This window comes from Deltaproteobacteria bacterium (assembly GCA_019310525.1).
Classification (GTDB): Bacteria; Desulfobacterota; DSM-4660; order Desulfatiglandales; family HGW-15; genus JAFDEE01.
Window position 1 is genome coordinate 1 of sequence record JAFDEE010000010.1, and the last position, 57,671, is coordinate 57,671.

The 57,671-nt window shown below is 51.5% G+C and carries 54 protein-coding genes (1 of these 54 running past the window's edge); 18 read left to right on the forward strand and 36 right to left on the reverse strand.

Translation table 11 applies throughout. The features are described 5' to 3' along the window. Positions 1 to 270: 270 nt before the first annotated feature. The 7 genes from JRF57_02435 to JRF57_02465 form a co-directional block, all read right to left on the reverse strand. Positions 271 to 486: a hypothetical protein gene (locus tag JRF57_02435; GenBank protein ID MBW2302550.1), complete on the reverse strand. Its 216-nt coding sequence runs from the start codon at positions 484 to 486 to the stop codon at positions 271 to 273. A gap of 844 nt (positions 487 to 1,330) precedes the next feature. After that, a complete protein-coding gene (locus JRF57_02440) occupies positions 1,331 to 2,383 on the reverse strand; it encodes a CehA/McbA family metallohydrolase (GenBank protein MBW2302551.1) in 1,053 nt (350 codons plus the stop codon). 233 nt (positions 2,384 to 2,616) lie between these two features. Then, positions 2,617 to 4,311: a hypothetical protein gene (locus tag JRF57_02445; GenBank protein ID MBW2302552.1), complete on the reverse strand. Its 1,695-nt coding sequence runs from the start codon at positions 4,309 to 4,311 to the stop codon at positions 2,617 to 2,619. Continuing rightward, positions 4,280 to 5,047 (reverse strand): ABC transporter ATP-binding protein, encoded by a 768-nt coding sequence (locus JRF57_02450; protein ID MBW2302553.1) that lies wholly within the window; start codon positions 5,045 to 5,047, stop codon positions 4,280 to 4,282. Before JRF57_02450 ends, JRF57_02445 begins: the two co-directional genes overlap by 32 nt. After that, complete coding sequence (locus tag JRF57_02455; protein MBW2302554.1) at positions 5,044 to 6,549, reverse strand: lasso peptide biosynthesis protein; 1,506 nt, start codon at positions 6,547 to 6,549, stop codon at positions 5,044 to 5,046. Before JRF57_02455 ends, JRF57_02450 begins: the two co-directional genes overlap by 4 nt. A gap of 122 nt (positions 6,550 to 6,671) precedes the next feature. Then, on the reverse strand, positions 6,672 to 7,328 hold the full coding sequence (locus JRF57_02460) for a histidinol phosphate phosphatase domain-containing protein (GenBank protein ID MBW2302555.1): 657 nt from the start codon (positions 7,326 to 7,328) through the stop codon (positions 6,672 to 6,674). A 310-nt stretch (positions 7,329 to 7,638) separates the two neighbouring features. Further along, positions 7,639 to 8,136, reverse strand: a complete 498-nt coding sequence (locus JRF57_02465; GenBank protein ID MBW2302556.1) for a bifunctional nuclease family protein — start codon at positions 8,134 to 8,136, stop codon at positions 7,639 to 7,641. 193 nt (positions 8,137 to 8,329) lie between these two features. Between JRF57_02465 and JRF57_02470 the strand changes: the two genes are divergently transcribed. Next, the gene (locus tag JRF57_02470; protein MBW2302557.1) at positions 8,330 to 10,888 is read left to right on the forward strand and encodes a 1-acyl-sn-glycerol-3-phosphate acyltransferase; all 2,559 of its coding nucleotides are present in this window, start codon (positions 8,330 to 8,332) and stop codon (positions 10,886 to 10,888) included. A gap of 106 nt (positions 10,889 to 10,994) precedes the next feature. Here JRF57_02470 and JRF57_02475 read toward each other — a convergent pair whose 3' ends face one another. The 4 genes from JRF57_02475 to JRF57_02490 all read right to left on the reverse strand — a co-directional run bounded on the left by JRF57_02475 (position 10,995) and on the right by JRF57_02490 (position 15,221). Then, the gene (locus JRF57_02475; protein ID MBW2302558.1) at positions 10,995 to 13,790 is read right to left on the reverse strand and encodes a pyruvate, phosphate dikinase; all 2,796 of its coding nucleotides are present in this window, start codon (positions 13,788 to 13,790) and stop codon (positions 10,995 to 10,997) included. Between the two features lie 272 nt (positions 13,791 to 14,062). Continuing rightward, positions 14,063 to 14,410, reverse strand: coding sequence for a hypothetical protein (locus tag JRF57_02480; protein MBW2302559.1), 348 nt, complete (start codon positions 14,408 to 14,410; stop codon positions 14,063 to 14,065). Between the two features lie 164 nt (positions 14,411 to 14,574). After that, a complete protein-coding gene (locus tag JRF57_02485; protein ID MBW2302560.1) occupies positions 14,575 to 14,910 on the reverse strand; it encodes a zinc ribbon domain-containing protein in 336 nt (111 codons plus the stop codon). A 116-nt stretch (positions 14,911 to 15,026) separates the two neighbouring features. Continuing rightward, a complete protein-coding gene (locus JRF57_02490) occupies positions 15,027 to 15,221 on the reverse strand; it encodes a hypothetical protein (GenBank protein ID MBW2302561.1) in 195 nt (64 codons plus the stop codon). A 347-nt stretch (positions 15,222 to 15,568) separates the two neighbouring features. On the opposite strand from JRF57_02490, the gene JRF57_02495 reads away from it, so the two are divergent. The 14 genes from JRF57_02495 to JRF57_02560 all read left to right on the forward strand — a co-directional run bounded on the left by JRF57_02495 (position 15,569) and on the right by JRF57_02560 (position 34,528). Further along, positions 15,569 to 18,022 (forward strand): PAS domain-containing protein, encoded by a 2,454-nt coding sequence (locus JRF57_02495; GenBank protein ID MBW2302562.1) that lies wholly within the window; start codon positions 15,569 to 15,571, stop codon positions 18,020 to 18,022. Further along, on the forward strand, positions 18,019 to 18,657 hold the full coding sequence (locus JRF57_02500) for a response regulator transcription factor (GenBank protein MBW2302563.1): 639 nt from the start codon (positions 18,019 to 18,021) through the stop codon (positions 18,655 to 18,657). Before JRF57_02495 ends, JRF57_02500 begins: the two co-directional genes overlap by 4 nt. 729 nt (positions 18,658 to 19,386) lie before the next feature. After that, positions 19,387 to 20,562, forward strand: a complete 1,176-nt coding sequence (locus JRF57_02505) for an ABC transporter substrate-binding protein (protein MBW2302564.1) — start codon at positions 19,387 to 19,389, stop codon at positions 20,560 to 20,562. A 251-nt stretch (positions 20,563 to 20,813) separates the two neighbouring features. Beyond that, a complete protein-coding gene (locus JRF57_02510; GenBank protein MBW2302565.1) occupies positions 20,814 to 21,689 on the forward strand; it encodes a branched-chain amino acid ABC transporter permease in 876 nt (291 codons plus the stop codon). 8 nt (positions 21,690 to 21,697) lie between these two features. Beyond that, positions 21,698 to 22,663 carry a branched-chain amino acid ABC transporter permease gene (locus JRF57_02515; protein ID MBW2302566.1) on the forward strand — a complete coding sequence of 322 codons (966 nt, stop codon included), beginning with the start codon at positions 21,698 to 21,700 and terminating at the stop codon, positions 22,661 to 22,663. A 15-nt stretch (positions 22,664 to 22,678) separates the two neighbouring features. Continuing rightward, complete coding sequence (locus JRF57_02520) at positions 22,679 to 23,401, forward strand: ABC transporter ATP-binding protein (protein MBW2302567.1); 723 nt, start codon at positions 22,679 to 22,681, stop codon at positions 23,399 to 23,401. Next, positions 23,391 to 24,098, forward strand: coding sequence for an ABC transporter ATP-binding protein (locus tag JRF57_02525; protein ID MBW2302568.1), 708 nt, complete (start codon positions 23,391 to 23,393; stop codon positions 24,096 to 24,098). Before JRF57_02520 ends, JRF57_02525 begins: the two co-directional genes overlap by 11 nt. Before the next feature lie 518 nt (positions 24,099 to 24,616). Continuing rightward, positions 24,617 to 26,110, forward strand: a complete 1,494-nt coding sequence (locus JRF57_02530) for a pyruvate carboxylase subunit B (protein MBW2302569.1) — start codon at positions 24,617 to 24,619, stop codon at positions 26,108 to 26,110. 54 nt (positions 26,111 to 26,164) lie between these two features. After that, positions 26,165 to 26,806: a succinate dehydrogenase cytochrome b subunit gene (locus JRF57_02535; GenBank protein ID MBW2302570.1), complete on the forward strand. Its 642-nt coding sequence runs from the start codon at positions 26,165 to 26,167 to the stop codon at positions 26,804 to 26,806. Positions 26,807 to 26,816: 10 nt separating this feature from the next. Continuing rightward, entirely contained in the window at positions 26,817 to 28,730 is a 1,914-nt protein-coding gene (locus JRF57_02540; GenBank protein MBW2302571.1) for a fumarate reductase/succinate dehydrogenase flavoprotein subunit, read from the forward strand. Next, positions 28,727 to 29,494, forward strand: a complete 768-nt coding sequence (locus JRF57_02545; protein MBW2302572.1) for a succinate dehydrogenase/fumarate reductase iron-sulfur subunit — start codon at positions 28,727 to 28,729, stop codon at positions 29,492 to 29,494. Before JRF57_02540 ends, JRF57_02545 begins: the two co-directional genes overlap by 4 nt. 134 nt (positions 29,495 to 29,628) lie before the next feature. Then, positions 29,629 to 30,567, forward strand: coding sequence for a malate dehydrogenase (mdh, locus tag JRF57_02550; GenBank protein MBW2302573.1), 939 nt, complete (start codon positions 29,629 to 29,631; stop codon positions 30,565 to 30,567). A gap of 142 nt (positions 30,568 to 30,709) precedes the next feature. After that, positions 30,710 to 32,326, forward strand: coding sequence for a fumarate hydratase (locus JRF57_02555; protein ID MBW2302574.1), 1,617 nt, complete (start codon positions 30,710 to 30,712; stop codon positions 32,324 to 32,326). 282 nt (positions 32,327 to 32,608) lie between these two features. Further along, positions 32,609 to 34,528, forward strand: coding sequence for an FAD-dependent oxidoreductase (locus tag JRF57_02560; protein MBW2302575.1), 1,920 nt, complete (start codon positions 32,609 to 32,611; stop codon positions 34,526 to 34,528). A gap of 50 nt (positions 34,529 to 34,578) precedes the next feature. Here the strand turns inward: JRF57_02560 and JRF57_02565 are convergent, their stop codons facing one another. Further along, positions 34,579 to 34,974 carry a J domain-containing protein gene (locus JRF57_02565; GenBank protein MBW2302576.1) on the reverse strand — a complete coding sequence of 132 codons (396 nt, stop codon included), beginning with the start codon at positions 34,972 to 34,974 and terminating at the stop codon, positions 34,579 to 34,581. A gap of 70 nt (positions 34,975 to 35,044) precedes the next feature. Beyond that, on the reverse strand, positions 35,045 to 35,932 hold the full coding sequence (gene rfbD / locus JRF57_02570; protein ID MBW2302577.1) for a dTDP-4-dehydrorhamnose reductase: 888 nt from the start codon (positions 35,930 to 35,932) through the stop codon (positions 35,045 to 35,047). A 339-nt stretch (positions 35,933 to 36,271) separates the two neighbouring features. On the opposite strand from rfbD, the gene JRF57_02575 reads away from it, so the two are divergent. Further along, on the forward strand, positions 36,272 to 36,487 hold the full coding sequence (locus JRF57_02575) for a zinc ribbon domain-containing protein (protein MBW2302578.1): 216 nt from the start codon (positions 36,272 to 36,274) through the stop codon (positions 36,485 to 36,487). 527 nt (positions 36,488 to 37,014) lie between these two features. Here the strand turns inward: JRF57_02575 and JRF57_02580 are convergent. The 9 genes from JRF57_02580 to JRF57_02620 form a co-directional block, all read right to left on the reverse strand. After that, on the reverse strand, positions 37,015 to 39,972 hold the full coding sequence (locus JRF57_02580) for a response regulator (GenBank protein MBW2302579.1): 2,958 nt from the start codon (positions 39,970 to 39,972) through the stop codon (positions 37,015 to 37,017). Between the two features lie 358 nt (positions 39,973 to 40,330). Beyond that, complete coding sequence (locus JRF57_02585; GenBank protein MBW2302580.1) at positions 40,331 to 40,933, reverse strand: ATP synthase F0 subunit B; 603 nt, start codon at positions 40,931 to 40,933, stop codon at positions 40,331 to 40,333. Continuing rightward, positions 40,930 to 41,361, reverse strand: a complete 432-nt coding sequence (locus tag JRF57_02590; GenBank protein MBW2302581.1) for a hypothetical protein — start codon at positions 41,359 to 41,361, stop codon at positions 40,930 to 40,932. Before JRF57_02590 ends, JRF57_02585 begins: the two co-directional genes overlap by 4 nt. A gap of 26 nt (positions 41,362 to 41,387) precedes the next feature. Continuing rightward, positions 41,388 to 41,636: an ATP synthase F0 subunit C gene (atpE, locus tag JRF57_02595; protein ID MBW2302582.1), complete on the reverse strand. Its 249-nt coding sequence runs from the start codon at positions 41,634 to 41,636 to the stop codon at positions 41,388 to 41,390. A gap of 39 nt (positions 41,637 to 41,675) precedes the next feature. Beyond that, positions 41,676 to 42,647, reverse strand: coding sequence for an ATP synthase F0 subunit C (gene atpE, locus JRF57_02600; GenBank protein ID MBW2302583.1), 972 nt, complete (start codon positions 42,645 to 42,647; stop codon positions 41,676 to 41,678). Positions 42,648 to 42,651: 4 nt separating this feature from the next. Continuing rightward, complete coding sequence (gene atpB, locus JRF57_02605) at positions 42,652 to 43,326, reverse strand: F0F1 ATP synthase subunit A (protein MBW2302584.1); 675 nt, start codon at positions 43,324 to 43,326, stop codon at positions 42,652 to 42,654. 11 nt (positions 43,327 to 43,337) lie between these two features. Continuing rightward, positions 43,338 to 43,733: an ATP synthase subunit I gene (locus tag JRF57_02610; protein ID MBW2302585.1), complete on the reverse strand. Its 396-nt coding sequence runs from the start codon at positions 43,731 to 43,733 to the stop codon at positions 43,338 to 43,340. Then, on the reverse strand, positions 43,717 to 43,923 hold the full coding sequence (locus JRF57_02615) for an AtpZ/AtpI family protein (protein MBW2302586.1): 207 nt from the start codon (positions 43,921 to 43,923) through the stop codon (positions 43,717 to 43,719). The genes JRF57_02610 and JRF57_02615 overlap by 17 nt, the downstream gene beginning before the upstream one ends. Before the next feature lie 261 nt (positions 43,924 to 44,184). After that, positions 44,185 to 44,646, reverse strand: a complete 462-nt coding sequence (locus JRF57_02620; GenBank protein MBW2302587.1) for a YbhB/YbcL family Raf kinase inhibitor-like protein — start codon at positions 44,644 to 44,646, stop codon at positions 44,185 to 44,187. A gap of 379 nt (positions 44,647 to 45,025) precedes the next feature. Here JRF57_02620 and JRF57_02625 point away from each other — a divergent pair, with 379 nt between their 5' ends. Both JRF57_02625 and JRF57_02630 read left to right on the forward strand, forming a co-directional pair. After that, complete coding sequence (locus JRF57_02625; protein MBW2302588.1) at positions 45,026 to 45,295, forward strand: TIGR04076 family protein; 270 nt, start codon at positions 45,026 to 45,028, stop codon at positions 45,293 to 45,295. Between the two features lie 136 nt (positions 45,296 to 45,431). Next, positions 45,432 to 45,965, forward strand: coding sequence for a cyclic nucleotide-binding domain-containing protein (locus JRF57_02630; GenBank protein MBW2302589.1), 534 nt, complete (start codon positions 45,432 to 45,434; stop codon positions 45,963 to 45,965). Between the two features lie 22 nt (positions 45,966 to 45,987). On the opposite strand, the gene moaC is transcribed toward JRF57_02630, so the two are convergent. From moaC to JRF57_02700, 14 genes are all read right to left on the reverse strand, one after another. Beyond that, a complete protein-coding gene (moaC, locus tag JRF57_02635; GenBank protein ID MBW2302590.1) occupies positions 45,988 to 46,425 on the reverse strand; it encodes a cyclic pyranopterin monophosphate synthase MoaC in 438 nt (145 codons plus the stop codon). Positions 46,426 to 46,510: 85 nt separating this feature from the next. Next, positions 46,511 to 46,867, reverse strand: coding sequence for a molybdenum cofactor biosynthesis protein MoaE (locus JRF57_02640; GenBank protein ID MBW2302591.1), 357 nt, complete (start codon positions 46,865 to 46,867; stop codon positions 46,511 to 46,513). A gap of 10 nt (positions 46,868 to 46,877) precedes the next feature. Further along, positions 46,878 to 48,155 (reverse strand): glutamyl-tRNA reductase, encoded by a 1,278-nt coding sequence (locus tag JRF57_02645; GenBank protein ID MBW2302592.1) that lies wholly within the window; start codon positions 48,153 to 48,155, stop codon positions 46,878 to 46,880. Beyond that, positions 48,152 to 48,991 carry a c-type cytochrome biogenesis protein CcsB gene (gene ccsB, locus JRF57_02650; protein MBW2302593.1) on the reverse strand — a complete coding sequence of 280 codons (840 nt, stop codon included), beginning with the start codon at positions 48,989 to 48,991 and terminating at the stop codon, positions 48,152 to 48,154. The genes JRF57_02645 and ccsB overlap by 4 nt, the downstream gene beginning before the upstream one ends. 117 nt (positions 48,992 to 49,108) lie before the next feature. Then, entirely contained in the window at positions 49,109 to 49,780 is a 672-nt protein-coding gene (locus JRF57_02655; protein ID MBW2302594.1) for a bifunctional precorrin-2 dehydrogenase/sirohydrochlorin ferrochelatase, read from the reverse strand. A 38-nt stretch (positions 49,781 to 49,818) separates the two neighbouring features. Continuing rightward, positions 49,819 to 50,976: a radical SAM protein gene (locus JRF57_02660; GenBank protein ID MBW2302595.1), complete on the reverse strand. Its 1,158-nt coding sequence runs from the start codon at positions 50,974 to 50,976 to the stop codon at positions 49,819 to 49,821. Between the two features lie 76 nt (positions 50,977 to 51,052). Further along, positions 51,053 to 51,520, reverse strand: coding sequence for a hypothetical protein (locus JRF57_02665; GenBank protein ID MBW2302596.1), 468 nt, complete (start codon positions 51,518 to 51,520; stop codon positions 51,053 to 51,055). 22 nt (positions 51,521 to 51,542) lie between these two features. Continuing rightward, positions 51,543 to 52,445, reverse strand: a complete 903-nt coding sequence (locus JRF57_02670; GenBank protein ID MBW2302597.1) for an RsmB/NOP family class I SAM-dependent RNA methyltransferase — start codon at positions 52,443 to 52,445, stop codon at positions 51,543 to 51,545. A gap of 61 nt (positions 52,446 to 52,506) precedes the next feature. Beyond that, on the reverse strand, positions 52,507 to 53,655 hold the full coding sequence (locus tag JRF57_02675; GenBank protein ID MBW2302598.1) for an acyl-CoA dehydrogenase: 1,149 nt from the start codon (positions 53,653 to 53,655) through the stop codon (positions 52,507 to 52,509). A gap of 114 nt (positions 53,656 to 53,769) precedes the next feature. After that, entirely contained in the window at positions 53,770 to 54,318 is a 549-nt protein-coding gene (locus tag JRF57_02680; protein ID MBW2302599.1) for a helix-turn-helix transcriptional regulator, read from the reverse strand. A 34-nt stretch (positions 54,319 to 54,352) separates the two neighbouring features. Continuing rightward, positions 54,353 to 54,640, reverse strand: a complete 288-nt coding sequence (locus JRF57_02685) for a hypothetical protein (protein MBW2302600.1) — start codon at positions 54,638 to 54,640, stop codon at positions 54,353 to 54,355. A gap of 72 nt (positions 54,641 to 54,712) precedes the next feature. Continuing rightward, positions 54,713 to 55,678 carry a methylmalonyl Co-A mutase-associated GTPase MeaB gene (gene meaB / locus JRF57_02690; protein ID MBW2302601.1) on the reverse strand — a complete coding sequence of 322 codons (966 nt, stop codon included), beginning with the start codon at positions 55,676 to 55,678 and terminating at the stop codon, positions 54,713 to 54,715. A 2-nt stretch (positions 55,679 to 55,680) separates the two neighbouring features. Beyond that, the gene (locus JRF57_02695; protein ID MBW2302602.1) at positions 55,681 to 56,091 is read right to left on the reverse strand and encodes a cobalamin B12-binding domain-containing protein; all 411 of its coding nucleotides are present in this window, start codon (positions 56,089 to 56,091) and stop codon (positions 55,681 to 55,683) included. Positions 56,092 to 56,185: 94 nt separating this feature from the next. Next, on the reverse strand, positions 56,186 to 57,671 hold the 3' portion of the coding sequence (locus JRF57_02700) for a methylmalonyl-CoA mutase family protein (GenBank protein MBW2302603.1). Its footprint extends 200 nt past the window's final position; the window shows 1,486 of its 1,686 coding nt (coding positions 201-1,686); the start codon falls outside the window, past its right edge — the gene reads right to left on this strand; it ends in the stop codon at positions 56,186 to 56,188.

Here is a 57,671-nt window from a genome sequence, read left to right on the forward strand (position 1 = left end):
CTGCGTCAGGCTCAAATTTTAATCCTCAAAATACTTCAATGTATTCCTGCGGTTAAAATTTTCGCCTTCCTTGACCTTGCACAAATTTTCTCATTTATGGATGGACACTAGATATATAAGAAAAATCGATGAGAAAAAATCCATGAAAGTCTCTGTATTCATAGCGGAGGTATGCTGGATAATCAAGGAGAAAGTCCCCTTCCTCCATTTTCGGCGAAACGGGACGGAGGGATGGGATTGACACGAAAGGTGCATCAAGGACGGCCGAACTCACCGCAGGGTCCAACCGGATGTCATTTTTTCACCAATTTTTATCTTTCCTTCGAGCATGTCCAGCATGGCCTGCCACCTTTCCGGGTCCGGCATCATCGGCTTGAAACCGGAGAGGAGTTCAACACAAAGTTTCAGGGTATCCATCAGTTCATCGTAGGTGCGGCCCAGTTCAGCAAGATAATCATATAGATCCTGCATATCCTTGTCTATCATGACCTCCCAGAGGCCTCCTCCTCCACAGTTTCCCCCTCATTTTACGGAATATTTCCGTCTCCGGAGTTTCCGGAAGACCTAAAAAGGGTAGACAACGAAAAAGGGGTTCAGAGTTTTATTCTTTAGATTTCAAATTCCATGCCTGAATACTTCTTATGTGAAAAAGGTCCCATGAGCATCGATATGGAGGCTCCCAAAAGCCAAACAGAAGTATATATAGAAGGAGAAACAGAGGATATAAGTGAAGCTTTTGAGAAGGAAGTTTCCTGATGGGAGGGGTTTCTAACACCGGCCATTTACGGATTCGGACCCGAGCAGACCAACAATTCATGCACAAGCGTATACTTTATGGCAAACCATAACGACCGAAAAGGATTTGATTTCACTTTTCGGTTCATTAGTGTCCATCCATAAATGAGAAAATTCATACATTGAAGTATTTCGAGGATCAAATTACTAATCGGCTGAAGCCGTAAGCTTAGGGGCCGAAGGGTCGAGGGTTCAAGGGGTCAAGTGAAAACATCTTTCTTTAAATCCCGGTTTCTCACTCGAACCCTGGGCCCCTTGGATCCTTGAATCCTACTAACAAAACGATCCAACTGAAGTTTTCGCCTGGAAAGCACAAGGTTCTCCCATTTGCGGACTGGGACATTAAAATCTGAGCCTGACGCAGCCTGTCACGCAGTAGCCGTGGCGGAGGCGGAAGATTGCGGAAATTGGCCATTTATGAATGGGCACTCATTAAAACAGGCCTGAGAAGGGGTATAGGAAAAGTCTGTTTCGCGGCTTACATGCCCTTTTCATAAACAAAGGGCTAATTACGAATGAATACCCGGCGAATTGGTCACCTCAAGTAGATGGGATTTGAAAAAATCCAGGGTCTCCAGCCGAACAGGAAATGCCGAAGGTAAACCTCGACCCGGTAGACCCCAGCCTCCAGTACTTCATAGACGGCCTCGCGTCCCCGCCAAATCCTTTCAGGTCTTCCGTTTTTAATGAGCCGAATTTCTGAAGAACATGGGCATTCAATGACGATTTCCCCCTTTTGAAAAGGACATTCTTCTCCCATTACGAGGCTGAAGCCGTCCGAAGATACGAAATCAAACCTGAAACCCTTGGCGGGATGCAGGCCATCGTGTGCGATAAACAATCGGCCTTCTTTCATTGAATCCAGTATGGCCTTCTTGCCGGAATCGAAATCCTTTGAGACTTTATTGTGAAGAAAAAGATGCACATTGATGGTATTCAGGAGAAACTCATAGGAAAGGGGGGTAAACCGGATCGGTCCCCACTTGAATATGCCGCCGTGGGCATCGGATCCCCCGATGGCGGATACCCGCCTTTCCAAGCAGAGACGATCCCAAAAAGCCAGAGTCTCCTGACTGGGCCCCTTTAGGAGCTGACTTTTAAACGCAAGGAACAGGAGGCCGTGAAAGGGCGTCTTCACCCGTTCTTTCCACCTCGAAGAGAAATTCCAGATACAGATTCCATCAAATCCTGTCACAGAAAGGTCTTTCCAGGTATAGGCACGTGATTTTTCCAGAAAGGGCATTCCTTTCTCAAAGGGATGGGCAAGGAACCCCAACCCTCCCTTTGCCTTGACTTGATCTATGACCTCCTGGGGTGGCAAACCGTCTCCGTTCACCGCTTCCTTTAATCCAAATGCCAGGTAATGATGATCTTTCCGGCCGATTTCGTGTCCCATGAAGACCATCACTTTTCCATATCGACCCTCATGTTCCGCGTGAAGATCTCCAGCCAAGTATTCATGATCATTGATGTAAACAAAATCCAACCCTGCCCCTTCGGCAGCAACGGCGATTTCTTCGATGCTTCGGGTCCCATCGGAATACCGGGAGTGGACATGTAAATTCCCCACATATTCAAAATCAAACATGGTTCCTTTTCCTGGCTTCTACCGGTTGCAGAAGTTCCCAAGTGTCCATCCATAGATGGCCGATTTTCGCAATTTTTCACGTACAAATTTTTTCATTTATGGATGGACACTACCTGTCTGTCGTCGGGCACTCCACGGTTGATACCTTGCATTTTCGGCAAATCTGGCAATTGGTAAATCCGGGTTGAATGATACCCGGGCCCAGCGGAGAAACGTTCGTTTGCCAAATACCCTTACCCCAGGGCTTCGAGCGCTCTTATTCCCCTTTTCAGCGGTTGGATTACAGCTATAAAGAAAATGGATAAGATGATGGAAAAAGAGAGAATAATAAATATCCATTGAAGACCGGTCAAGGGCTCATTTTTCATCATGGAGGTGAAAATCAAATAGGTGGGTCCCGCCTCCAGGAGGATGATCAGTGCAAGGAAAGAAGCGCTGAGCATCATGTATAGGAGTCCACCGAAACTGGTCGCCACCCCGGCGATATTCTCGTGCCTGAAATCGGGGTAAAGGGCACCCATACCGATTGCCAATGCCACGATCCCGAAGACCGACATCCCTATGGTCAGGGATGAAAGCGCCATCATGAAAGGCGTCACCCTGAGGAGATGATTGGTGATAACCGTCAGGATTTCACCGAGAAAGATCATAGGGATGACATAAAATACGAACTTTCCCCACAGGAATTTCGCCGGACTCAAGGGTGAGGAGCGGATGATCCAGAAGGCCTCCCCTTCTGAACTCACCGCAGGAAAGATGAACCTGACGGAGACGGCGGAGATGACGAATCCAGCGAGCCCCGTATTGAGGAAGGCGATTTCGTTTTGAAGAATCTCGAGTTGAATCACACTTTTTTCCAGAGGAAGAACACTGAAGTTGTAAAGATAGACCACCATAAGGGCACCCAGCAGAAAAAGCTGGGACCACTGGGTATTGTCCCTGAAAAACACCCTGATGTCTTTTTCTATCACCGAACCCAAGTCGTCCCCGAAAGGAGCTGTCAGGCATTGAATTATTCTATTCAGTACCCTGCCGCCCACACGCCTCCTTCGGGTTTCCAGGGACTTGCTGAATCCCACGAAATAAAGACTCCTTGCAGCCCAGATGTTGATGACCACCAAGGCCCCCGCCGAACTCCAGAGAAGCAGAGCATGAAAGAGATGATCACCATTTTCGCGTCCGCTCAATTGGGCCCATAGCACAGCGGATATCCAGTGGGTGGGCAGATAGGGGGAATCTGGGGTCTTGAGGGCGCTCAGGTACTGCATGACCGAAAAAAAGGCGTCCGGGTCTACAAGCCTCTCGGGTCTCATGAAGCGGAAAAGGAAATAAAGGGCTACAAACATCACCAAAACGAGGAGGATCACCACATCACGAGTTTTCTGAGCGGGAAAGACGCTGACCATGATCATGGTGAAAAGCACCCCGATCCCTGCCGTAATGAAGGCCATGGCCACTCCTAGATGGATGAGGGTCAGGTAGTAAACTGGAGGGGGCCTGTATACGTAACCGTAAGCCATCAATACGGGCAGACCGAAGACAAGGGCCATCCAGGAACTCTCTATTAAGGTGTAAAGCCAGCGGCTGAAAAAGACCTCTTCGAGAGGAACGGGAGAGGAGTGAACAAACTCCAGGTCTTTTGAGAGGTAAAGAGTGGAGAGGGCGGTTATGATATGGCTGAAAACCAGAAGGGAAAACAGCGTAAGGAGGACCATGGAAAGCAGCTGATAGGCAAGCAGGTCTCCGATCACTTCCTCTTCTCTGAAATAGATGAGCACCCGGGTGGAGAGAACGAACATGAGCCCCAAAAACAAAAGGCCGGCTGACATAATAACCAAGGGTCTCTTTCGATATCCTCCGCCCCGCCGTTGGAGGGAATTCCGGAATCCGAGCCACCTAGGGGTCAGAAGCAGGAACAGATCCGCCATTCCGGGATACTTCTCCTTTCTCGGTCAATTTCAGGAAAACACTTTCCAGACTTCCATCGACGCCGGCCCGGGCCTTCAGTTCATCCGGTGTTCCTGAGACGATAATACGGCCAGCTTGAATAATGGCGATTTCATCGCAGATCTCCTGCGCCACTTCAAGAGAATGGGTGGACAAAAAGACGGTTTTCCCCTTTTCCGCCTCACCTCTAAAAATATCCTTGACAAGCCTTGCCCCTTTCGGGTCGAGCCCGACCATGGGTTCATCCACGATAAGGACACTTGGTTCATGGAGAAGGGCGGCACACATAACAAGTCTTTGCTTCATGCCGTGGGAGAAACCTTCGATGAGTTCGTCACCCCAGCCATCAAGCTCAAAGAGTTCAAGGAGACGGGAAATGGAGCGTTCCAATTGGCGGGAGTGATCCAGGTGATACAATCCGGCAACAAGACCGAGAAACTCCCGGGCAGTCAATTTTTCATAAAGGAACGGCCGGTCCGGGATGAAACCGATGGATCGCTTTACCTCAGAGGCCTCCTTCTCAAGGTCCATGCCGTTTATCACGATCCTGCCGGAAGTAGGCTTTAGAACACCCGCCATCATCCTGATGGTCGTCGTCTTCCCTGCACCGTTCGGGCCCAGGAATCCGAATACGGTACCCTTCCCAACCTTCAAATTCAGGTTGTCTACGGCAAGGAAACCTCTGTATGATTTCGTAAGATTGATCAACCGGATCATTTGCTGAAATCCAGAATGGAGATCTCCAGTTCCCCGATGAGCCCGGTGATTCTGGCCTGTTGCTCCAGGTTGCCTTCAAAAAGCTTGATGTGGGTGACATCGGCAGGCATCTGATCCAGCGTAGCGTCCATGGTTATCCAGTCCCCCAGGTAGGCCTCTGTCCAGGCATGATAATAAAACTTTCCCCTGGCGTACACCAGCCCGACGACGATTCGCGATGGAATACCGGACGCCCGCAACAGGGCGGTGAGAAGGACCGCATGTTCGTTGCAATCCCCTTCACGAGTACGCAGAACCTCCTTGGCGCTTGGGAAGGACAAGACAGGCCGCTTTTCAAGGTGACGATAGACCCAGGCCACCATTCTTCTGGCCACTACAAGGGGATTATCGGAATCCCCGGCGATCTCACGGGCCTGGCGGATAATCTCCTCGTCATCGCTTTCGATGTTGAATTCCGGTTTGAGAAAGGCCTTCATGTCCTGGCGTCCATTCCGGTAAGGGGTACGGTAGGACGGCCTCAAAGGAACGGCCTCCTTCCTGATCTGGAGAATCCCGTCCCGGAATTGCTGTCGTTTTCCGCCGCTCTTTTCAAGAAGAAAGGCCGTTTCCTCATCAATACCCTGAAGGCGCAGCTTCAGGTAGGTCATTTCTCGAGGATCTGGGAGGCTTCTATTCACCTGAACCGCCGCAATCTCGTAAAGATCGACTCCCGAGTCGGCTCCTAACCCGGTCGGCGCCCTTTCGGCGTTGGATATCATGGTCGTAAAACCCATGATGCCGCTCTCTTTTATGGGCCTTCCTTCATGGTCTACCCAGACCTTGAACCCTCTCCCCCAAACCCGCCCCTCAAGTCTGAATGTATCATAGGATTCCCCATGAATGGAGAGGGTTTCACGGGCCGTTACTTCTATTTTCATATCCTTTTGCAACATCGAGGAGGGGTCGAAAAATGGCAGGGAAAAGATATCACCCACCTTGAGCTTCTTCGACCTGAAATAGTAATCCAGGGCGGATCCAAGCAGGAGATCGTCCTTTATTTTTAAAGTCTTCGATGTTCTCTTCGCACCGCTTCCGATTTCCAGAATAAGCCTGCGGCCTTCCACTTTCCCTGAAACATTAAATTTTACAATGCCGGAAGCCATGGAGGAATGAAAACTTTTCAACACGAAATTCCGGTACACCCTCCCCTGCGTCACCATTTGAAGGGATCTCCCGAGGCCCATGAGGTTGAGTTTCAGGAAAAGTTTTTCCTGGATAAAATACCCGTCATCAAAGGGCTTGATAAAGGAGACCGAATAGCCCGTTTTTTTACCCCTGAAAAAAATCTCCTTCCAGGTCCTCTCCGCTGAATGAACGAGGGGTGATTCAGGGCCGCTCACCGAGGGTATTGACCCACTCCCCGCCTCTTCCCTGTATACCAGCAGGCCGAGCATTACGAGCCAAAAAACGACTATGATCAGTCCGGCGATGTTGAATAGGACCCTTCCTTTTACCTTCTTCATGGATGAAACGGTCCTCGATTTTTATGAGCAAATCCGTTGGTTCCCGGAACAAATAATTTCGTGGGGGTGAAGCATAGGAAAGGAAAACTAAGGGGACAATGCCGAAGAGAGAGAGAAGTCGCCTACAAGGAAACTCCGATCCTTTCCAGGAGGCGACGAGAATTTTCAAGGAAATTCCGGATGGTTACACCTTCCAGCCCCGCCCCTTCCGCAACTTTCCGCGCAAAATCTTCACTCATCAGGTCCCCCGGCCCATGGGCGTCGGAATTCAGGACAAGGGCTGCACCAATCTCATAGGCGAGATGAGCCACATGACCATTTGCAAGGCAATGGCCCCTGCGAGCGGAAATTTCAAGATAAACTCCCCGCTCTGAAGCGATTTTCACTTCCTCCCGGCTGATCAGCCCGGGATGGGCAAGGATATCCACTCCCGCTTCCAGGGCAGCCCGATTGGTCCCCGGAGCAACGGGCTCCACAATGGTTTCTCCATGCACCACCACAAGCCTTGCTCCAAGGTCCCTTGCCTTTTTGATGAGTTCGGGAATGTACCGTGGAGGGATATGGGTCAATTCGATTCCCGGCACCACCTTGACCGCTTGCAAACGGTTCAGGTCCTCCGCCACCCTGACGATTCTCGGAAGAATGAGGTCGATATTGGATGAATCGGCGTGGTCGGTGATGGCAACGGCGGTGTACTCAAGGATTTCGAAGCGCCTTACGAGTTCGGATGGAATCAGTTCACCATCGCTGAATATTGAATGAGTATGAAGATCAATCACTTCTAACCGTTGGATTAGGTGGTTACTGCATGATGATCATCAGGCCCTTATTCCCCCTCCAGAGGTTGAATGGAGATAACAGGGTCAGGCCTCAAACGAACCGGGAATGGATATCCCTCCAGGAAAAAGGGGACAGAGTGAAGTGCAGACGCTTTGGCCCTACCTACGAGACCTTTGAAAAACGCCCCCTTTTGCCCAATCTCTACGTCAGACTCAAATTTTAATCCTCGAAATACTCAATGTATTCCTGCGGTTAAAATTTTCATCTTCCTTGATCTTGAACAAAATTGAACGTTTTTCAAAGGTCTCCCTACATCTTGTATTTTCCAAAATCATCAGGACCCAATTTCTCCAGGATCTCTTGCCATTTTTTGCCCTGCTCTGATTTGTCTTCAGGCTCGGCTTTCAGGTCGATCTGCGAGGACTTGGAAATCACCTCTTCTGAAACGAAAATGGGGGCTCCCATTCTCAAGGACAAGGCAAGGGCGTCGCTCGGCCGGGCGTCAATTGAAATCTCGGTTCCCTGGTGGTTCAGGTAGATCAGGGCGTAGTAAGTATTGTTTTTCAAATCACACACTTCCACCTTACTCACCCTCAGATTGATCGTGTCCATGATGTTCTTAAGGAGATCATGGGTCATAGGTCGCGAAAACTTGATGCCTTCCAACTCGCTTGCGATGGCGGTGGCCTCAAGCAAACCGATCCAAATGGGAAGGGTCCTGTCGCCATCGATCTCCTTGAGAATGACGATAGGGCTGTTGGTCAGTGGATCCACGGTTAGTCCGGATACGACCATCGGTCTATACATGGTGACCTCCCTCTACATTCTTCAAAAAAATCTTAAACATCCCGGATTTTTTGTCAATAAGGCGGTAGTTTGAGCTTACCCATCCGAGATCGGCAACCTAAGGGGCAAAGTTTACAAAAAACTTGATTTGTCGCACAGATCCGTTCTATCAATAATCACCCATTTTCAAGGCACGAGAGGATTTTCAAATATCATGACGACAGCATTCGATGAAAAAAACGTCTTCCCCTCCGCACCTGATCACAAGCCGGGATTTCTTTTGGGCCGGCTCCTTTTCAGGCTCTTCAAAAGGGTCCGGCTGGATGAAAATATGGTGGAAAACTTAAAAAAAATGCACAGGGAAGGTGCTGTCGTCTACGCCATAAAATACCGTGGCCGGCTGGACTTCCTCCTTTATCATTTCAGCTTCCGCCGCCACCGTCTTCCCTATCCCAGAATCGCCTTTGATCTCGATATATCTATGCTATTACCCTTCACAACCTTTGTAAAGACAATTCTCTCCCGTCTCTCCTTCGCCTTGAAGACCGGACACGCCCCATGCCCTTACCAGTCCGGCTTCTACAGAAAAGCCCTTGAACAAGGTACGCCGTTCCTGGTTTTTCTCATAGACCCAAAGCGTTTTTTCAGACACTTCGTACATTCAGAAAAGGATCATCTGGAATTCCTGATTGAAACCCAGATGGAAATGGAAAAACCCATCTTCCTGGTGCCTCAGCTTTTGCTTTACAGCCGCAAGCCGGAACGGGAACACTCTTCCCTCACCCAGATCCTTTTCGGAGACAAGGATAATCCGGGAATCGTCCGAAAGGTGGTGCTCTTCTTCAAGAATAACAGGCGGGCATTCATTGATTTCGGGAAACCCCTGAACCTGAAGAGTTACCTTCTGGAGCAGCCGCCAGAGAGGCCGGTCCCGGAAATGGCCGCGGAAATCCGGAACCTCCTCATTGAACGAATCGACGCTCAAAAGAGAATCGTCCTGGGGCCCATCATGAAATCCAGACAACAGGTCAAAGAGACCGTGCTGACAGACCCCAGGGTTCAAAGCAGGATGGAGAGCCTGGCATCAATCAGGAAGAAATCCCCCTCCGCCATCAGGAAACAGGCCGGGGAATATTTCGACGAGATCGCGGCGGATTATAATTCAGCCTATATCCAGGCGTTCCGCCTGGCCTTAAGGTGGCTCTGGACAAAGCTCTTCGACGGTATAGAGGTGGACCCTGCGGGTCTGGCCCAGGTCAGAGAATGGGCCAGGAAGGGCAATCTAATCTATGTTCCTTCTCATAAAAGCCACATCGACTACCTCATTCTCAACTATGTCCTATACGACTACAACTTACATTTGCCGAGGATCGCGGCGGGCAGAAACCTTGCATTTTGGCCCATGGGACATATCTTCAGAAAATGCGGGGCATTCTTTATCAGGCGATCCTTTAAAAATGCGAAACTCTACCTCGAAGTCTTCAACCGCTATATCAAGGCCCTGCTGGAAGAGGGACATTCCATCGAATTCTTTATAGAGGGTGGGAGAAGTCGAAACGGAAAATTGATTTCCCCCAAAACAGGATTCCTTTCCATTCTGCTTCAGGCCTACCAGGAAGGATTCTGCAAGGATCTTATCTTTGTCCCCACCTCCATCGTTTACGACAGGGTTATGGAAGAAAAATCCTATCTGAGGGAAATAGATGGGAAACCGAAGGAACAGGAAAGTTTTCTTCAAATGCTCAAGGCGAGACGCTTCCTGAGAAAAAAATATGGAAAGATCTATATCCGTTTCGCCGACCCAATTGCACTAAAGGATTACCTGGAGAATAAAGGGTATTCCGGGCAGGATACCTCCCGGGAGCTGGCCTATCATATCGTTCAATCCATCAACCAGGTGACCGTGGTCACTCCCCTCTGCCTGGTTGCAACGGCGATTCTAGCCAACCACAGGCGAGGGTTTCACGAATCCGAACTGGTGGATACGGTTACTGTTCTTCTGGATTTCCTCAAGAAAAAACGCTTTCCTCTATCAGCCAATCTTTCGAACGCCCGGAAAGCCGTTCATGATACATTGCCCCTCCTGGTCGATTGGAAGATCGTAAACTCCCTGGAATCCCAGGAAAGAGGCAATGATTCCCTTTACTATATCGAGGACGAGAAACAGCTTGAACTTGAGTATTATAAAAACAGCATCATCCACTTCTTCATATCCCACGCCCTTGTAGCGCTTTCCCTGTTGAAAGGGGCCGGAGAGGCCGACCTTGAAACGATAATTTCCGATTCGGATTTTTTAAAAGAACTATTCAGGCAGGAATTCATATTTGAAAAATCCGGGGACTCAAGAAAAGAAATTCTCACAATCCTTCAAGATTTCCAGGATCTGCACCTTGTCGATCCGGCAGGCAGTGGATTCAGGGTCACGAAGCTCGGGGTCGAAAAGCTGGGGATCTGGGCTTCCCTTGCCAAGACATTCGTCGAATCTTACTGGATCGTAGCGAAAACCCTGAACGACAACCCGGGAGCCAAAAGAGGGGAACTCTTGAAAACCATCTCTAATGCCGCAAGACGTTATTACAAGCTTCGGGTTATCGAACACATCGGCGCCCTTTCCTCCGTTACTTTTAAAAACGCCTTTACCGTCATAAGACAGGATTCTTCAAGAATCGCATCTCACCCACAGGAAGCGTCTGAAGAAGGGTCTTCGGATCCTCTCTCCGTTTTGGAACGACGCCTTTACACTTTTTCCCATTATAAGTCCCTGGGAGGATAACAAAGACGGCCCGATCCGGGGATCGGGCCGTCTTGTGCCGTTCATGCCTTCTTATGGGGAAACATCCTCGGGCAAAGAGAATCACCCGGGTTGAGTCAGAAAAGAATCAAACGAAACTGTACTCCTTCTCTTTCAACTTGGCCTGGGCCGCTGCAAGACGGGCGATCGGAACCCTTGGAGGAGAGCAAGATACATAGCTCAAGTTGATATGATGGCAGAAGCGGATCGCATCCGGATGTCCTCCGTGCTCTCCACAAATTCCGATCTTCATGTCCGGCCTGGTCTTCCGGGCCCACTCCACCGTGATCATCATAAGACGTCCCACGCCCTTGATGTCCAGGATCTCAAAAGGATTATGCTGGAGGATTCCCCTTTCGTTGTAAAGGGGGAGAAACTTGTTCTCAGCGTCCTCCCTTGAAAAGGAAAAGGTGGCCTGGGTTAGATCATTCGTTCCAAAGGAGATAAACTCGGCCAACTCCGCAAGCCTCCCCGCCCGCATGCAGGCCCGCACAACTTCGACCATCGTTCCGAACTTGAAATTCAACTTGATACCGTACTTCTTTTCAACCTCCCGGTGTATCTCTTTGACGTATCGATGGACGAATTTCAACTCCTGAAGAGTACATACCTGGGGGACCATGATCTCCGGAAGAACCTTGATGTCTTCCTTCAGGCACTCGGCAGCGGCTTCCAGGATCGCCCTGATTTGCATGGCATAGATCTCCGGGTAAGTGATTCCCAGCCGGACCCCTCGATGTCCCAGCATGGGATTGGTCTCAGCAAGTGCTTTGACCTTTTGGAGAACACTTTCCCTGGCGGAGATCATTTCCTCGGCCAAATGCTTGTCCTTGAGTTCCTGGAGCGCCTGAGTGATCCTTTCGAGGCTTTCCGCGTACTTGGTGTGGAGTTCGGGATCCAGGAGCTTAAGGGTGTCCGGAAGGCCCGCCATGCCTTCAACTGTCTGCCGTAATTTCTTCAGGTGACTGATTTCATGAACCAACTCTTCCTCTGAGGGAAGGAACTCATGGATCGGGGGATCCAGGAGGCGTATTGTGACCGGAAGCCCGTCCATGATGCGAAAGATCTCTTTGAAATCCTCCCTCTGAAAGGGGAGGAGTTGTTCGAGGCAGGCCTTTCTCTCCTCAGGGCTCTCTGCAAGAATCATCGCCTGGACGATGGGGAGCCTTTCCGGCTGGTTGAACATACGTTCCGTCCGGCAGAGTCCGATGCCCATAGCTCCGTATTTTCTCGCCTTTGTCACGGATTCAGGGGTATCTGCATTAGCCATGACCTTCAGTTTGCTGATATCATCGGCCCATTCAAGGAGCACAAGGAGATCCTCTACGAATTCAGGTTCAATGGTGGGGACGACCCCCTGATAGACGGCCCCCGTTGTCCCATCAATGGTGATCGTATCCCCCTCACGGAGATGAATCCCCCCTACCGTGGCTTCCTTGGCAATGTGGTCGATGGATATAGCTTCGCACCCGGATACGCAGGGTTTTCCCATACTTCTGGCCACCACCGCGGCATGGGAAGTCTTTCCCCCTCTGCTTGTGAGGATCCCCTGGGAAGCGAAGAAACCATGGATGTCTTCCGGTTTGGTCTCCTCTCTGACCAGAATGACCTTTTCACCCAGCTTTGCCTTGATCTCGGCCCTGTCCGCATCGAACACGATTTTCCCCGAAGCCGCACCCGGAGAAGCGGGCAGTCCCTGGGCCAGGACTTGGAAACGGGCATTGGGATCAAGCCGGGGGTGGAGGAGTTGGGTCAACATATCCGGTTGGACCCTTAGAATGGCCTCTTCTTCCGATATCAGGCCCTCATTGACCATATCAATGGAGGTCTTGATGAAGGCGGAGGCGTTCATCTTGGCATTTCGCGTCTGAAGGCAATAGAGTTTTTCTCTCTCAATGGTGAATTCAAAATCCTGGACCTCTCTATAATGCTTCTCAAGGGTGTGTCTCAGGTCCTCAAGCTCCCGGTAAACCTTGGGCATGTCCCTTCGAAGTTCACTGATCGGTTTCGGGGTTCTGATGCCGGCCACCACATCCTCACCTTGGGCATTGATCATGTACTCTCCGTAAAGCCGGTTCTCGCCTGTACCGGGATTCCGCGTAAAAGCCACACCGGTGGCGCTATCCTCCCCCATATTCCCAAAGACCATCGTGCAGACATTCACCGCCGTGCCATTCGCCATTTCCGGGGTGATCTGAAATTCACGGCGGTAGTCGATCGCCCGCTTTCCCATCCACGATTTGAAAACGGCCTCCACCGCAATCTCCAACTGGACGTAAGGATCACTTGGGAAAGGTTTACCGGTCTTTTTCTTGACCAATTTGTTGAACTCCCGGCAAATCTCCTTCAAAGCGGCGCCGTCCAATTTGGTGTCATCCTCGGCATTCTTCTCCTTCTTAATACGCTCGAATATCTCGTTGAATTCCTCATCCTTCATTCCCATTGCAACGGTGCCGAATAGCTGGATCAGCCTCCGGTAGGCATCGTAAACAAAACGTTCGTTTTTGGTCAGCTTAATGAGGCCCTTGACGCAATCATCGTTGAGACCGAGGTTCAAGATCGTATCCATCATTCCAGGCATGGAAATCGCCGCCCCGGACCGCACGGATACCAACAACGGGTTTTGCGGGTCTCCGAACCCTTTCCCCGTCTTCTTCTCAAGATCCTTCATAGCCTGCTTGATCTGCTCCAACATCTCCGGTTGAAGGCCTCCCTTCTTTTTCTCAAGATAGGAGAGGCAGGCTTCGGTGGTAATCACGAATCCGGGTGGGACCGGCAGCCCCATTTGTGTCATAGCGCAAAGGTTCGCACCTTTACCGCCCAGAAGTTTCTTGTTCTGGGGATCTCCTTCTTCAAAGGAGAAGACGAACTTTTCAGGTTTCATCATTCCCTCCCTCGTCTCTTTTCCTGGTATATTGAAACAGGTAGGCCAAACAAAGCAGAATTGCCGCCAACACAAAGGTATTTAAAAGGGATTTTCCCGGGAAAAACATCCAGGAAATCAAAAAGGCCAAAAAAACAGCAAGGATGACACGCACGAAAAAAAGGGCAACCATCGATTTCATAGGAATCCGAAGGTAAAGGTTGTTAATCATACACTATAGATGGCTGAGAACCCCAAAAACCATCCGAAGCCGATTCACCGGGACTCCCTCCTCAGGACTCTCTCTTGAAAGGGATCACCCTGGCGGGACCTTCTCCCGGTTTTTTTCGGGTGGATGGACTTTCCTTTTGGGTTTTCTTGTCTGTGAATGGGCTTTTTACCTCCCCGAGTCGTACCGGTTGCCCTCCCATGGTGAAAGGAACGCCGTTGATGTATTCTTCTCGAAGAATCCATGTAATGGTTCGGGAAGGGATAGTCAACAACAGCAGGGTCACCTGGTACCAATCCTTCTTGACATCAGGAGCAATGGACTCGATCCGGGCATAGACGGCGGGCTTTTCCTGATAATGAATCAGGACGAGATCACCCTCCCTGCGGACGGGGTATTCCTTTTTCATCATCTTCCCCTCCCCTCTCATGCCTGGTATTATTATACCTGAATCTTGCATTAACAATATTGAACTCGATAAGAATTTAATAGAAATTCGTCTTCGGTTGACGCGACACACAAGATTCACGTCATACTTTCCGGAACCTCCTGCAGATTCCTTCCTCTTGGGGCTATTCACTCTTTCAAAAGACTTCCAGGGTCGGTTCTTAATTTATCCAGCTTTGCCTCGAATCCTTCGCCGAGAGAAACCCCCATTTCTTGGGCCCTTTTCTTGGCCGCCAGCCCTATGTTGCGTGTATCACGGTAAAAAGCGTCCGTTTTTGCAGCATGGGGGTCAAACGAGGCAAGCCTGTCCTGTTCCGAAACGTGATAGGCCACCCGAGAGATCAGTTTTTTATATTGGTTGCCTCCGCATTTCGGGCACTGAAGCTCACTTTCTTGGTCTTTAGACATGATCAACTTCTGAAACTGGGTGGCACAAGCGAGGCATTCATATTCATAAATCGGCATACTTTCCTCTCCTGGACCTTTCCAGCGGAACAATTAATCAAAAGAAGTCAATTTCAGCATACCACAGCCTCATGAAGCAGGCAACGTGCAATCGGAGACGATCGGGCGCATCTGGATCAATAGAACCGTTCCCTGTAATTTCGGCACACATAACCCGGAGGGGTCGGACAGGCCCTTTCGTGCCAGGGCCTGTCCTCTTCTTCCCGGTCACTGAAGGTGCACACATTGGACACTGCGTTGCTGAGGACCGCCGGTTCGTTGTCGCCCCTTGCAATGTAATACTTACAGTTCCAGCAGCAATCCCTGGCCACCCGTCAGTCCTCCGTATGAGACGCTTCTTTCATCTATGAATTTTATCCATGTCCATACATAAACGGCCAATTTTGCGTCAGGCTCAATCAGGTCGATTTTGATCAACCAAGATACACGAAAACGAGATATTCCGCCACCGGGAGATGATCAATAGGCTCCAAGGACCTTTTACATTGATTGAATGATGCTGCTTATGCTAATCTTTCGAAAAAATCAAGTAAAACAAGGGGGCAAGTTCATTTCAGACCCTGCATCTCGAGGTAAAGTTGGCGTTTTGCAACGGTCTCACTGAGTGCACCAGGGACCTGTCCGGGGGGATCCAAGGTGAATGGGGTGAGAGGTTTTCATGAAACTCAGAGTCATCCTCATTCTATTATCCCTTTTGGCCTTTATGTCATCGGCCACGGCCGGGTATCTATACTATTCCTCCTCCAAGAAAACCGCCTTCCGGGAGGCCCATCGGCAAGCAGTCCTCCGGGTGGAGACCATCAGGGGACATCTCAACTTTCAGTTCAATGAGTATTTTAAACTCGTAAGGGTTCTGGCGGGTCTCAAGGAGCTTCGAAGGGCCCTTCTCGTGCGCCGCCAAGAAACCCTTCAGGCGGCCGACCATATCCTGGATCATTTCAAAAAGGCCCTTGGGGTCGATGTCTGCTACTTGATGGATAGTGAGGGGAACACCCTTGCATCGAGCAACCGGAACGAGAAGGACAGCTTTGTTGGGAAAAATTATGCCTTTCGTCCCTATTTCCGGGAGGCCATAAGCGGGCGCGCTTATCTTTATATGGCCCTTGGCGTCACATCAAGAAAGAGGGGAATCTATTATAGTCATCCCGTTTACGGAAAAACCACCCAGGAAACTCCCCTGGGGGTTGTCGTAATCAAGGTCTCCATCAAGGATATTGAAAAGGAATTCAACCAGAGCTACGGTGGGATCGTCGCCCTCACGGATCCCAACAGCCTGGTTTTCGTCTCCAATAAAAGGGAGTGGCTTTACCACTTTCTCATGAAACCTTCCCCCCGAGACATTTCCCGCGTTGCATTGACAAGACAATTCGGGGAAGGCCCATGGCCCTGGATAGGATTGTCCATGAAAGATTCCACCCATGCGGTGGACTTGTCTGGTCATGAATACGTGTTTTATCGAAAGGGCATCAACCATTGTCCCGGGTGGGGAATTGTTTATCTGTACAGGGCGGCGGCCGTTGCCAGGAGTGTTTCCGGCCCCTTTCTGAAGATCACGGGAATCGCCGTCCTTTCCTTATGTGCGCTCATAGGAGTCTTCGTCCTGTTTCTCTACAAGAAGGCAAGCGATCACCTAACCCAAAGGATGGCGGCCGAAGAGGCCCTCCGCGAAAGTGAAAAGACAGCAACAGCCCTCCTGAACGCCCCTACGGAAGCAGCCATGTTGCTGGATACGGAAGGAACGATTTTGGCCCTTAACAGGACGGCTGCAGATCATTTGGGCGGAACTGTTTCCCAGTTGGTAGGGGCCTGTGCCTTTGATTTTTTTCCTCCAGAAGCCGCAGAGGCCAGAAGGTCCCACCACGACTGGGTCGTAGAGTCCGGCAAGGCTTTTCAGTTCGAGGACCATCTCGATGGAAGATGGCTGGACAACAACTTTTATCCAGTATTCGACGGAAAGGGCCGAGTTACCCGGGTCGCAGTCTTCAGCCGTGACGTAACCGACCAGAAAACGGCCGAGGAGGGACTCCGTGTCGCCAAGGAAAAGCTCCTGCGCTATTCAAGGGAACTTGAGCGAAGGGTGAAAAGCCGGACGCGGGAGATCACCAGCATCCTCAAGTATACCCCGGCCGTTGTATTCCTTAAGGATGAAGCCGGCCGGTACAAGCTTGTAAACTCCCGTTTCGAGGAACTCTTCGGTGTCCGAAAAGAAAATGTCCTGGGAAAAACCGATGCGGACATCTTCCCGGAAGATACAGCCGAACGTTTTCGATCAATCGAGCGAAAAGTCCTGGAGCGTCGTATTTCCACCCAGACAGAAGAACAGTTTGATTGCCGGGATGGTATCCATACCTATCTCTGTATCCGGTTCCCCCTTTTCAACGATGGAGACAGGGTGAGCGGGATTTGCGGCATTGCAACGGATATTACAGTACTAAAAAAAGCGCAGGACCACTTGAGAAAATTGTCGGCGAGCATCATGGCCGGCCAGGAAAAGGAACGAACGGCCATTGCAAGGGAACTTCACGATGAACTGGGACAGATGTTGACGGCCCTTCGAATCGATGCGGTCTGGATCCGGCAAAAAACCCGCGATATAAGCATGGAGGTGGCTGATCGCGCCAAGAATATGTGTGATCTGATCGACAAGACCATTGATGACGTCAGAGGGTTGTCCGTTCGGCTGCGGCCCGGTGTCCTTGATGACCTCGGTCTCATTCCTGCGCTTGAATGGTATACCAGGGACTTCGAAAAGCGGACGGGGCTCAGTTGCTCATTTTCCTGCCACGACGTTCCGAACCTTGACGACACCCTTTCGACCGCCGCCTACCGGATCACTCAGGAAGCCCTAACCAACGTGGCACGCCATGCCCTTGCAACCCGGGTTCAGGTGGATCTCCGAAGGCAGGACGGCTTTCTGGCCCTCACCATCACCGACAATGGCCGGGGATTTGATCCCAAAACCCACTCAGAATCCGATTGCCTCGGCATCGCGGGGATGCGGGAACGGGCCAATCTGGTGGGAGGCAGCCTGGACATTCAATTCAATTCCGGGAAAGGAACGCGGGTCATTTTTCGGGTTCCTGTTCCCGTTCGAGATGGAGCAAGTCATTGATCAAAGTAATGCTGGCCGAGGATCACCACATTGTCCGCGCGGGTCTCAGGCGCCTGGTGGAAGATAGCGGCGATATCGAGGTTGTTGCGGAGGCGGCCGACGGACATGAGGCCATTCAAAAGGCCCGAGATTTTCTTCCGGATGTTGCTGTGATCGATATTTCCCTCCCCGGACTGGATGGGCTTGAGGTAATCAGCCGGCTGCGGTCCTCCTTTCCCGAAATGCCCGTGCTCGTTCTCACCATGCATGAGGAAGAGCAATATGTTGTGAGGGCCACCAGCGTGGGGGCTGCAGGGTATGTCACCAAGCGTTCGGCCCCGGAAGAACTGGTGGAAGCGATCCGGAAGGTGCATGCCGGGGGCCGATTCCTGAGTGAGCCGGCGGCAGAGGCCCTTGCAGAACGGGTGGCCAGGGGCAAGGAAAACCCATCCCCCTTGGATCTCTTGTCCAACCGGGAAATTCAGGTTCTAAGGTGCCTTGCCTTGGGTAAAACCAATCGAGAGATCGCTGAGATTTACGGCATCAGTGTCAAGACCGTGGACACTTACAGGTCCAGATTACTCGGAAAACTCAAGTTGAGGAACAATGCCGAGCTTTCCCGCTTCGCGATCCAACAAGGGATCGTGGAGGCCTAGGAGCCATTCCTCCTTCCCCTGGCTCCCGGGGCCCTTAGAAAGCCTCCCATTATGGAACGTTTCATGAGTCAATTGTAAAAAATTTTCCCACATAAAAATCAGAAACATCCCGATTTACAAGCCATTCCGCCTCAAGTATTCTGAATGACATCCATTCACGATTATTCATGAAATTTCCATATCCGCGTTGCGCACTGTTCTTCCTCCTGTTGCACCTTGAAACCGAACTCCTGATCCCGGAAACTCAATGGATGCACATCCCCGCTCTTAAGGTGGGTCCCCCGGTATGAGCCTGACCCGTATGCGCCCGCCTGTGCGTTGCACTCGGAAAACAGGGGCTCTGGATAGGAGAATAAAGCACACCTGGCATGTACTCTGATTTGAACCTAAATAAAAGGATCTCATCAAAATTTTGAACCCAAATTATGCGCGAACGCCTCACCTATCCAAGAAAGGGTAAAAGGATTTTCCCGGAGCGGCCTATTTTGGCTCTGGAGCAGCCTGCCTGCCGCAGGCAGGGAGAGCGGAAGAGCCAAAATCGGCAGTGAGCGGAGCCATGGACGGCGCCCTTCACCCATCAGGTGCTGTCAGAATGCTTTAACATATTGTAATAAAAATAAATTTCAGCATTAAAGCATAATTTAGGTTGAAACGCTCAGTTTAGGTTGAAAACTCTAAAACCATGAAAGGAGGATGGAGATGAAAGTTTTACGAATCACCCTGGGGATCATGTTGATTATGGGATTCTTTCTCATCCTGGGTCTTCCACAAGGTAACGCCGCCGATACCGTAAAGGTCGGAATTGTGTTGCCGCTTACGGGTGCACAGGCCAAATTCGGAGAAATCGAAAAAAAGTCCTTTGATATGGCCCTTGAGGAAATCAACAAGGCGGGTGGCATCAACGGAAAGCCCCTGGAACTGATCATCGAGGATGATACAAGCCGGCCGGAAGTCGGGCGTTCCGTGGTTGAAAAATTGATCAACAAGGACAAGGTGGTCATGGTGGGAGGAGGTTACAGCAGTTCCGTGACTTACGCCGTGGCCGGGGTATGCCAGCAGAATCGTATGCCCTTTCTGGTCAACACCGGTTCCGCGGATAAAATCACCACTTCGGGCTGGGACTATATCTTCCGGTTGAACCCTCCTGTGAGCCACTATGCAGACGCAATCACGTCCTTGTTGGCAGAAAAGATCAAACCCAAAACCGTCGCCATTCTTCACGAAAACTCCCTCTTTGGAACAAAGGGGGCCAAGTCTTTTGAAAAGATCTGCAAAAAGGCAGGATACAAGGTTCTCATGAAAGAAGGGTATGAACATGGCGGGATCGATTTCAAGCCGGTGCTCATCAGGGTAAAGCAGCTTAACCCTGACATCGTCTACATGGTGTCTTATATCATGGATGCATCCCTGCTGATGAAGCAGGCCAAGGAGCTGAAACTCACCCCAAAGATGTTTATCGGCGGTGCAGCGGGTTTCACCCTTCCAGAGTTCGCCCAAAATGCCGGGGTGGCCTCTGAAAAAGTGATTTCCGCCACTCTGTGGCATCAGGTCCTGCCCTTCCCGGGTGCCATGGACTATTACAAAAAGTTTGTGGCAAGATATAAGAAACCAACGGAATATCACGGCGCCGAAGCTTACTCCGCCGCCTATGTCATAGCGGATGTGTTGAGGCGGGCAAAATCCTTCAAGAATACCGATATCAAACAGGCCCTCGCAGAGACGGATATGATGACCGTTTTCGGACCGGTGAAGTTCACCACCTGGGGGAAAATGAAAAATCAAAACAAGGCCAGCACTTACGTGGTCCAATGGATCAACGGAAAGCTGGAACTGGTGTGGCCCGCAAATCTCGCAACCAAACCCTTTGCATACCCGATCGATTGGTTGAAGACTTGGGGTTATTGATTGGCACAGGGGCGGCTCGGTTCACGGGTCGCCCCGATTATGATTTCCATAGGGATGGCGTCCCACCGAAAGGAATCTGTATTACTCCCGGATTCGCTTTTTCTCTTCCTTCCTGATGGTTGGGGTGAAATTCGGGCGCAAAAGCCAAACCCGGGAAACCGGATTCCTTCCCGTTGCCATCCAATCCTGAATCTTTTTGATTCAAGGATTGAATGCCCGAAACAACCGCCCTTGCATGAAAGGATAACGAGATGGCCGTCTTCCTGCAGACCCTTGTGGCCGGTATTCTCATCGGCGGGATTTACAGCCTGATCGGCATCGGCATGACCCTGATCATGGGGGTGATGGGGATCATCAATCTGGCCCACGGCCAATTGATGATGGTGGCCATGTACATCACCTTTGTATTCTCACACTATCTCTCCATTGATCCCTACTTCTCTCTCCTGGTAACCATGCCGGCCCTGTTTCTTTTAGGCTGTTTCCTTCAGAAATTCCTCCTGAATCCCTTGATGAAGGTGGAATCCATTCTCCCTGAAAACCAGGTCCTGATGACCGTAGGAATAGGCATGGTACTTACGGAGATCGCCCGCTTCATCTTCTCTTCGGATTATAAAAGCGTCAAGACCTCCTACAGCTCCTCGGCCTTTTTCCTGGGAAACATCTCCTTCAACGTCCCCATGTGCGTGGCTTTCCTGTTCGCTATCGCTTTTACCGTTTGCCTGTTCTGGTTTCTGCTCAAGACGGATATCGGGCGTTCGATAAGGGCCACGGCACAGGACAAAGAGGCGGCCACCCTGATGGGAGTAAACAGCGACAGGATCACCATTATCACCTTCGGCCTGGGTTCGGCCCTTGTAGCGGCTGCAGGCAGTCTTCTGATCCCGATTTTCTACCTCTTCCCTGATATCGGCGGCCCTTTCACCCTCAAGGCCTTCGTGATCACGATTCTCGGTGGATTGGGAAGTACGGTGGGAGCAATATTCGGCGGACTCGTTTTAGGTATCGCCGAATCCCTTGGGGCGACCTACATCGGTATGGGGTACAAGGAAATGATCGGTTTCGTGATATTCGTGCTCGTCCTGGTCTTCTTGCCCGGGGGTCTGAAACGCTTGACCAAAATCTAGAGGACGCCATGAACAGAAAATCGGTTTCATTGGTCGTGTTTGGAATCCTTTTCTTGATCTTTCCATGGTTGGTTCGATCGGACTACTATCAGCACCTCGTGATCATTGCATTGATATGGGTGGTCGTGGGGAGTTCTTGGAACCTCCTGGCGGGATACACAGGGCAGGTTTCCTTCGGACATGCCATATTCTTCGGAACGGGTGCATACACCGCTGGTATCTTTGTAACGAAGCTGGGTCTTTCCGCCTGGTGGGGCATGCTCTTTGGAGGGATCGTGGCTATGATCCTCGGGCTTTTCGTGGGATGGGTCTGTTTCAGGCTCAGGGGGCCCTATTTCGCATTGGCCACCCTCGCCGGAGGGGAAATCATCCGCCTGGTGGCCACCAACTGGGAAAGCCTCACTGACGGCATGGTGGGAATTCTTATCATTCAGACCTTCAGGAGCAAGATTCCATATTACTATATGGCCCTGGCCCTTGCAGGGCTTTGCGTGTATGTCATCCATTTGGTCATGCAATCCAAATGGGGATACTATTTCATCTCCATAAGGGAAGATCAGGACGCCGCAGAGTCCCTCGGAATCAACACCAGCCTGTACAAAAACATCTCACTGCTTATCAGTGCCTTTTTTACTGGGACGGCCGGGGCCTTTTATATGAATTACATGGCCTTCATCGATCCTCACGTGGTTTTTTCCCTTCACTATATCTCCATAATGGCTATTCTGGTCGGAATCGTCGGCGGGGTAGCCACCATCCTGGGGCCTGCAGTGGGGGCCTTCATCATGGTAGGGGTCCAGGAGACCTTCCGAAGCGCCTTCTTCGGATTGGCCCCCAAATGGATTAGCCAGGCCCATGCCTTGGTATTCGGACTCCTGGTCATCTTCGTGATCATGTTTCTCGCCAATGGCGTGGTAGGAGACTGGGAAAGAATCAAGTTCTGGACGACGAGGAGAAGCACCAGCCGACAATAACCCAAGGAGAGAATCATGGCATTCCTGAAATTGGATGGGCTTGAGAAACGGTTCGGCGGACTGAAGGCCGTCCAAAAAGTTTCCTTCGAAGTGGAAAAGGGTGAAATTTTCGGTCTCATCGGTCCTAACGGTTCCGGCAAAACCACGATATTCAATTGCATCAACCAGTATTATTCCATCAACGGAGGGGATATCCTGTTCAAAGGCAAGAGTATCGTGGGCATGAAGACTTACCAGATTTGCCATCTTGGGATCGGAAGGACTTTCCAGGTCGTCAAACCCCTCTCCCGGATGACGGTCCTCGATAACGTGACGGCTTCAGCGTTCTGCCGCGTGAATTCCATCAAGGAGGCCAAAAGGGAGGCCCACAGAGTCCTGGAGTTCTGCAATTTACACCACGAAAAAGACAAAATGGCAAAGGGACTTCCGATCGCCGGAAGGAAAAGGCTTGAGATCGCCCGGGCGCTGGCCACGAAACCCCAGCTCATCCTGCTGGATGAGACGGCGGCGGGATTGAACCCTTCGGAATTGGACGAGGCGATCGAATTGATCAAAAGGATCAGGGACAGCGGCATCACGGTCTTGATCGTCGAACACATCATGAAAGTCATCATGACGATCTCGGACCGTATCCATGCCATCAATTTCGGACAGACGATCGCCGAGGGCACCCCGGAAGAAGTCGCAAACGATCCGGCCGTTATCGAGGCCTATCTCGGAGAGGAATATGCAGCTTAAGGTCAATGGAATAGACGTTTTTTACGGGGACCTCCAGGTCCTGTGGGATGTTTCGTTCGAGGTCAGGGAGAAAGAAATCCTGGTGTTGATCGGAGCAAACGGCTCCGGTAAGTCCACAACCATCAGGACGATTTCATCCTTACTCAAACCCCGCAAAGGAACCATTGAATTCAACGGCGTGAGGCTGGACCAATTGCCCCCCTATAAAATCATAGACCACGGGATCGTACATGTGCCTGAGGGAAGACGCCTTTTTCCTGAAATGAGTGTGGAGGAGAACCTGATTATGGGGACCCTCAGGAAAGAGGCAAAGGCCAAGCGCTTCGAAACCATCGATTATGTCTACGGGCTTTTCCCAAGGCTCAAGGAACGCAAAAAACAACTCGCCGGGACCCTTTCAGGTGGAGAGCAGCAGATGCTTGCCATCGGAAGGGGCCTCATGTCCCTTCCAAGGCTCATGATGTTTGATGAACCCTCCCTGGGGCTGGCCCCGATTCTCGTCCACGAAATTTTTGAAATGGTGAAAAAAGTAAACCGGGAGGGAGTGACGGTTCTTCTTGTAGAACAGAACGTGAGACAGACCTTGGCCATGTGTGACCGGGCCTATGTCCTTGAAAACGGCCGCATACTTATGGGGGGAACAGGACAGGAACTCATATCGAACGACCACGTGAAAGAAGCCTACCTCGGAATCTAATCCATCGGGAAAAATCTCGACCCCGGAAAGACCGTAATAGATCGGCGGAAAGAGCCTCCCAGTTTCAAGGTGTTGCGAATTCCTTTTTCGGATGCCGGGTCGATCTCGATCCCCGACAATGGAAACCGGAACCGAGGCAAGTTGGATGGTCACTGGGTTCGATAGAGCCCCACGGGTAAACCCGTGGACCCCCAAAATACCCGTCTTCGCCTTCGGCTACGCCGCGGTTATCCGCCTTAGGCTTTGGACGACATCACGCCATAGCACAACAATTGTTTACACATTCATCCACGGACAAGCCCGTGGTCTTATGCGAAGGCGGATAAAAATAAGTTGTCATTTTTCAGCCTTCATTATATAGGAATATCCTGCCGTGTTCATCCGGAATGAGTTATCGGCTCCTCTCCATTGAAAGGGCCTGCCGTTGTTTTCCGGGAAAAATAACACGGTGCCGATTCTTGGGGGGAACGCGTTTTCCACCGTTTGAAACGATACACATTTATCAATGGAGGTTTCTCATGAATCAATTCATGGAAGGAGGAGAGAAAAATCCCATCAAAATCCAGGACAACACTTTCAGAGATGGTCACCAATCCACTTTAGCCACCAGAATGCGCACCGAGGACATGCTCCCTATCGCCGAGAAAATGGACGAGGTGGGATTCTGGGCCATGGAGGTCTGGGGTGGAGCCACCTTTGATACCATGCACCGATTCCTGGGGGAGGATCCCTTCGATCGGATCCGAACCCTGAAAAAATATATCAAGAAGACCCCCTTTTCCATGCTCTTGAGGGGCCAGAATCTGGTGGGCTACCGGAACTATGCGGACGACGTAGCCAAACTTTTCGTCGATAAGACTTGTGAGGCGGGGATGGACATCTTCAGGGTATTCGACGCCTTGAACGATTTCCGGAACTTTCAAACGGTCGTAGAACGCATCAAAGCCAATGGAAAGCATTTTCAGGGCACTATCTGCTACAGTCTTACAGAGAGAAGAATGGGTGGAGATGTCTTCAACCTGGAATATTACATCAGCAAGGCCAAAGAAATCCAGGACATGGGAGCAGACAGTCTGTGCCTCAAGGATATGGCGGGGATCATGTCGCCATTCGACATCTCAAAACTTATCACGGAACTCAAAAAGGTGATCACCATTCCCATCCATCTCCACACCCATTATACGAGCGGTATGGCTTCCATGGTGTATCTGGAGGCCATCAAGGCAGGGGTGGATATCGTGGATACGTGCCTCGCCCCCTTCGCCCTGCGGACCTCCCAGCCGGCCGTGGAGCCCTTGGTAGCCACCCTGTATGGAACGGATCGGGATCCGGGATTCGACCTGAATCTCCTCCTGGAACTGGGAAACCATATAGAAACGGTAGCCCCCAAGTACCGGGACTATCTGGCCAAGCACAAGATGTCAGTGATTGATACAGGTGTGCTGCTTCACCAGGTGCCGGGCGGCATGATTTCCAATCTCGTCAGCCAGCTCAAGGAGGCCAAGGCCCTTCACCGCCTGGACGATGTCTACAAAGAAGTCCCGGTGACCCGCCGGGAGCTGGGAACGCCGCCCCTGGTGACACCCACGAGCCAGATCGTGGGGGTCCAGGCGGTCCTGAACGTGCTCTTCGGAAAGTACAAGATGGTTACCAACGAAGTCAAGGATCTGGTTTACGGCCTTTACGGCAAGACGCCGACGCCTGTGGACCCGGAAGTACAAAAGATCGTCCTGAAGGGGTACAAGCGGGGTGAAACACCGGTGACCGGCCGGGCCGCGGATTACCTGGAGCCGGAACTCGATAAGGTAAGGGAAAAATTCAAGGACCTGATCAAGGACGATTTCGACCTGCTGATCGTGGCCCTGTACCCGACCACCGGCGAGCAGTTCCTGAAATGGAAGTACGGGCTTGAAGAGAAACCCGCTTCGATCAAGCCAAAGACCCTTGAAGACATCAGGAAAGAGGACGAAGCCATGGCGGCCGCCCTGGAGCAGGTGTGCAAGAGTCTTTGAGCCCTGTTTTCGACATCTTCTTCCCACGAGAACTCCTTGAAGGGGTTAGAGGAAATGATTTGGATCTTCAGGACATTGAGTTCTTCCATAGGGAAAAAGCTTCTGATGGCCGTGACCGGTCTCTGTTTTTGTGGATTTCTGGCCGTTCACCTTCTCGGCAATCTGACCGTTTACGGTGGAAAGAGCACCTTTCTCTCTTACGTGGAACACCTCCATTCCCTGGGTTTTCTTATCACCATAGTGGAATGGGGACTGGTGATCTTCGCCGTTGTTCATATCGTGATCGGGATGTGGCTCTTCGTGGAGAATCTTAGGGCCCGTCCCGTCAGGTATGTTATGAAGAAGAGCGCCGGGGGAAGGAGCATTGGTTCGGCGACCGCACCATATACTGGAATTTTACTCCTGGTTTTCCTGATCATTCACCTGCTGGCCTTTCGTTTCGTGGATAAAACACGAATCGACGACTTCACCATCCTGACCCAGACCTTCACCCAGATCGGCTATGTGCTCTTCTATATCATCGGTGTTATCATCGCCGCTGTTCACGTAAGTCACGGCTTCTGGAGCGGATTTCAGACCCTGGGGCTCAACCATCCGAAGTATATGCCCATTATTCGGACTGTCGGCATCCTGTTCAGTTTCGCTCTGGGAATCGGCTTCGGATCCATTCCAATCTACCTGATGATTACATTATAAGGGGGCAAAAATGCAATTGGACTCCAAGGTCCCGGCGGGTCCCCTGGAGAAGAAGTGGGATCGACACCGTTTCGAATTGAAACTCATCAACCCGGCCAACAAGCGGAAATTCGATATCATCGTGGTGGGCACCGGCCTTGCGGGGGCTTCAGCCTCCGCTACCCTCGCTGAACTCGGATACAACGTGAAAACTTTCTGTATCCAGGACAGTCCCCGGCGGGCCCACAGCATCGCTGCACAAGGCGGAATCAACGCCGCCAAGAATTACCCTGGAGACGGTGACAGTATCTGGCGTCTCTTCTATGACACCATCAAGGGGGGAGACTTCCGGGCCCGCGAGGCCAACGTTTACCGGCTGGCCCAGATCAGCAACCACATCATTGATCAATGCGTGGCCCAGGGGGTTCCCTTCGCCCGTGAATACGGTGGGCTTCTGGCCAACCGCTCCTTCGGGGGCGCCCAGGTCTCCAGGACCTTTTACGCCAGGGGCCAGACCGGACAACAACTACTCCTGGGGGCATACGGGGCCTTGATGAGACAAGTCCACGCAGGAAAGGTCCAATTGTTTCCCAGGCACGAAATGCTGGACCTGGTGCTCGTCGACGGGAATGCCCGTGGAATCGTGACCAGGGACCTGATCTCCGGCAGGGTGGAGAGCCATGCCGCCCATGCCGTGGTCCTGGCCACGGGAGGTTACGGGAACATCTATTTTTTGTCCACCAACGGAAACAGCGGCAACGTGACGGCCACTTGGCGGGCTTACAAAAAGGGGGCCTTTTTCGCCAACCCCTCTTTCGTGCAGATTCACCCGACCTGCATCCCCGTACACGGCACCTATCAATCAAAACTCACCCTGATGAGTGAAAGCCTGAGAAATGACGGCCGCGTCTGGGTCCCCAAGAACCCCGGCGACAAGCGGGCCCCTAACGACATTCCCGATTCGGAGAGAGATTACTACCTTGAGAGAAAGTACCCGAGCTTCGGGAATCTGGTCCCGAGAGATGTGGCCTCACGGAACGCCAAGGCCGTGTGCGACGAAGGGCGGGGTGTGGGACCTACAGGCTATGCGGTTTACCTTGATTTCAGGGACGCTATAAAGCGGGACGGGAGAGAAGTCATCCGCAAAAAGTATGGAAACCTCTTCCAGATGTATGAAAGGATTACCGGAGAAGACCCTTATGAGACCCCCATGATGATCTATCCTGCCGTCCATTACGTGATGGGAGGCCTTTGGGTCGACTACAACCTGATGAGTACCATACCGGGCCTTTTCGTCCTTGGCGAAGCCAACTTTTCCGACCACGGGGCCAATCGGCTGGGCGCAAGCGCCCTGATGCAGGGCCTGGCCGACGGCTATTTCATCATTCCCTACACCATTGGCGGATATCTGGCAGGAACCTTGCTCTCTGATGTGAAAGAAGACCATCCCGCATTCAAAGAGGCGGAAAAGGCCGTTGCTGAAAAAATCTCCCGCCTTCTTTCCATCAAGGGTCGGCGAACCGTAAACGATTTTCACCGTGAATTGGGCCGACTCCTTTGGAACAACTGCGGCATGTCCAGGAATGATGCGGACATGCAGGAGGCCAAGAAAAAGATCCCCCAATTGCGCGAGGAGTTCTGGGAGAACGTCACCGTTCCAGGGACCCCCGGCGAATTCAACCAGGTCCTTGAAAAGGCCGGACGGGTTGCGGATTTTCTGGAATTCGCTGAACTCATGGTGGAAGACGCACTTCAGCGGAGGGAATCCTGTGGTTGCCACTTCAATGAGGCTTACCAGACGGAGGACAACGAGGCCCTTAGAAACGACGAAACCTGCTGCTACGTATCTACCTGGCAGTTCAACGGAGACGGGAAGGAGCCGACTTTCCATGAGGAACCCCTCGTCTTCGAGAATGTAGAGCTGATCCAGAGGAGTTACAAATGAGCAAGTCCATCAACCTCACCTTGAAAATCTGGCGACAGAAAGGGCCCGATGATAAGGGCCGCATTGAGACCTATGAACTCAAGGATGTTTCAACCGACCTCTCCTTCCTGGAGATGCTCGACGTCCTGAACGAACGGCTGATGCTGGAGGGGAAAGAGCCGGTGGCCTTTGATCATGACTGCCGCGAAGGGATCTGCGGCATGTGCGGAAGCGTGGTTAATGGCATCCCCCATGGCCCGGAGAAGGGAACCACCCTGTGTCAACTTCATATGCGTCACTTCAAGGACGGGGAAACCCTGGTGATTGAACCTTTCAGGGCCCGCGCCTTCAAGGTGATCAAGGACCTGGTGGTGGACCGAAGCGCCATGGACGAGATCATCAAGGCGGGAGGATATATCTCCGTCAATACTGGTGGGGCACCCGAAGCCAATACCATCCCGATTTCTCCCGATGTGGCCGAACGCGCCATGGACGCCGCTGCATGCATCGGGTGCGGCGCCTGTGTGGCCGCTTGCCCCAATGCTTCCGCCATGCTCTTTGTGGGGGCCAAAATCTCCCACCTTGCCCTGTTGCCCCAAGGGAAACCCGAGGCCGCAAGGCGGGCCCTTTCCATGCAGCGGAAGATGGATGAACTGGGTTTCGGAAACTGCGGAAACGAAAGAGAATGCGAAGCGGTGTGTCCCAAGGAAATCTCCATTACCAACATCGCCCGTCTCAACCGGGAGTACATCAAGGCGAGCTTTGGTTATCAAGAGGATTTATAGTCAACCCCGACTTAAGGGGTAATTGGTCTCCATCCATGAAATGAAGCTTCCCGCTGCCTGCAGGGGGGCGACGTGAGCGGAATGGATGGGCACTAACCGGGAATTTCCAACACAAACCCAAAAGGAGTCTCATCATGAGGAGAAAAGTAACCGTTGTCGGAGCCGGCAATGTCGGCGCAACGGCCGCCTTGCGATTGGTGGAAAAAGAACTGGCGGACGTGGTCCTTGTTGATGTCTTGGACGGGGTACCCCAAGGAAAGGCCTTGGATATGGCCGAAGCCGCCCCCATCGAAAAACATGATTCTCGGATAACCGGATGCACCAATGACTATTCCCTCGCAAAGGATTCCGATATCATCATCATTACTGCGGGAATTGCCAGAAAACCTGGAATGAGCCGGGATGATCTCCTTTCAACGAACATGGGGATCATGCAATCCGTGGTGAGGGAAGTGGCGGCCGTAGCCCCGGAATCCATCCTCATCATCGTGAGCAACCCCTTGGACGCCATGTGCCATGTGGCCTTTGACGTGAGCGGTTTTCCCAAGAACAGGGTAATGGGAATGGCAGGGGTGCTGGATTCGGCCCGCTTTTCCACCTTTATTTCCATGGAACTCAATGTTTCGGTGGAAAACATCCACGCCTTCGTACTCGGGGGCCACGGCGACACCATGGTGCCGATCAGCCGCTATTCAACTGTAGCAGGCATTCCCATCACCGAACTTCTCCCCCCGGATCGAATCAAGGCCATCGAGGAGAGAACCAGAACCGGCGGTGCGGAGATCGTAAATCTCCTTAAGACCGGAAGCGCTTATTATGCTCCTGCCTCGGCGGCGGTGGAAATGGCCGAGGCCATCCTGAAAGACAAGAAGAAGATATTGCCATGTGCCGCTTACCTCGAGGGGGAATACGGGATCAACGATCTTTTCATCGGGGTCCCCGTCAAGCTTGGAAAAAACGGTGTGGAAGAAATTATCCAAATCAACCTGAACGAGGAGGAACAAGCGGCCCTTCAACATTCAGCCAATGCCGTGCGTGGGTTGATCGAAGACATGAAGCGTCTGGGTGGTTGAACCGACCTTTAGGGCAGGCCTGAAGAAGGGGCCCGGTGGATATGCACCCCCGGGCCTGCTTTCGTTAAGAATGGGGACTTTTACATCGACGGGGGCACTATCTCAGGCCCTTCGATCGCCCCTCAGTCTAGCGGAGGCCGACATGACCGAGAAATTCACCTACCAGGAAATCTTTTCCCTTGGAGAGGATGCCACGACTTACCGGATCCTGACCGACCGGTGGGTGTCCGGCGATACATTTCGTGGGAAAGATATCGTTCTCGTGGAACCCCAGGCCCTCACCCTCCTTGCGGAACAGGCCTTTACCGACGCCGCCCATCTCTTGAGGACGTCCCATCTGGAGCAATGGGCGAGCATCCTAAAAGATCCCGAGGCATCGGACAACGACAAGTATGTTGCCCTTGAGATGCTCAAAAATGCGGTCATCGCCTCGGAGATGGTCTTTCCCCTGTGCCAGGACACGGGTACGGCCATTGTGATGGGCAAAAAGGGACAACAGATCTGGACCGAGAGTTCCGACGAGGAGGCCCTTTCCAAGGGGATATTCAACGCCTATACCCGAAACAACCTTCGTTATTCACAAAACGCTCCTCTTACCATGTATGAAGAGATCAACACGGGCTGCAACCTTCCCGCCCAGATTGAAATCCAGGCCGTCCCGGGAGACCATTATGACTTCCTCTTCATCGCCAAGGGAGGAGGATCAGCCAACAAGACCTTCCTCTTCCAGGAAACCAAGGCGATACTGTCTCCCCCCACCCTTCTGGAATTCATGGTGGAAAAAATGAAAACGCTTGGAACCGCGGCCTGCCCCCCCTATCATCTCGCCTATGTCGTAGGAGGAACCTCGGCGGAATTCAACTTGAAGACAGTAAAGCTGGCCACCACGGGCTATCTGGATACACTCCCCGGGGAAGGGAACGAGGGAGGTAGGGCTTTCAGGGACAGGGAACTTGAAAAGGAACTGCTTAAAGAATCCCGCAAACTGGGTACAGGGGCCCAATTCGGGGGTAAATATTTCTGCCTGGATGTAAGGGTCATACGGCTCCCAAGACATGGAGCTTCATGCCCTGTGGGGCTCGGAGTTAGTTGCAGCGCCCATAGGAACATCAAGGGGAAAATCACCGCGGAAGGCCTTTTTCTTGAAAAACTGGATAGGGGACCTTCCCGTTTTCTTACCGAAATCCCGGAACTCAAGAAAGAAGTGGTCGAAGTGGATCTTGAACGTCCTATGAACGAGATCAGGGCCTTCCTGAGCAAACACCCCGTGGCCACTCCCTTGAAACTCACGGGCAGAATGGTCGTCGCCAGGGATATCGCCCATGCGAAGCTGAAGGAACGCCTGGACAGGGGGGAAGATCTACCACAGTATTTCAAGGACCACATCATCTATTACGCCGGCCCGGCAAAGACGCCCGAAGGATTTCCCTCGGGATCCTTCGGCCCGACTACTGCGGGAAGAATGGATCCATACGTGGATCTTTTCCAGAGACACGGGGGATCCCTTGTGATGTTGGCCAAGGGGAACCGCTCCAGGGAGGTCAAGGAGGCCTGCAGGAGGAATGGAGGCTTTTATCTCGGCTCTATCGGTGGCCCTGCGGCACGATTAGGCAAGGAATGTATTACCGCGGTGGAAACCCTGGAATATCCTGAACTGGGGATGGAGGCCATTTTCAGGATCACCGTGAAGGATTTCCCAGCCTTTATCATCACCGACGACAAAGGAAACGATTTTTTTGAAAACCTCAACAAAGAATGAGGCATCGAAGAACGGACACAATCTCTCTTTTAGGCCGAACCAAAACCGATCTGCCCGTCTGGAATTATCCAGGGAAGGCGGGGCCTTCATTTCCCAACATATGGGATTCCTTTGTGAATGAGTAATTTACGGAGCTTCCTTATGACCCCAATGCCTTAATGATTTTTGTTTGACATACCCGATTGATTCACCTTAAGGTTACCTCCTTATCGTCTGAAAAAGAGCTTCCTTTTCCAGGGAAAGGGGAGGGAAAAAACATCATTTAAGAGGAAGATGATGACCATGCTGGAACATTTGTTTTCTCCATTCAAAATCAAGGGGTTGAATCTCAAGAACCGAATCGTGATGCCCGGCCTGGCTTCTTTCCTTATCGAGGACGACGGCTCCATCACGGACAAGACCGTAGAACACTACCGGAAGCGCGCCGCAGGCGGACCGGCCATGGTGATACTGGAAGCCCATGCGGTATCACCTGAAGGGATCGTCTCCAATCACCAGGCCCGCATCTATGATGACAGGTTCATCGAAGGCCTTGCAAAAATCGCTGCGGTCATGAAGGCCGAGGGAACGGTTCCCGCCATTCAAATCCATCATGGCGGGCGACAGACATCCGCCCGGGTGATCAAGAGGAAGCCCCTTGCCCCTTCCAGTCTCCCCTGCCCGACCATCCGGGGCGAGGTCGAACCCTTGAGCATCGATGCCATACAGGAGATTGTAGAGAAATTCGGGGACGCCGCGGAGAGGGCTGTACAGGCAGGCTTTGAACTCCTCGAAATCCACGGCGCACACGGCTATCTCATCAATCAATTTCTATCCAGATTCTCGAATATCCGGGAAGATGAATACGGCGGGGACATCACCGGACGGACCCGCTTTGCAAAGGAAATCGTGCGGGAAATTCGGAAACGGGTAGGTGATGAATTTCCCCTTTCATTCAAAATAAGCGCCCAGGAATTCGTCCCCAACGGCCTGGATGTGGAAGAAAGCATTGAAATTCTCCGTCAGCTCGTGGAGGCCGGGGTGGACGTTGTACAGATATCGGCAGGGAACGACGGTACTCCCGAATGGATCTGTCAGCCCATGTTCATGGAAAAGGCCTGCCTTGCGGATTCCGCGGCGAAGGTCAAGAGATCTCTCAACGTGCCGGTAATGGCTGTCGGTAGAATAAACGATCCCCTTATTGCAGATGCTATCATTTCAGAGAACAAGGCCGACTTGGTCTGTATCGGAAGGGGGCTCCTGGCTGACCCTGAAATGCCCAAAAAAGCGGAGGCCGGGCAGTTGGATGACATCCGTACCTGCATCGCCTGCAATACCTGTATGCAATCCATCTTCCGAAAGGGCCGAATTGAATGTCTGGTGAACCCCACGCTGGGAAGAGAGAAGGAAATGGAAATCCGACCGGCGCCGGTACCTAAAAAGGTAATGGTGGTGGGGGGAGGTCCTGGAGGGTTGAATGTGGCCTGGGTGGCGGCGAAACGGGGACACAGGGTGGATCTTTACGAGAAACAGTCCGTTCTTGGCGGTCAACTGAATCTTGGGAGCACCACGGCTTACAAGAAGGAACTTTTCACCCTGATCAATTTCCAGAAAAAACAGATCAAAAAATACGGTGTGCATACCCACTTGAACTGTGAAGTGACTCCGGACATTATTCGACAGGAAAACCCGGACGTGATTGTCCTGTCCACTGGATCCATCCCTATTATCCCTGAGGTTCCGGGAATTGACAGGCCCATCGTATTCCCCTTGACACGGATACTGGATGGAAGCAAACCCTCGGCAAAAAAAACGGTTATTATTGGAGGGGGTGCCACGGGATGCGAAGTCGCTCATCACCTTGCAGAGCACGGATGTGAAGTGGTCGTCGTAGAACAACTCCCCGAGGTGGCAAAAGCCCTTGAATCTATCACCCGAAAGGTCCTTCTTTCCCAGTTGAAAAAATTCGGGGTAAAATTCAAGACCCGCCATAAACTGGTTCGCGTGGAAGACAATGGAGTAGTGGTCAGGGATGCCGAGGGAGCGGAGACCTTTATCGAGGCTGGACGGGTGATCGTCGCCATCGGCAATAAGCCCGACAATCGACTTTACGAGGCCATAAAGGACCTTGGAATCCCTGTCCACCGTATCGGGGATTGTCTTGAACCCCGGGGCGCGAAACAGGCCATCTCGGAAGGGGCCTTAATCGGTCGGACAATTTGATTCCCGTCTGTTCCTTTCCGAACCTCGAATCCTTCTCGGGATCCGAAGGCTTATTTCCCTGACATCAATACGTCATAGGCCTCCCGGATTTCCTTGAACTTCCTCTCGGCAAGGACCCTGAACTCCTCCCCCAGATGGGTCAACTTATCGGGGTGATAACGACTGGCAAGCTTCCTGTAAGCCCTCTTGACCTCTTCACGGGTCGCATTACGGCTTACTCCCAGGATCTCCCTGGGGTCCTTTTTACCGAATTTACGGGTCGATTCGCCGGAATCTCTGCCCTGTTTGAAACCCTCTTCTTGATCCCGACTATATTCTCTCCCCTGCCCCCGGCCTGCTCCCTCCAACCGTTTCCTGTAAACAAAATGATACCAGCCAAGGATCCCGAGCAGCAGGATGTCGTCAAGCCATCCAGGCCCAATGGCGATGTCCGGCAAGAGATCCATCGGCCATAAGACATAGAGCAAAACAAGGATATATATCCAACGGTTCCCCTTCACTCCCCCTCCCTTTCCTCTAATCCTTCATTTCCCGTGCCTTTCGGATCAGTTCATCCCCAAAGGCTTCCAGGAAGAGATCAAGGTCTTCCCGCCAGTCTTTCATGATATTCAGACCCTGTTTTTTGGCCCTCCTGTTTTCCAGGATGCAGTTGATGGGCCTCGCCGCGGGCAAATCAAAATCACGGATGCTGCATGGCTCAAGATCAGCCTTAATTCCCAGCTTTTCAAGGATACGGGAAGCAAAATCGAATCGACTGCAATACCCTTCGGAGGTTGCATGATAGGTCCCCCTCGCATCACTATTTATAAATTCACGGATCTGTAAGGCAAGCCGGTAAGTCCAGGTCGGACAGCCGATTTGATCACTGACCACTTTGATGGGCTTACCTTCGTTTGCGAATACCCTGGAGAGAAGGGAAGTAATGAAATTCTTGCCATAACGCCCGTAAAGCCATCCCGTCCGCAGGATGATGTAATTGGGAGCATTTTCCCTTACGGCGACCTCGCTCTCCATCTTGCTTTTACCATAGGCGGAAATAGGATCTGTTGAATCGTCTTCAAAGTAAGGTTGAGGAATACCTTTTTGGCCGTTGAACACATAGTCACTCGAAATATGGATCATCCTGCAATCAAAACGGGCACAACCCTGCGCCACGTTTCTGGGTCCCTCCACATTTACTTTGCGAACCAGGAAATCTTCCGTCTCGCAACCGTCTACGTCCGTGAAACCCGCGCAGTTCAACACTATGTCAGGAGAGATTGTGTTCAATACATCGATGACCATGTCCCAACTGATAATGTCCAGTTCCTTGCGGCTTGGAGCCACGATCTCATGCTCTTTTTCCAAAACCCCTTTGCACTCTGATCCCAGCATGCCGCTGCCACCCAAAATAAGTATTTTCATCTCTACAATAAGCCCCCTCAATTAAAAAACTTTCCTTTAAATTTTATCAAACAGGTTGAAAAATACCAGAAAAATCTTATTGTTAACAAAAATCTCCGTTGCTTTTGGAAACGTCGATCATATCAAAAGTACAGGGAGGGGCCGGGTTCGATCGTTTTTTCAGGGTGGATCTCCTGAAATTACCACCTTTCCGGAATCGAATGGGAGCCCCCCCAAAAAAACCCGGAGGAATTTATAAATTATGAATTCAAACCCGATTGAAAAATTGTAACCTTTTTCGTGTTATATACTCTCATACCAGAGAGATCCCAATGACCAGACCAAGGAGGGATGTGATTAATGCCGATTTTTGAATTCAAATGTAATAATTGTGGTAAAGTTTTTGAAGAACTGGTCATCAGCTCCAAGAAAGATGAGGTGGGAATCTGTCCGAAATGCGGCAGTCAGGATACCAGCCGCCTCCTTTCCTCTTTTTCCAGCTCCGTGCAGGGATCGGGAGGAGGTCTGGGGGTGTTATCATCGTCCTGTTCATCTTCATCCGGAGGATTTTCCTGAGCATGATGATCCCATGCAGCCGTGTGCTGCACAACACACTCGGTGAGCCTTTCGTACTTTGAAGAGGGGATCCGCCGAATAATCACCTGAGATGGAAAGGAAAGGCTACAATCCCATGGGTATTTTATGGTTTTTATTGATCATCGTGGCTTGGGTCGTGCTTCAGGCTTATGTGTTGCCCAAATTCGGGATCCCCACCTGAATGAGCCAAAGTTGCCAGGTTGGCGATTTATCCAGTAAGCAAGAAACGCCGGAAAAAGGGGGCTTTGTTGAAGAGATTCAAGTCCCGGACGAAACCAAGGACTAGACTTGGGTGATCGGTGGAATTTACCATGTCGGTGAGTTGAACCAGAGGCGAGGGAGTTTACACGTTATAATATATTGATTCCCGATATGGATTGAGGTCCCATGATAAGCGCCTCTATGGGCGGCCCAGGACTTGAAAACAACCAGAGGGTGTTAATGTAAAGGCGGACATCTGCCGCTGTCCACCTCCCGTGAGATTTCCGAAGATCTTTTCTGGTGTCTTACGAAGGCCCAAAGTCAGAAACATAGGAGTTAAAGAGGATAAACTCCACGTTGAGCCGTTTCACAAGCTCTCCCACAGATGCCATATCCCCTTTCTTTCCGGCCTCTTCAACCTCATAGGCCGCATCTTTTAAACGGTGAGCGGCCAGGTTCCCGGCTGCCCCTTTTATGGAATGGGCCAACCTGCTGATCCGGGCTGGATCATTCTCTTCATAAGCCTGATCCAGTTCCTTGAGTTGACGTGGGATGAGAGTGAGTCCATCTTTCAAAAGTTCTTTCATCAACTCTTCATCTCCCCCGGCACGCTCCAATAATTCTTTCTGATTGAAAAGGTTTTCCTCGCCTTCCTTGGACTCGGGTTTGTCCTTCTCATTCGCTTCTTCCTCGGCAGCGGGCGAAAGATGATTGCTGATCGCTTTGTATAGTTCGTTGGGATTCACCGGTTTACTGACATAATCATTCATTCCTGCCTCAAGGCATCGTTCACGGTCTCCCTTCATGGCATGTGCGGTCATGGCAATGATCGGTACCTGGTGGTTGATCACCCTCGATGAGGGGTCACGGATCACGGTAGTCGCTTCAATTCCATCCATTTCAGGCATCTGGATATCCATCAAGACGATATCGTAAGGGATCAGCTCAAGTGCCCTTACCGCCTCTTTACCGTTTGCGACGGCATCAGCCTTGAATCCGAATTTTTCCAAAAGGCGAAGCGCCAGTTTCTGGTTGACGATATTGTCCTCCGCAATGAGAATACGCACCCGCCTTTTCCTTGTCTCCTTGATTGTATGTCGTGTGATCAATTCAGCGGTTTCAAGCCTGGTCCGTTCTCTTCCACTCATAACCATAACTATACAATCAAAGAGTTGACTGCGCCGGATGGGTTTGGTCAGGTATCCGTTGAAACCGATCTTTTTCATCTCAGATGCGTCTCCCCTCATTCCCCGTGATGAAAGCATGATCATGAGTGTATCCTTCAATGCCGGATCCGACTTGATCTTTCTGCCCAGTTCCCGTCCGTCCATCCTGGGCATCTGCCAATCGGTGATCACGAGGTCATAGGGCGCCTTGTACTTAGAAGCCGCAGCCATCATTGTCAGGGCCATCTCCCCGCTCCATGCTGCGTCACAGACGAATCCCCAGGCCTCCAGATAGCCCTGCATGATTTTCAAGTTGGTCTTGTTATCGTCCACGATCAGGATACGCTTTTGCAGTAAATCTTCAGGAGGATTGAAGACCTTTTCCTGGACATCGGTCTGTTTCTCAAAAACGGCAGTGAACCAGAAGGTGGATCCTTTCCCCTCCTCGCTCTCAACTCCGATCTCACCGTTCATAAGCTCGGTCAGTTTCTTGGAGATGGCCAGGCCCAGACCCGTTCCTCCGTATTTCCTTGTAGCAGAGGCATCGACCTGGTAAAAGGACTGAAAAAGTCTCTCAGCATTTTCTTTGCTGATCCCGATCCCTGTGTCTTTGACCAGAAATTTTAATTTGACGGTACGTTCGGTTTCTTCCTCAAGCATTACCTTGAGTACGATTTCGCCTTCTTCCGTAAACTTCACCGCATTGCTGGTCAGGTTGATAATGATCTGCCGCAGTCTTCCAGGATCCCCCCTCAACAGAGAAAAAATCTCAGGATCAATCTCGTAGACAAACTCAAGCCCCTTTTCCTGTGCGGCCATAGCCGGCAGGGTGACGATTTCGTCCAACGATGACCTGAGATCAAAGTCGAGGATTTCAAGATCCAGTTTTCCCGCTTCGATCTTCGAAAAATCCAGGATATCATTGATTATTCCAAGAAGAGCATCAGCACTCCTTCGAATGATTTCCAGGTACTCTTTCTGTTCATCATTCAGTGGAGTGTCAAGCATCAGACCGGACATACCCATAATAGCGTTCATGGGCGTGCGGATTTCATGGCTCATATTGGCAAGAAATTCACCTTTGGCCTTATTTGCCGCTTCCGCTGTTTCAGCCAATTCGCTGGCCCTCTTAATCGCCTCTTCGAGCTGTTTGTTGGTCCTGGCAAGTTCGGCCGTTCTTTCTGCAACCCTTCTTTCCAGTTCCTCATGGGTCATTTTGAGCTTCTTCTCAGTTTCTTTCCGCTCTGTTATATCACGATAGATACCGTAATGACCGACCACCTCGTCACCGATCATAATGGGGGCCGCAATGATGGCCACATGAATCAAACTTCCGTCCTTGCGTTTTCTCAAACTCTCAAATGAGATGGTATTCCCGTTTCTCTTTACTCTCTCAGTTGCATTGCAGGCCTCTTCCATGAATTCATCCGATGCCAGCAGATCATCTATATGGTGGCCGACGGCCTCCTTTTCCGTGTATCCGAATAGTTCCGTAAAACCTCTGTTGATCCGAACCAACTTGTGATCGGCATTGCTCATAGCGATGCCCAAGGGTACGCTTTCAAAAAGATGATCCATGTATGATCTTTGGATTTCCAGGGCTTCTTCAGCACGCTTCCGCTTGGAAATATCCCGGTAAATGGCATAAACCGCCACCTGCTGGCCCTTTACGATGATGGGCAGGGCAAGGCAGGATACATGGATAGGTGTGCCGTCCTTATGAAAGCGAACAGCTTCAAAGGACAGGCTTTCACCCTCTCCCACCTTCTTTGTCACTGACAGGGCTTCATGATGAAATTTGTCCGGCGCGATCAGGTCATCGACCATTCGCCCTATCGCTTCTTCTGAGCTGTACCCGAACAGCCGCCCGAATTCCTCATTGATCCTCAAAATCACCCCGCTGTTATCGGACATGACGATCGCTTCAGGAGCGCTGTCAAAAAGTTGCTCAAGCAGGACAGCTTTCTCTTTCAAATCCTTTTCTAAAAGCTTGTACCTTTCGAGATCCTTTTCAAGGGAATCAATCCTATCCTGAAACCTCTTCAATTCATGGACCAGTTCTTCCCTCGTTTTACTCTCGCCCATTTCAGTGTTCATCGTAGTCTCTCTCTGATGGTTTGAAGGTGTCTCTGTTGTAAGGCAAAAGACTAAAGGACTTGGGTACTTAGTTTTCCTGAATGAATCCTGGAATGGAGGGAAATATTCATGTCTGTTTTCTTTATATCATGTTTTTTGGTTTGAATGCTACCCGAATTATAAGGGAGAAAACCACAGGCCTTCGGAAAAATGAAATGATCGAGATGGGATTTTAAGCAGGCCTCAACAGGAATAATTTGAATCAGCAAGAGATTGGGAAATAAAAAAGGCCCTGTCTTATTCTCGGATAAGATAGGGCCTTCATAAACTTTAAGGCACAAATAAGTTGAAACTAGAAAACCAGTAAGTGATCCTCTCTCTATTTCAACTGGCCGGGCGTCGCCTGGAGATCAAGGATAAACTGGTTGAACAGGTTCTCGTTGTCTTTTTCCGTGATACTTTTGGTCAGTTTTTCTTCAACAAGGTTAATGGCGATATCCACGAGTTCATTGGAAAGAGATTTCCGGGCATTTTCAATCTTGTTTTTTGCATAGTTATGGGCTTCTTCGATCATCTTTTCGGCCAATTCACGACCTTCCTTGATGATCCTTTCCTTCTCCCGCTCGGCCATTTTAAGGATGTTGTTCTGTATCTCTTCGAGGTACTTGTCCACTTCCTTCATCTTTTCCGCTTCTGCATCCCGTAAGGCCTGGATCTGTTCCTTCTGCCGTTGAATACTTTCAAATTCCTCAGCAATCTTGTCCCTGACCCCTCGCAAATAATTTATCAAGGGTGTTTTCCCATATTTAAGAAAAAGAAAGACAAGAATGCCGAAATTGACGAAAAGCATCACGTTGTCATAGATTTTCCGGGCCGTGGACCTGCCTTCTGCAGCATAAGCGTCTGGAACAAAGAGGGAATAAAGCACCACCCCGACCAGAAAAATAAGGGCCAGAATGTATTTCCTGGAAATAGGTTTCAACCTGCACTCCTCCTGCCCATAACTTTAATCATGATCTCCTCGGCCAGTGATGCCGCCTCATTCGACAAGAGGGGTTGCATTTCCTTGACTTCCCTCTCGGCCTCACTGTCAGCCTTGGCCCTAATAGAGGTCACCTTTTCCTGGGATTCTCTCAGGTATTCATCGACCTTGCCAAAGGCCTGGCTTCGGATCTCTTCCCGCTTGAGGAGAGCCTCCTTTCGGGCATTTGCCTGGACTGAGACGAATTCTTTTTTCAGGCGTTCCGTCTCCTGTTCAAGCTCAAGGATCTCCCCCTGAATCTTTTCGACATATTCCTTTCGATCATCGATCAGTCTCATGATCGGTTGAATCATGATCCGATTCAGTATGAACACCAGGATCAAGAAATGGATCACCTGGACAATAAGGGTAGTGTTGATGCTTATCATGATTTTCCGTAGTGTTTATAGCCGGTTTACACCACAAAAAGAAGCAACAAGGCAACGACCAGGGAATAGATACCGGTTGATTCAGAAACGGCCTGTCCGACGAGCATCGTTCTTGTCAAAAGGCCGGCTTCCTGAGGTTTTCTTCCGATCGCCTCGCAGGCCTTTCCCGCGGCAAATCCTTCACCAACTCCGGGACCAATCGCTCCAAGACCCATTGCGAGTCCAGCGCCGAGCAGGGCCAATCCTTTGATGAAATCAGGACCACTAATATCCATTTGCCTTCCTCCTTATAGAGATATAAAGATTTTTTAAAATTAGATCATCACGATGAGTAACAATGCAACGATGAGAGAATAAATACCGGTGGACTCGGCAACGGCCATACCCACCAACATGGTTCTACTCAGCACACCCGTCAGAGGGGGATTTCTGGCGATCCACTTGACCGCCAGGGAAGCGGTGATTCCCTCACCGATACCCGGACCAATGCCTCCAAAACCCATGCAGACACCGGCACCGAGTAAGGCCATGGAACTCGTCAGTGAATGGTTTTCCTTGAAACCGTAAAACAAAAGCATAAGGCTGATGAGAAATCCGTAAATAGCAGTCGATTGTGCGACCCCGAGCCCTACGAGCATGGTCCGGTTTGTAGCGGAGATCGTCTCATGATTGCGGGCAACCCCGCGAACTGCCTCCATAGCGGTGATACCGTTTCCGATTCCGGGACCTATGGCAGAGAGCCCGGTCGATAGTCCCGCCCCAAACACAGCGGCCCACCCTGGATAAAGAGGAATGGAACTCAAATCGAGGAACAGCAGTAAAAAAGCGATCACCATTCCGAAAATAGCGGGCGTCTGGCAGACGGCCGAACCGACGAGCATGGTAGTAAGAATCTTGTTGCTGCTGGCGGGCTGGCGCACGATCCCGAAACATGCGGTTCCCGCTGGCAGGCCGGCTCCTACTCCGGATCCGATGGCCGACAATCCCATAGCCAAACCGGCACCGATGGACGCCCATGCGACCAGCATATTCGTTGAACCGGGTTTCATGAAAAGCAGAAGGATGGATACCACAAGGGCGAATATGGCCGCGGACTCTGCAATGGCCTGTCCAACGAGCATGTTTTTAATGACGTCACCCGACTTTTCGGGCCGAAAGGAGAGCGCTTCGTTGGCCTTTCCCGCCGCATAACCTTCGCCAAGGGCCGCCCCTATGGCCCCGAATCCTATGGCCAATCCTGCTCCAAGGTAAAGAGATGCCCGTATGTATGTAATCGATTCCAGCATTTGCCTACTTGACCTGTAGTGATATGTAAACAAGGGTTAGCATGGTGAACACAAAGGCCTGAATACTGCCGACAAAAAGACCGAAAAATAAAACGAGAACCGGTGGGAGTACCAACTGGTATACCAGGCTGGAGACCACCAGAATAATAATCGATCCGCCCATGATGTTTCCATAAAGACGGAAAGATATGGAAACCACCTTCGCGAGTTCGCCTATCACGTTCAAAGGGGCCATGAAGAATATGGGTTGAAAATACTCCTTGGAATACTCCTTGAATCCCTTGACCTTGATGCCTGAGTAATGGGCGATAAAGAATCCGAGTATCCCCAGCCCCAGCGGTGTATTGAGGTCCTTGGTGGGTTCGCTCAATTTAGGGATGATTCCCAGCCAATTGCAGAGCAGGAGGAACATGAAAAGAGTGCAGATCATCGGGAAAAATTTCTTGGCCAGCTTTTCCCCAAGCGCGTCCTTTGACAAGTCATAAAATGCGTTGATAAGCATTTCAGCAACGACCTGGAAAGGATTGGGAAGAAAATCCGCCTTTCTTGCGGCAAGGAAACCGAAAAGGATCAAAGCACCCATCACGATCCAGGTCATGATGATGGTTTGGATATTGAAGACCAGATTCAGTCCGAATAACTTGTAGGCGAGTTGTGGGAGGTGAGTTATTTCGTCCATATGATACCACCCTAATGAGAGCGATTTTCCGGTTTGGGTTTCATGAATACGTAATCGAATAAAGTGACCATTTGGATTCCAAAGATACCGACCACGGTCGTGACAAAACTGAATGACGGCGATTTGATCGCCAAGACAAGGGGAACCGCCAGAATCGCATATCTCCCCAATATGGATGTCAACCCAATCAGACTTGCCTGTGCACGGGACCTTCCGATAGTCAAAGGAATGGTTTGTCCGATAAGCAGAAAGTTGACGACACTGAACAGCGTACCCAGGACAAGGCCCTTGGCGAGCGCTTTTTCATGGATGGCGAGGAAGAAAAAGGCGATTAATAGGGCCCCCAGCATGGCCCTGGAGCAAATCCTTTTCTGGACTTGTATGACTTCGCTATCTCTCTTCTTCATCCTGAGATTCGTCTTTTTCTTCTTCGGCGATTTCCATAATCTGCCGGAAGGCCGTGTACCCGCCCCCTACAATTCCCAGCAAAATGAAAATCGTGATGAAGAGCCCTTTGGTCTCAAGCCATTTATCGAGATAATAACCGATCGCAAAGCAAAAGAGTATTGACCCGGCCATGGTCAGACCCAGCTGCATGACCAGGTTCAGATCCTCCAACCACTTCCTGTTCTTCTTAAAATCGAAAAATATTGTATTCTCTCAATATTTTCAGTAAGTTGGGCTCACCCTGAAAGGCTTTCCCAAAGTTGTGGGCTCATCTATAATTCAATACTGAGAATCTGTCAAGGCCAAAAATGGCCGCTTCCCTTGCCTATCGGGAGGTTCTAGGCCGTATCCCCATAAATGGAAACAATGGCTCGGATTGAATTCAAAACAGTTGGTTCCTTTCGAACCACCTTATTGTCTCTTGTACCTTCCCATGAGTTCACCCTGGGCCAGGATGTGTCCTTCCACGGCCTTCATCAACTCCCCTTTTGACAGGCCCGGCCCCATCTCCATCGGGGTATCCAACGCGAAGATCTTGAAATAGTAACGATGGGTTCCACCTGGAGGGCAAGGGCCGCCATAGCCATACCGCCGGAAATCGTTGATTCCGTGCTTTGCGCCGTTTTCAAGGACCTCTGTATCAGGTATCCCTTCCGGGAGTTTTTGAAGATCCGGGGGCAAACCATAAAGAACCCAGTGGACCCAGGTTCCCATGGGAGCGTCCGGATCATCGCAGATCAGGGCAAGGCTTTTGGTTCCTTCAGGAACGCCGGACCATGCCAGGGGTGGAGAAATATCCTTTCCGTCACAGGTGTACTGCCTCGGAATCATTCCGCCCTCTTTAAAGGCACTGCTTGTAATTTCTATTTTCATGCCCTTTCCTCCTTTTTTTTCCGATGGATTTCCCTCCCGTGGAGTTCCCGCAAAAAAAATCAATATCGCCAGGCAAACTCCCAATAAACCTAAGCTCTTACATTTCATGACCCTCTCCTATCGGATGCGGTTCCCTATAAAATCTGTGATGAATTTCCCATTTTAAGATTTATAATCCTATTTCTCTTACACTTCAAATTATCCTTCACCGAAAAGGACGCAGGGTTGAAAAGGCTGTTCCGTTACTCTGTCCCGCCTTTCTTCGCCGGGGTTTTTCAATTTACAGGCAAGCGCTTTTCCGCTAATGTCAGAAACAGTATGGAAACAAGCTCACCTACTGGATTTCCTCGTCTTTTTCCTTAAAAAGGAGGTCTTCACCATGGCCACCCATCCGAAAGGCATAAAGTCCGTGAAAGGAAAAATCGTCTCTGTAAAGGGGGAGTGTAGCGCAGGGCACAGGGCCGGGGATATCCTGGAAATAAGTTGCTGGGATACGGGCGGTCTTTGCGGTTTTTTCTACCATGATATCTTTCCGACCCTGAACGTAATGCAGTTCGGCGGCCGCTATCCCTGGGGACCTGCCGACGAAATGGTTCTTGAATGTCCCGACCGCAAGAATCTGGTCACCCTCAAAATCTGGAAGGAATAATTGGATCAACCGGGTGCGTAAGGCGCTTGAAGTACAAGAGGTACGTTTGCGCGCCTTGCGGCCTTGCACCTTCGGCAAACTTGGCAATTGCATAATCTGGATTCAACTCCGATTGCACGAATCTGGAGGAATTCCGATGAGAGTCGCAGATTACCTCAAGGAAGACGAGAAAATCATTGAAAAACTGAGAGAGCTTCCTCCTCTCAAACCATTTGCCGACCAGGACCTGCGGGGGATCCTTGAGTTGAGCACAATCATGAAATACCCGCCCGGGTCCATGATCATCGAGGAAGGGCAATACGACAATCGCATCTATTTCCTGATTTCCGGAAAGGTCGGTATCCAGAAGCAAGGCAAGACCATCGCATTCCTTCAGCGGAAGGGAGACATGTTCGGCGAGATGGGAATCATCGACGGTTCACCCCGATCGGCATCCATCCTTGCCGTGGATGAAACCGCCTGCCTGGTGGTGGACATTTCTTACATGGACAGGCTGGACGGCCTGGACAGGATAATTTTCAGGGGCATCCTATATCGCGTATTTGCAGAGATTCTTGCCAGCCGCTTGAGAATGGCGGATGCCGAACTAGCGCGAACCAAACAGGAGAACACGAAACTCCGCGCTGAGCTAGAGGCACTGGCGGGTCGATCCCGCGACAGCAAGCCGTGACAAGGTAAGGGGGAGGAAGCCTTCACCTGGTTTCTTTCTCTTTTTTCAACACACAGATCTCTTCAATTTTGGTGTGGGGATACTGGCCCTGGTCGTCCTTTTCAAGATACTTGACCATGTCCCACAGGGTATTCAGGGCCACCGATACCCCGACAAGGGCCTCCATTTCCACACCGGTCCTTGCCTGGGCCTTCACCACACATTTTACCTCTACACGCTCCTCGGAAACCTGGAACTCAAAATCGACCGTATCCAAGGGAATCTGGTGGCAATGGGGCACGAGGATGTGGGTCTGTTTCGCGGCGTTCATCCCGGCCACCTCAGCCACCTGGAGTGGATCACCCTTTTTGATCTCACCTTTCCGGATCTTTTGGATCGTATCCCTTGACAACAGGATTCTTCCAGCAGCCTCCGCCCTGCGGCGTATCACCGGCTTTTCCGTGACATCAACCATTCCCATGGCAAAACCCCTCTTAACTCCGAAGTATGATTATCGAATGCCCTGAAACCAACCCGACACAATGCCTTTAAAAGGCACCAAGGATTCATGCAAAGTGCTCTTTTTTCCGGCTGGCCTCGGATTTGATCCGGTTGACCGCCTCCATGAGGGCCGTGAAAACATGCTCCCGAATATCCCCGGCAACGGCCACAAAAAGGATCTCCTCCCCGATTGTAAGGTACCCTTCATTAACATCAGCCACAACATCAACAATGCCCTCTTTCCTTCTGATTTCATTTAATATTTTCGATAGGATATTATGATCATACTTCACCTCCACTCCCCTGACCTCCCGGCCGTTCCTCGAAGTGCCTCTCACGATGCCGAGATGGCTGGCGATCATCCCGATTCGGCTGGCATCGGGGTGGTTTTTCAACTGTTGAATCATCCCAGAAATATCCATTCTCTTTTCCTTAATTATCTTCTTGATCAAGATTGAATAAGGTCCGCGCCATATCCAGATAAAGGTCCCTGGATGGCCTTTCGGCCTTTCGTTTCAGGACGAGTATGGGATCGTTGATAATCTTCTCCGTGATGGAAACGGTGAGGGTCTCGATCGCCGATCTTTGCTCAGGCGATAATCCCTCCAGGCTCCCCAGGCTCTTTTTCAACTCGTTCCTACGAATTCGCTCCGCCTTCTCTTTCAGGGAGATAATGGTTGGGACCACCGCCAAAGTCTTGAGCCATTTTTCGAACTTCAAGACCTCTTCCCGGACAATCCGTTCCGCCTTCACGGCCTCCTGCCGGCGTTGTTCCATATTGAGTTCTGTGACACTGCGAAGATCGTCGATATCGTAAACATAGACGTTTTCCAAGGTATTCACCTTCGGATCCACGTCCCTGGGCACCGCGATATCAATAAAAAAGAGAGGGCGGTTTCGCCGCTTTCTCAGGCTCCCCTTTACAAGATCGTGCTCGATCACGTATCCTCTGGAAGCCGTCGAAGTGATCACGATATCCACCTCAAGGATCTGAGGACCGATCTCCTCGAAGGAGACGGCTTCTCCACCAAAGGCCTTGGCCAAGCCTACGGCCCTTTCAAAAGTTCGATTGGCCACACGGATGGAACTGCAACCCTGCCTCATAAGATGCCTGGCCGCCAGCTCTCCCATCTCCCCGGCGCCTATCAAGAGAATCGCCTTGTCCTGGAGTTCGTGAAAAATCTTCTTGGCCAATTCCACGGCCGCATAGCTGATGGATACAGCTGCATCGGATATACCGGTCTCAGTTCTGACCCGCTTGGCAACGTGAAAGGCCCTGTGCATGAGACGATTCAAGATCACCCCGGAGGTCTTTTCCCGGGTGGCCTGAAAATAGGCCTCTTTGATCTGTCCGAGGATCTGGGGTTCTCCCAGGACCATAGAATCAAGACTGGAAGCAACTCTGAAGATATGGCGAACCGCCTCCATATCCTCATGAATATAAAGCATCCCGGTAAATTCTCCCTCCGGGATTCCCCCAAGGCGCGCCATGAGGGAGATCATTTGGCGACGGGCCTCATCAGGCCGGGGCGTAATGCAGAACATTTCCACCCTGTTGCAGGTGGAAACAAACAGACCCTCACTGACGCATGGGAGGTTCCTGAAGGATTCAAGGACCCTGAAGGATGTCGTCTCCTCCCTTGCAAGGCATTCCCGCACTTCCACCGGGGCGGTTTCGTGGTTGATGCCGATGTCTAGAAACTTGATCATGGCGTCATTCCGCCCCTCAGGGTTTTGAAGCTGTGGTAGTCGCTCAGCCACAGGCTGGCACCAACAAAGGTGAAAATCAAGACCATGAATGCGGCGATGGAGAGGATCGCGGCCCGGCGCCCGCGCCAGCCCACCGCCAGTCGTTCATGGAGCAATGTGGCATAAAAGAGCCAGGTGATCAGGGACCAGATTTCCTTGGGATCCCATCTCCAATAGCTCCCAAGGGCGTACTGTGCATAGATCGCCCCTGTGACCATCCCCACGGTCAAGAGAGGGAAACCATAGATCAGGGTATAATGGTTAACGGCATCCAATGTTGCCAGGGAAGGCAGTCGGTTGAAAAAACCGCCGAATTGCTTTTTCTTGATCTGACGTTCCTGAATCAGGTACATGATCGCCGCCAGGAAAGTCAGGGCGAATATGCCGTTGCCCATGAAAATCGTTCCCACGTGGATGGTGAGCCAGAGGCTTTTGTACATGGGCTTTACGATCGCCTCTCCTCCGGGAAGGGCGGAAGATACGATCAAAAGGCAGGCTGCAAGAGGAGTGGCAAAGGAGCTTAAAACCATCAACTTGAACCGGAGCTGAAAAAGGAGACAGGCCCCGATCACGGCCCAGGCGAAAAAAACCAGGCTTGACTTCAGGGTCAAAACGGGTGCCGCCCCAAGATCATAATAGCGAAGTCCCAAATAAAGGGTCAAAACGGCGAAGCCCGAAAACAGGATGCGATATGACCACCGGTATATCACCTTCCGCTGTGTGACTATATGAACAACGAAGCCACCCGCTGCGAACAGGACCAGGGCAAGGGCCAGACCGAGGAAAAATTGGGTCATCTCACACCCCTTCCTTTGAAACCCATATATTTCGAGCGAAAAAGGTTCATTCCATCCAGAATCCCCGGTTTAAAAAAGGGAAGGATGCACACCGACCCCTCGCCCAGGCCGGGCATGTTATCCGGAAGCAGCCATGCGGCGGACATCCTCTGCAGAGAAGCGGGCATCCAGCAACTTGTTCAGCAGGGACGTCAGTTCATCCCACTTCTGTTCCCTGAGGTAATCCAATACGGGAGAATAAACGATGCCCTGGAAAATCCGCTTGTTTTCCTCCCCGGTGCGTCCCCTGGCGAGGACCACTTCCCGAAGACTTGCCAGCAGGTTCAATAAGGACTCATACTCCGGACCGAAGAGGGCCTCCAGATCCTCCCTCACCTTCTTGGCCATTGCAGGACTCTTCCCGGAGGTGGAAACGGCTATGCACAGGTGCCCCCTTCGAAGAATAGACGGGACAATGAAGTTGCAATCAGCGGGTTGATCCACGGCGTTGACCAGGAGTCCCTTTTTCTTCGCGACCCGGCTCACCAACCGGTTGAGGTTCGGGTCATCCGTTGCAGCAATCACCACGAAAACGCCTTCCAGGAGAGTATCGGAAAAATCCTCACCAAGGTAAGTTATCTTCCCCTCCCGGACCCGTTGATCAAGGTCCGAACTCAATTCCTTTGAAACAACGAGGACCTTGGCACCGTATTCAAGTAAAGTGGCGATTTTACGTTCCGCCACCTTTCCCCCTCCCACCACGAGAGCGGTCTTTCCTTGCAGGTCCAAACAAATCGGGTAATAGAACATAAGATATCATCCTGAAGGGAGAAAGGATCAGCTCCTGGTCAAATGTACTGATCCACCATATCCCTTATATATTCCTCCACTGCCTCCCTTCCTCCCTTTGATTCCAACTCGCTTACGAGATTTTCAATCTTTTTGTAAGTTAAGGGATCACGATTCAAATCGTCCGTGGAACGGTAAGCGCCTCCTCTTCTTCCCACCCTGTAAATAAGGCGCTCCCTGTCGGGAAGCTCTTGGTATCTCCGTATGACGTCCAGCATCTTTTCCTTGTCCTGGGGGAGCTTCCCGGTCACTTCCTCGAGGAGATTCATGATATGGTCGCTTGTCACCATGCTGGTGATACCATCCAGGTGCTCGATGAATACCCTGATTTCTTCCGCAAGCATGTCATCGGTCTGCATCTTGAATTCGCCGGACTTCAGCTTTTCAAATAAAGGGACCCTTTCCGGTACCCGAAGGCTCCTCAGGCGAATAAAATGGGGGTTGATCTGGTTCAGGACCCGGGCGGATTCCACGGCGTGCTCCCGCCACATATCCTGGCCTCCCAGCCCGGGCATGACATACTCCGAGAGCTCCAGGCCGGATTCCATGACTTTACGTCCGGCATCAATGTGGCGGTCGGCGGAAACTCCCTTCTTGACAAACTTCAAAACCGGATCATAGCCGGATTCCATGCCGACGTGGACCCTGTCAAGGCCGGCTTCCCGAAGCCGAATGAGTTCATCCAGGCTTTTCCTATGGATCGTACGGGACCTGGAATAGGTGGTCACCCGGGTGATTTCAGGGAATTTCTCCCTTAAAAACACCAGGACCTCCACCAGATCATCCGTTTTCATGATCAAGTTATCCGCGTCCTGCAGGAAACAGGAACCCGTCCCGTAGTAAAGCCAGGCAGCAATGCTCCTGTAATGATCGCCGAGGTTGGGGTCCCCGAAGATACGGCTCACCACCTCTTCGTCAACGCGGCCGCTGCTTCCAAGCCTCCAGGAAAGGGCCTTGATGTCATCCGCAATATCCCGGGCCGCCTGGATGTCTTCTTTTATTTCCTGGACCGACCTCAGGGAGAACTTCTTTTTCTTGTAAACGGGACAAAAAAGGCATTGGTTCCAAGGGCAATTTCTGGTCACCCTGATAAGAAGACTCCTCGCCTCGTTCGGAGGCCGGATGGGGCCTTGTTCAAAACAAAGCTGCTTTCCCATGGTCCATACCCGTGCTTCAACTTCGCTTTTACCATTCCCGAAAAGAACCGGGATGCTTCCACCATACTCACACCGATCAAGGGCCCCGGGATCCCGGACTGTCACCACTCCCGGTGTGTTGCCCGCTGGATCTATCCCCCCCGATCAGGAATTTCAGATCTTTCTTTGGTAATTGAGAGAGGACCGTGCCGTTCGCGTAGAATCCAAGGCCCAGAGCGCGTCCCTTGTAACGGAGAATTACATAGCCCTTTTCCACGGCCAGATCGGCTTCGATCCGTTCTCCGGAGGCCAATCTGTAAAGCTGGTCCTTTGAAATTTCCAGGACGGCCTTCCGGGCCTTTTTACCAAAGACCTGAATCAGCCGTGTGGTAGGTTTGATGAACCCGCCTACCCGATTAAAGGCCCGCATACCCGCCAAGGAAATTTTCAAGCGTCGGGCCATTTCCAGCAAAGGAGAGTCCTTTAACAGCCACCAGCTCTTTCCTTTCCTCAGCAGCACATAGCCTTCGAATACCTTCCTGGGAATCCCGAATCGATCCTCCATATAGGTAACGACGGCTTCCCTGTCAAGCTTTCCTGCCGATTCGGGCCATGAAGAATCCCACCGAGTCCACCCGGTGGGGATAGAGTCGGACGGCGTATCGGACATCCTTTTCATATCTTTTTCCCTTCCATTCCTCGATTCCGGGTTCGCCGGGGAGGTCCAGATGGATGGGCAACAGTGCGGCATCCCTGTTCTTCAACAGGAAATCCACCACTGCTTCGTTTTCCTCCGGGTTGTAAGTGCAGGTGGAATAAACCATCTCTCCCCCCGGCCTCAAAAGGTCGAACCCCCTCAAGAGAATCCTTTTCTGAACTTCCGGGAGTTTCTTTTCTTTCTTCCCAAGCCGATGAAAAACCTCCCTTCCGGTCGAACGGAAGCGTCCTTCTCCGGAACAGGGGACATCGGCCAGCACGTAATCAAACCGATTTCTAAGGGGAAATTCCTGCGCCTGGTATGCGGTGATGACGGCGTTCAATACACCGAGCCGCGCCAGGGTATGAGCGAGGGGGACGTGCCGGGTCCAAAATAACTCATTGGCTATGATGATACCACTGTTTTCCATGAGTTGCGCCAATTGGGACGTTTTTCCACCGGGGGATGCGCACATGTCCAAAACAAAGGAACCTGGTGCCGGGTCCAACACGAGGGGCGGGAGACAGGAAGTAAGGGCCTGTGGATGGATGTATCCAAGGAAATATTCCAACAGATTGCCCGGAGAATCCAGGTTTCGGGCTAAAAAAAGGGTATCGGTCCAGGGAAGGCTCTGTTCAAGCTGGACACCCTCTTCTTCCAAAAGGAAAAGAAGAGCGTCTGGATCGATCTTGAGGCTGTTGAATCGGAGGTGTACAGGGAGAGGTTTCCTGAGAGATGCCTGGAAAAGTGGAAAATCCGGTATAATATCCGCATATTCACAAAAAAGGTCCATATGGGTCGATAGTTCTGTATTTCAATTTCATCAGCGAACCGATTCCACGGCCCCTTGCTTATTATCCCTTTCGGCCGATAACGTGATTGGCGATCACCTTGCGTTGAATCTCCGAAGTCCCCTCATAGAGGGTAAAAACCCGGGCGTCCCGGTAATAGCGCTCCACCGGATATTCCTTGATATATCCATAACCACCGTGGATCTGAAGGGCTGTGTAAGCCACCCTGTTGGCCATTTCAGAGGCATAGACCTTGGCCATGGATGCGGCGGCCGTGAAAGGCTCCCCCCGATCCTTCATGGCCGCTGCATTGAAGGTCAGGAGCCGCGCAGCCTCTATCTGCGTCGCCATGTCGGCTATCATCCAGCGAATACCCTGAAACTGGGAAATGGGCCGGTTGAATTGTATCCTCTCCTTGGCATAGCTCACGGCCGCGTCAAGGCAGGCCTGGGCCAGACCCACGGATTGCGAAGCGATACCGATTCGGCCCCCGTCCAGGGAAGTCATGGCGATAATAAAGCCATCCCCCTCCACTCCAAGCAAGTTTTCAGCAGGCACCCGGCAGTCCTCGAAAATGAGTTCAGTGGTATCGGAGGCCCGCAAACCCATCTTGTCCTCTTCCTTACCCACGATAAAGCCCGGGGTCCCCTTTTCCACGACAAAGGCGCTGATACCCTTATGTTTTTTTTCTCTGTCCGTATAAGCCGTTACAACGGTCACATCTGAGTTCTTTCCCGTGGTTATGAAGGTTTTCCTGCCATTGATGATATAACTGTCTCCGTCCCTGACCGCCTTTGTCTTCTGGCTTGCTGGGTCGGATCCCGCACCGGGTTCCGTGAGCGCGAAGGACCCAATTTTTTGCCCGGATGCCAAAGGCTTGAGGTAGGTCTCCTTCAGGTAATCCGATCCAAAAAGGTAGATAGGCCCGCATGCCACGGAATTGTGAACCGACATGACAACCGCGGTGGAGGCACAGGCATAAGCCACTTCCTGAAGGGCCAGGGAATAGCTCACGGTATCCACCCCGGCACCCCCGTACTCGACCGGGACATTCATCCCCATCAGTCCCAGTTCACCCATCTGTCTAAGAATCTCCCGTGGAAATTCCCTTGTTTTGTCTCTTTCCGAAGCGGTGGGCATGATCTCGGACCTGGCGAAATCCCTGACCATAGCCTGGATCATCTTTTGTTCCTCGGTAAGTTGATAGGCCATCCCCCAAACCTCGCTTTTTTTCTTCAATCGAAAGGGTTGCCGTTGAAAGTCTGCACCGTCCGTCCCCGGGCCGGATCCAGTGCTCCCTTAGGCCGGCGCAAGATCCATTTCCGCTCAGGGAGTATAAAGCACTACGAGGAGTTCCGCTTTTTCCTCGCTCAGGTTTCTGAGCTTATGTACCACGGCGGAGTTGAAGTGGAGAGATTGATCGGGACCAAGGATATTTGAATTTTCTCCCACCTTGACCTCGATCTTCCCCTTCAGAACGTAGATAAACTCCTCCCCCGCATGTCGATAGCTGACTCCCTCATGGTGGGAAAGAGGGTCGATGAACACCTTGAACGCCTTCAAGTGCTTGTGACGGGCCTCTGGGGTAAGGGTCCTGTATGAATAGGCCTCGGTTCTCCGCTGGTAGGCCTGATCGGAAGTTTCCTCGGCCTGCTTTTTTTCTTCCTGGAGCAGGATTCCCGAATCAATGCCGAGGGCCTTGGAAAGCTGCAGCACTACGCCGACCGGGGGCAGCACTTCTCCTTTTTCCACCTGAGAGATATATTGAGTGGTAAGGCCTGTCTCATTGGCCATGTGCTTCAAGGTCAACTTCCTGTCCCGTCTCAATCTCATCAGCCTCTTTCCGAGAGGCATACTTTTTTTCCGTGCCGCCATGTCGTTTTCTCCATCAAAAAAAGTTTAAATCTTTTTATGATTGATCTCCGCCGCCAACCCCGTCCCCTTTGCCGTCATCCGGGGCCCGGAGAGTTGCGATCCCTTTCAAAACAAAACCGATGATAAGAACGGCGCTGATAAGAATAATCAGATTGGATGCGAAAAAGGTCATGACGAAAAACGCCGGGTCCTTCAAATTGTAAGCCGCCACCAGGAGATGGACGCCGAAAAAGAGAAAAAAACAGCCAGCCAGGATCAGGATCACCTGCCGGGTCCACCAGGCGAAAGCCGTTATGCCGAGCCTATCGTTGTTCTCATTCATGGGCTGTTAGAAAAACGAACCTAAACTGAGCGTTTCAAAATTTTGATGAGACCTTTTATTTATGGATGGATACTATCTAGTGCCCGCGAGGATCTTGATTACGAGCTCGTCGCACACGCTGTATGGGTCTTCCTTTCCCTGAAGCACCGCCTCCACGGCCCGGTCGAAATCCCCCTTTTCACGGATTCGAGAGAGGCCTTCCTCAATCAACCGACTCTTGATCATGTCAGCAAGCTCCGACTCCACCCTTGCCCGTTTTTTTTCCTGATCCCGAGGACCGGGAGTCTCTTCAAGGTGTTTCCGGTGTCTCTCGATCTCCTCGAGCAGTTCCTCTGTTCCTTTGTCAAAGAGGGCTTCCGTCTTGAGAATCGGAGGAATCCAGTGGGCCTCTTCTCTTTGGGCTCGTCCCATCTCGATCATCTGGCGAAGCTCGTTGTAAGTCTTGTCGGCTCCTTCACGGTTCGCCTTGTTGATCACGAAGATATCCGCCACCTCCAAGATTCCCGCCTTTATGGCCTGAATGTCATCCCCCATTCCCGGAATCACGACCACCACTGTCGTCTGGGCATTCCGCACCACGTCCACTTCGTCCTGGCCCACGCCGACGGTTTCCACCAGGATATAATCCTTTCCCATGGCGTCCAGCACGGTGATGGCGCTGCGGGTGGACTGTGTGAGACCGCCGAAGTGTCCGCGGGTGGCCAGGGATCGAATGAACACTCCCTCGTCCAGGCTGTGCCGCTGCATCCGGACCCTGTCCCCGAGAATGGCCCCGCCACTGAAAGGGCTGGTAGGGTCCACCGCTAGGACACCCACTGTCTTGTCCCTCTTTCTCAGATGAGTAATCATCTGGTCCACTAGGGTACTCTTTCCCACTCCCGGCGCCCCTGTGATTCCGACCACATAACCTTTTCCTGTATAAGGGTAAAGGGCCTTGAGAGTTTCCCTGACATACGGCACCCCGTCGTCGATATCGCGGATCAGGCGTGCAACGGCCCTTATGTCGCCGGCGACGACCTTTTCAACGGCATCTCCCATTCCTATTCAGACCTCGCTTTCACGTTTTCCCTGACCCATTGAACGATCTCCGTCAAAGGGGACCCTGGTGTGAATATTTCCTTGATCCCCGCCTCCTTCAGCCGCGGGATGTCTTCTTCCGGAATAATTCCGCCTCCGCACACGACGATGTCATCCGCCCCCTTCTCCTTTAACAGATCCACGACCCTGGGAAATAAATACATGTGGGCCCCGGCCAAGCTGGAGAGTCCGATCATATCCACGTCCTCCTGGATGGCGGCCTCTACGATCTCTTCCGGTGTCTGGTGGAGCCCCGTATATATGACCTCGAATCCCCCATCCCTGAAGGCCCTGGCGATGATACGGGCTCCCCGGTCGTGTCCGTCCAATCCCGGTTTAGCAACCATTACCCTAAGTCGCCGCTCCCTCTGCATGGTTCCTCCCTCAAGGTTTTCTCACTCAAAACGAGACTTTTGAAAAACGCATCCTTAAGCCCTAAAACCGCTTCAACCCGGGATATTGAAGATGTCAATAGGTTCCGGGATCCCTGTATTCTCCGAATACCGCTCTGAAGACATCGCACACTTCCTGGAGCGTGGCATGGGCCTTGACAGCATCAATAATGAACTCCATGACGTTCTCCCCGCCGCTGCAAGCCTCGCCGAGTCTCTCCAGGCATTCCCGGACCCGCTTGTTATCCCGGTCATTCTTTATTCTCTGGGTCTTCTCGATCTGGAGTCTTTCCAGTTCCTCGTCGATCTCCAGGATCTCCACGGGCAGCCTCTCCTCGCTCGTGTACTTGTTGACCCCGACGACCGTCCTCTCCTTTTCATCGATCTGTTTCTGGTAATGGTAGGCCGCATCAGCGATCTCCTGCTGGGGGTAATTCCTTTCGATAGCGGCCAGCATCCCCCCCATGTCGTCGATCTTCCGGATGATCTCAAAGGCTTCTTCCTCTAGTTGGTCCGTCAGGGCCTCCACTAAGTAGGATCCACCCAATGGATCGATGGTATTAGCAACCCCGGACTCCTCGGCGATGATCTGTTGGGTGCGCAGGGCGATGGTAGCGGCCTCCTCGGTGGGAATGGCGAGGACCTCGTCCAGAGAATTGGTATGGAGAGACTGGGTCCCTCCCATGACTGCTGCCAAGGCCTCAAGGGTGGTCCTGACGATGTTGTTGTAAGGTTGCTGGGCCGTAAGGGAACACCCGGCCGTCTGGGTATGGAAACGCAGCCACCAGGAGCGCGGGTCCTTGGCCTTGAAACGCTCCTTCATGATCTTTGCCCACATTCTTCTCGCCGCCCGAAACTTGGCGATTTCCTCGAAAAAATCCAGGTGTGAATTGAAAAAGAATGAAAATCTCGGTGCAAAGGAATCCACGTCAAGGCCCCTCTCGATGGCCGCCTCCGTGTATGCGATACCGTCAGCGAGGGTGAAAGCGAGTTCCTGCACGGCCGTTGATCCCGCCTCCCTGATATGATATCCGCTGATGCTGATCGTATTCCATTTAGGCACCTCCTTGGTCCCGAATTCAACGGTATCAGTGATGAGGCGAAGTGACGGTTTGGGGGGACACATGAAGGTCTTCTGGGCGATGAATTCCTTGAGCATGTCATTCTGAATGGTGCCGCCGATGTCTTTCCGGGAAATCCCGCGATTTTCCGCCATTGCGATGTACATCCCCCAAATAACAGGGGCTGGAGGATTGATGGTCATAGAGGTAGTAATCCGCTCAATGGGAAGCCCCTCGAAAAGATCTTCCATATCCACGAGGGTATCGATGGCGACCCCGCATTTTCCACACTCTCCCCTGGCCTTCGGGGAATCCGTGTCATAACCCATAAGGGTAGGCATATCAAAGGCAGTGGAAAGTCCGGTCTGTCCGGCCTTTACAAGATGATGAAAACGCCTGTTGGTATCCTTGGCCGTTCCGAGTCCGGCAAACATTCGCATCGTCCATAGGCGGCCTCGATACATGGAGGGTTGAACCCCCCTGGTGAAAGGATAAGATCCA

What these genes read in the sequence shown, in the direction of transcription:
- JRF57_02515 (MBW2302566.1), top strand. Translation starts at nt 21,698, where the DNA reads ATGAACAGAAAATCGGTTTCATTGGTCGTGTTTGGAATCCTTTTCTTG.
- JRF57_02615 (MBW2302586.1), bottom strand. Translation starts at nt 43,923, where the DNA reads ATGCAGCTGGGTCTGACCATGGCCGGGTCAATACTCTTTTGCTTTGCG.
- mdh (MBW2302573.1), top strand. Translation starts at nt 29,629, where the DNA reads ATGAGGAGAAAAGTAACCGTTGTCGGAGCCGGCAATGTCGGCGCAACG.
- moaC (MBW2302590.1), bottom strand. Translation starts at nt 46,425, where the DNA reads ATGGGAATGGTTGATGTCACGGAAAAGCCGGTGATACGCCGCAGGGCG.
- JRF57_02685 (MBW2302600.1), bottom strand. Translation starts at nt 54,640, where the DNA reads ATGAATGAGAACAACGATAGGCTCGGCATAACGGCTTTCGCCTGGTGG.
- JRF57_02545 (MBW2302572.1), top strand. Translation starts at nt 28,727, where the DNA reads ATGAGCAAGTCCATCAACCTCACCTTGAAAATCTGGCGACAGAAAGGG.
- JRF57_02580 (MBW2302579.1), bottom strand. Translation starts at nt 39,972, where the DNA reads ATGAACACTGAAATGGGCGAGAGTAAAACGAGGGAAGAACTGGTCCAT.
- JRF57_02485 (MBW2302560.1), bottom strand. Translation starts at nt 14,910, where the DNA reads ATGCCGATTTATGAATATGAATGCCTCGCTTGTGCCACCCAGTTTCAG.
- JRF57_02470 (MBW2302557.1), top strand. Translation starts at nt 8,330, where the DNA reads ATGACGACAGCATTCGATGAAAAAAACGTCTTCCCCTCCGCACCTGAT.
- atpE (MBW2302582.1), bottom strand. Translation starts at nt 41,636, where the DNA reads ATGGATATTAGTGGTCCTGATTTCATCAAAGGATTGGCCCTGCTCGGC.
- JRF57_02610 (MBW2302585.1), bottom strand. Translation starts at nt 43,733, where the DNA reads ATGAAGAAGAGAGATAGCGAAGTCATACAAGTCCAGAAAAGGATTTGC.
- JRF57_02465 (MBW2302556.1), bottom strand. Translation starts at nt 8,136, where the DNA reads ATGTATAGACCGATGGTCGTATCCGGACTAACCGTGGATCCACTGACC.
- JRF57_02455 (MBW2302554.1), bottom strand. Translation starts at nt 6,549, where the DNA reads ATGAAGAAGGTAAAAGGAAGGGTCCTATTCAACATCGCCGGACTGATC.
- JRF57_02655 (MBW2302594.1), bottom strand. Translation starts at nt 49,780, where the DNA reads ATGTTCTATTACCCGATTTGTTTGGACCTGCAAGGAAAGACCGCTCTC.
- JRF57_02525 (MBW2302568.1), top strand. Translation starts at nt 23,391, where the DNA reads ATGCAGCTTAAGGTCAATGGAATAGACGTTTTTTACGGGGACCTCCAG.
- JRF57_02660 (MBW2302595.1), bottom strand. Translation starts at nt 50,976, where the DNA reads ATGGGAAAGCAGCTTTGTTTTGAACAAGGCCCCATCCGGCCTCCGAAC.
- JRF57_02590 (MBW2302581.1), bottom strand. Translation starts at nt 41,361, where the DNA reads ATGATAAGCATCAACACTACCCTTATTGTCCAGGTGATCCATTTCTTG.
- JRF57_02440 (MBW2302551.1), bottom strand. Translation starts at nt 2,383, where the DNA reads ATGTTTGATTTTGAATATGTGGGGAATTTACATGTCCACTCCCGGTAT.
- atpB (MBW2302584.1), bottom strand. Translation starts at nt 43,326, where the DNA reads ATGGACGAAATAACTCACCTCCCACAACTCGCCTACAAGTTATTCGGA.
- JRF57_02625 (MBW2302588.1), top strand. Translation starts at nt 45,026, where the DNA reads ATGGCCACCCATCCGAAAGGCATAAAGTCCGTGAAAGGAAAAATCGTC.
- JRF57_02565 (MBW2302576.1), bottom strand. Translation starts at nt 34,974, where the DNA reads ATGGATCTCTTGCCGGACATCGCCATTGGGCCTGGATGGCTTGACGAC.
- JRF57_02665 (MBW2302596.1), bottom strand. Translation starts at nt 51,520, where the DNA reads ATGGAGGATCGATTCGGGATTCCCAGGAAGGTATTCGAAGGCTATGTG.
- JRF57_02475 (MBW2302558.1), bottom strand. Translation starts at nt 13,790, where the DNA reads ATGAAACCTGAAAAGTTCGTCTTCTCCTTTGAAGAAGGAGATCCCCAG.
- JRF57_02695 (MBW2302602.1), bottom strand. Translation starts at nt 56,091, where the DNA reads ATGCAGAGGGAGCGGCGACTTAGGGTAATGGTTGCTAAACCGGGATTG.
- JRF57_02530 (MBW2302569.1), top strand. Translation starts at nt 24,617, where the DNA reads ATGAATCAATTCATGGAAGGAGGAGAGAAAAATCCCATCAAAATCCAG.
- JRF57_02645 (MBW2302592.1), bottom strand. Translation starts at nt 48,155, where the DNA reads ATGATCAAGTTTCTAGACATCGGCATCAACCACGAAACCGCCCCGGTG.
- JRF57_02675 (MBW2302598.1), bottom strand. Translation starts at nt 53,655, where the DNA reads ATGGCCTATCAACTTACCGAGGAACAAAAGATGATCCAGGCTATGGTC.
- JRF57_02495 (MBW2302562.1), top strand. Translation starts at nt 15,569, where the DNA reads ATGAAACTCAGAGTCATCCTCATTCTATTATCCCTTTTGGCCTTTATG.
- JRF57_02630 (MBW2302589.1), top strand. Translation starts at nt 45,432, where the DNA reads ATGAGAGTCGCAGATTACCTCAAGGAAGACGAGAAAATCATTGAAAAA.
- JRF57_02450 (MBW2302553.1), bottom strand. Translation starts at nt 5,047, where the DNA reads ATGATCCGGTTGATCAATCTTACGAAATCATACAGAGGTTTCCTTGCC.
- JRF57_02510 (MBW2302565.1), top strand. Translation starts at nt 20,814, where the DNA reads ATGGCCGTCTTCCTGCAGACCCTTGTGGCCGGTATTCTCATCGGCGGG.
- meaB (MBW2302601.1), bottom strand. Translation starts at nt 55,678, where the DNA reads ATGGGAGATGCCGTTGAAAAGGTCGTCGCCGGCGACATAAGGGCCGTT.
- rfbD (MBW2302577.1), bottom strand. Translation starts at nt 35,932, where the DNA reads ATGAAAATACTTATTTTGGGTGGCAGCGGCATGCTGGGATCAGAGTGC.
- JRF57_02535 (MBW2302570.1), top strand. Translation starts at nt 26,165, where the DNA reads ATGATTTGGATCTTCAGGACATTGAGTTCTTCCATAGGGAAAAAGCTT.
- JRF57_02560 (MBW2302575.1), top strand. Translation starts at nt 32,609, where the DNA reads ATGCTGGAACATTTGTTTTCTCCATTCAAAATCAAGGGGTTGAATCTC.
- ccsB (MBW2302593.1), bottom strand. Translation starts at nt 48,991, where the DNA reads ATGACCCAATTTTTCCTCGGTCTGGCCCTTGCCCTGGTCCTGTTCGCA.
- JRF57_02575 (MBW2302578.1), top strand. Translation starts at nt 36,272, where the DNA reads ATGCCGATTTTTGAATTCAAATGTAATAATTGTGGTAAAGTTTTTGAA.
- JRF57_02540 (MBW2302571.1), top strand. Translation starts at nt 26,817, where the DNA reads ATGCAATTGGACTCCAAGGTCCCGGCGGGTCCCCTGGAGAAGAAGTGG.
- JRF57_02520 (MBW2302567.1), top strand. Translation starts at nt 22,679, where the DNA reads ATGGCATTCCTGAAATTGGATGGGCTTGAGAAACGGTTCGGCGGACTG.
- JRF57_02670 (MBW2302597.1), bottom strand. Translation starts at nt 52,445, where the DNA reads ATGGACCTTTTTTGTGAATATGCGGATATTATACCGGATTTTCCACTT.
- JRF57_02435 (MBW2302550.1), bottom strand. Translation starts at nt 486, where the DNA reads ATGATAGACAAGGATATGCAGGATCTATATGATTATCTTGCTGAACTG.
- atpE (MBW2302583.1), bottom strand. Translation starts at nt 42,647, where the DNA reads ATGCTGGAATCGATTACATACATACGGGCATCTCTTTACCTTGGAGCA.
- JRF57_02680 (MBW2302599.1), bottom strand. Translation starts at nt 54,318, where the DNA reads ATGGCGGCACGGAAAAAAAGTATGCCTCTCGGAAAGAGGCTGATGAGA.
- JRF57_02505 (MBW2302564.1), top strand. Translation starts at nt 19,387, where the DNA reads ATGTTGATTATGGGATTCTTTCTCATCCTGGGTCTTCCACAAGGTAAC.
- JRF57_02620 (MBW2302587.1), bottom strand. Translation starts at nt 44,646, where the DNA reads ATGAAAATAGAAATTACAAGCAGTGCCTTTAAAGAGGGCGGAATGATT.
- JRF57_02555 (MBW2302574.1), top strand. Translation starts at nt 30,710, where the DNA reads ATGACCGAGAAATTCACCTACCAGGAAATCTTTTCCCTTGGAGAGGAT.
- JRF57_02445 (MBW2302552.1), bottom strand. Translation starts at nt 4,311, where the DNA reads ATGGCGGATCTGTTCCTGCTTCTGACCCCTAGGTGGCTCGGATTCCGG.
- JRF57_02480 (MBW2302559.1), bottom strand. Translation starts at nt 14,410, where the DNA reads ATGATGAAAAAGGAATACCCCGTCCGCAGGGAGGGTGATCTCGTCCTG.
- JRF57_02640 (MBW2302591.1), bottom strand. Translation starts at nt 46,867, where the DNA reads ATGGATATTTCTGGGATGATTCAACAGTTGAAAAACCACCCCGATGCC.